Consider the following 45190-nt stretch of genomic DNA (forward strand, 5'->3'; position numbering starts at 1 on the left):
TAACCGCAGGGCTTGCGGGGCTAGTCTGTGGAGCGAACATAAGACCTAAGAATCTTCGGGTTTAAGGGCGGTTGCAATGAAGCAGAAACCTAAATCGTGAGGTTTAGGAATCCCGCGCTTTTAGCGCTGGGAGGATGTCAATCCCTTAATCTATCGAGACGCCTCACGCCTCTATCCCATAGAGTGGGAGGATATCACTCGTCTAGTGATAATTCTGATATAGCGCTACGCGCTACGCGCTAGGCAATAGTCAATAGGCAACACCTCGGACTTCGGCGTGAGCGCGGACTCCTGAGCCTGTCGAAGTTCAGTCGAACGCTTACCTCGGCTTACTTCGGACTTCGGCGTGAGCGCTCAGTCGAACGCTTCGCTCAGTAACACGCTCGGTAACACGCTCAGTGTGTCATAGGCTTTCTTTGAAGAAAAATGCTTACTCATTAAGGGATTGAGCGATTTTAAGTTTTCTTTTATGTCCTAACTAGAGTGCGTAGTGCTATAACTGCTCGACAAAAGCCTGATGTGCTGCTGTGGTTATCCCCTGCTGCACGAGTGCCAATACTCTGGCTAAATCTCCAGTGAGTAAGGCGGATTGTTCTAACCACAAGCTTGGAAACTTGATGTTGTAGAGCGGTGGTGGATAGCAATCCTTACCTGTGGAAATCCTTATGCGAGTATTACAATGAAACTATTTTGTACAAGACCATTTTGAAGCTGATTCTGCAAGTCAGGCTTTTTATGCCTCACAGAAATAATCAATGCCATTGACATGAAAAACCTAACCGTTCGAGTTACTCTATACAGTCTTGTTTTTACGGCTTTAACCATTGCGCCCAGCAACGGCGTTACTGAAGCCAGAAACGATTTAGGGTTTCGATGTTCAACGTCTCGAACAAACTCCCGCCTAACTACAGCACAATCGAGTAATCAGGGTAATCCAAATAGTCTAGAAGCGATTCTAGATGACAATACCCAAGTCGAAAAACTAGCGGGAGACTTTCGGTTTACAGAGGGACCCATTTGGCATCCAAACGGCTTCTTACTCTTTAGTGATATTCCGGCTAATACTATCTATCAATGGACACCGAATCAAAAACCAGAAATATTTCGTCGTCCTTCGGGCAACGCCAATGGTAATACTCTAGACTGGGAAGGGCGTTTAGTCAGTGCTGAACATAGTAATCACCGTATATCCCGTACTGAAAAAGACGGCACAATTGTTACGCTGGTCAATCAGTTCCAGGGAAAGCGACTCAACAGTCCCAATGATCTCGTAGTCAAATCCGATGGAAGTATCTACTTTACTGACCCCCCCTATGGCATTAAATCTGAGCAAGAAGAACTGGGATTCTATGGTGTCTATCGGTTGACACCGGATGGGGAACTGACGTTGTTAGTGAAAGATTTTGTGGGTCCGAATGGCATTGCCCTTTCACCAGATGAGGAGAAACTATATGTGAATGATTCGGAAAAAGGTCACATTCGTGTCTTCGATGTGAAATCCGATGGTACTTTGGAAAATGGGCAGCTATTTGCCGAATTAAAAGACCCCAGTACAAAGGGTGTACCCGATGGCATGAAGGTAGACCAAGAGGGGAATATTTACAGTACCGGACCAGGGGGCGTATGGATTTTCTCACCCTCAGGCAATCTATTAGGCAGGATTGAAGTTCCTGAACTTGCTACCAATCTAGCCTGGGGTGATGACGATTACAAATCTCTCTACATTACTACCAGTAATAGCCTTTACCGTATCCGCCTCAAAATTCCAGGCGTGCCACCAGGCCAAGAAGGGAGTAAGCGCTGACGACGAGTGCCGTCAATATTTGTTTGGGCGCACGTCGGTGCGCCCCTACCGGATTCTATGCTGTATGCGTATCAAATCTGATGATGAGTTGTCCGTCAGCACTAAGTTTTTGGCTTATTTCCCAGCCTGAAAAATCTGGTTAGCCGTTAAGTCCAACTCCGGAAATATTAGGGATTCAATACGCTCTCCTTCCCTAAACTGACTTACCTGGTACTCACCATCAACGAGTTTGTAAACACTAAGCGTTGGTCGTTTCGGGGAGCCAATATAGCGCCGACCTCCTAGTCCTAAATAATCAACAATCCAATATTCAGAGATACCCATTGTCTCATAATCTTCCAACTTTCTGGCGTAATCGTTTTCCCAGTTTGTACTGACCACTTCCACGACCAAAGGAATAGATGTTCCGTTTTGAATCGTTGCCGCTTTTTCCCACAACGGTTCAGTCTTGAGGGCATCGCGGTTAACCACGATAACATCTGGAAGATAGCCAGTTTCCCAACTGGGTGCTTTGACTAAAGCGCGTCGAGGAAAACGATAACGCCGTTGTAGTTTCCGACTCAGAGTTGTGAGGTTCTCGACTAGAAATTCAGTAACATCTTCATGCTGACCTGTTGGCTGCATCTCGAAAATTTTCCCATCAATAAGTTCGTATCGTCCGTCCTCTGGATACCATTCCAGGAATTGCTCGAAGGTTAACGTTTTGGGTTGGGTTCCAATTGTGATTAAGTTACTCATCCCATTGCCTTTTATAATTGATGGTTGATGCCTCAAGGATAGGCATTTTTGCCGTAAGCGTTGATACCATTGTAATGTTCATATTCAAGGGTCTGGTTTTCCTCGAATTGAGCTAGAGTTAGCCGTCAAAAGTGACGCCACCAATATTGTTCTAGCTGGTAGGCTTGGCGCAGGTGTTGTAAGGCGGCTGTTGAGAGCAATCCTTTCACCAGAGCAACAAATTGTCCCCACGCTAGCAATTGGGATTCACTCGTCGCTCGGTTGAACTGGTATCTATAGAATATTGTCCAAAATTCAGGGGCAATTGGAGATTTCCAGCGCTTGCGCCATCGAACCATGTCTTGATGAGTGGGAGGTTCGGCTTCCAGGATTGGCGGAAAGTCGGCATAGCTGACAAATCGGCCCTATCAACAGCAAAATGAGTTAGCCGCCGTGAGCGATCGCCTCTCCCACCTCCAGGATAAAATCCGTCAAGATGCCCTCACTGTAATTGAACGCTGTGACACCGAAGACGAGTTAGATTTTCTTTTCCCTGAACTTACCCGAATTCATGACCATGATTTAGTCGTACTGGAGTCTTGGCAAAATCAGGTTGATTGGATGCGCTCGCTTCCTGCATCGGAAGTCAAACTGCTTCAAAGTGCCGACTTCAGCAACTTAGACGCCACGGCTACCCTAGACGCCAGTGCAGATCCAAACATCTTAGCAGAACCCCCCGAACAATTACTCTATGAAAACTTAAAGCAAAAATCTCATCCCGCATCCTTGCTTGACCAACTGCAATTTATGATCAAACCTAAGTTACGTCAAGAGTGGGAAACATACATCACTCAACAAGCTGCGATCGCGGGTTACAAAACCTTAGTCCCGGCAAACCTGGAAAAAGCCTCAAACTTAGCTGTTGCCAACCTCTACTGGTATTTCCAAGTCAGAGATGAATCAGAAGAAGAGACATAACCAAGTGTCAAAAATACATGACATTTTTAATTCGTCATTAACGCTTGATTTGCCACATTTATTTTGAAGTATCCGCTAACTCAAATAGACGTTTTAACCATTCAACAAACTTGTTCGCAATTTCAGCAGCATTATAACTCAGTACCTGTGCGGTAATGGCTTGTCCCATTGGCATTCCCGGTGTTTCCTGCCAAGCTAACCACGTATGAATTAAGGCTTTGGGATGATGAATTGGCGTGTAACGATTCAAGTTAAACTGTTCAATCTCTTGCACAATCGCCTCGGCTTTTGGACGCAAACTATCATCAGAGGGAATTAAATGGGCAACAAAATCTTCCAACATTCCAGGAAGTTGATTATCAGGCATTAACCAAACACCTATTTTGGGTTTGTCTGGTTGTGTATACACCCCGCCATCTGGGGGAGGTACTGTCGGAATCGTCTGATATCCACTCTCCATGAGTCGATTTCGTACAGCTTGCCATCGTGCCAGTAAGTCTTGATCCGCATCAACGACAATTCCTAATGTTTGTAATTTGGGTTCATCAATTCTAGCTGGTAATCCAGCTAAAAGTGCTTCTATTCCCTCTGTTCCTTTTTCTTCCGCTACTTCTACAGAAAATGTTTCTGGCAACTGATATTGATTACACAAAGCCCAAATCACATGGCGATCATTTTTTCCTTCAACCAATAGCTGATGAGGTTTTGGTTTTTTTGGCATCAGCGAACCTCAATACTTTGACGCACAGCAACACCCAATTTTTCAGAATCGTATTCAACCGGACGTATCTCTTCACCCTTACGACTCAATCGAAATAATTTGCCTACTGATGGATCATCTAATTCATCCAAAGCTTCTTGAAACGCACAGATACAGTCCCAACTATGAGTTGTCGCAAAAATTTGTATGTTTAACTGCTGTGCTATTTCTAACATCAAGCGCCACATATCCGTTTGAGACTCATAATATAGACCTGTCTCGATCTCATCGACGAGTAAAAAACCATTTTCAACTGTCACGGCTGCCATCGCTAGGTTGAGTATTCGTCCCATTCCTTCGCCCATGCTACTTAAAGGAAGCGGCTCTGTTTTACCTTCAACTTTAAGCAAAATATCACTGTAAAAATTTTGGTTGCTAGTAAAACTAAGACGTTGTATATTTGGATCTAATGTTCTCAGAGCCTCTATTACTTTATCTTCTTTAGGAGTAAGAATAATTTTATCCCAAAGACGAGCCAAATCTCTAACTTCTGTTAATTCATTTGTAAGCCATATACTTTCAGAACTTGAATTTGGTAAATGCAGCAGAGATTTTTTGTAAAAGTTTTCACTCAAAAAACCATCATTTGAAATAGGAAAACTATTAGATGTTTTACTGCCGTATAAAATTTTAAGGTATTTACGACTTAATTCTGTCTCTAAATCTAATTCACTTTCGTCAATATTCGGATTGATTGAAGAATATTGTGCATTATCTACCTCAGTTAATTGAATAATTATTTTTTTATTTGAATTAGATTGAATAATAATTCTTTTTTCTTCAGTAGTCTGGTTATCATGAAATAAACGATATATTGGGTATTTATAATTTTTTTTCAATAAACCGCTATTTGGCGAAGTATTTAAGTCTCCACGGTTTACTTCTCCACGGTTGACCATAACGCCAAATAGATAAATTGGATTGCCATGATTAGTTATTAAATATATAGCTTCCAAGAAAGTGGTTTTACCACAATTATTCATACCCACGAGTAAATTAACCTGTGCTAACCCATCGATATGAAAGTTCTTGAAGCAGCGATAGTTTTGTATAGTGAGATCTCGTAACATAAACTCTTAGCTAAAGGAGCAGTGATTATTTCTTATCTTAGAGGCTAATCGTCACTGTGGTCATAGCTGGGTGATGACGAGCGATCGCACGTTGATCGGTCATCGTCTATTGTTCTAGCTGGTAGGCTTGTCCCATTGGCATTCCTGACGTTTCTTGCAGACGACGAATAGAACCTCGAACTCTTTAACCCGCTTCTGGATAAATTCTGAGGAGATTAACTGTATTTTCGACGTCTTCTAAATACTCCAAGCCAAGTCCCGGTTGTTGCGCTTCGTAATAGGCTATGGCTTCGGTTAACTCCTGACTTGCCAGTGGATGAAATATAACCGTTTTCATTGCCAGGACGCACGAATCTGTTGAAACACGTCCTCAGCCGGAATACCAGTGACTTGACCATCGTCTATTTCGCGATCGCGTGCTTCAGCTTCTTGAGTCCAAACACGTTCAACATCTTGGTCAATTTCACTGAGTTGACTCAAATGTTCCAGAAGTCGCGCCAGCAATGCAACTAGAGAGTCTTTAGGCAGAGCGAGGACTTCAGCTTCAAGCTGTTTGAGGGTCATAGGAGTTTTAGCTCAAGATGGGCAACTATCCTTATCATAATCATATCTTGCGATCGCACGTTGATCTGTCATCGTCTTGTTCTCCTGAGTTGAGCCAGATTCAACCAAAATTTCAGTACCATTCACATTAAAACTCAATTACAAGAGTTGAAAGGCTTGAAGCATAAGTGAGTTCAATTGCTGAATTTGATTGACGCCTAACTTACCGATACGTCGTGTAATCAACCGACGTTCAAGAGTAACGATTCGTGTCACCCTCACTTTAGAAGCAACCTTTAGTCCAGTATTGGAAAATTCGGGATCTGAAGTATCTAGAACAAATTCATCTGGACTGAGACGGGTTAGATTTTGAGATGAAATAAAACAGAGGGTTATGTCATCACCTGTAGAATCTACCCATAACACTACAGCCGGACGCAGTTTTGTTGTACTCAAATCTGTGAAAGGGAAGGGAACTAAAACAATATCTCCTTTTTTGACAGACATTAGATTGCTTCCCCATCTTCAAGAGTATACAAATCGGGTTCATCGTACAGGAAGTTGAACGAGCCACCCTTTTGAGCCATTTGCATTAAGTCACCCGTTGAAGGACTTGATGATTCAAAAAACAGCTTTTGCTCAAGTAAATGACGCTCCTCTTTCGAGAGAGATAGGATAACTTGGATTAGAGATTCAACGAGTTGAGTGTTCATATTCAATGGTCTGGTTTTCCTCTAGTTAAGCCAGATTCAGTGTTTTGTCAAAAGTGACGCCACCAATATTGTTCTAGCTGGTAGGCTTGGCGCAGGTGTTCTAAGGCGGCTGTTGATAACAATCCTTTCACCAGAGCAACAAATTCTCCCCACGCTAGCAATTGCGACTCACTCTTGGCTCGGTTGAACTGATATCTATAGAATATTGTCCAAAACTCTGGAGCAATTCGAGACTTCCAGCGCTTGCGCCAACGCACCATGTCTTGAGGCGTGGGAGGTTCAGCTTCTAGGATTGGCGGAAAGTCGGCATAGCTGATGAATCGGCTCAACCCTTTACCGTGAACATAAACGATATGTTGCCAGCACTCAATGCGATAAATCTCGTCGGGGGAGCGGTTAAACAGCAAGGCGACTGTCTCGACAGTGACGAATCGTGCCAGGGGGTGACGGGTGGAGGATTTGTAATTTAGCTTTGAGGCTTCAAAGGTGGGCGTTTTTGTGGTATGTGTTGATAACATAGTAATTAATTCCCATTTAATTGGGACATTGGCGCGATCGCTCTTAGGTTTGCGAGACTGGGAGAGCGATCGCTTTATATATCAGAATTATCATAAGGTGCAGTTGCACCGATAGTCAAGTATGGGTTTAGTCAGGCTGAAAATTCGCGAACTGGCGGCTGAGAAAGGCTGGACGCTCAAGGAGGTTGCTGACCGTTCTGGTGTGATGTACAACACGGTCAAAAGCTATGCCCGCCGTTCCGAGTTGTCAATGGTAGACTTTACCGCGATTTATAAGTTGGCTCGAACCTTTGATGTGATGATTGAGGATGTGGTTGAGATTTTGGAGGAGTAGACGCAATACACTTTGGTTGAACACCACTAGCGTTAAACTGCCTTGGGTTCAACATTTATTCAGCAACCCCTATTTACAACTTATGGAATTCAACAAGAATTTGACTTTTTTAGCATCTCGTATCATACCTAGCTCGATAAAATAATTATGTGCTTTGTTTGCATATTCTCTTGCTTTATTAAAATTTGACCTAGCCTTTTCCAACTTAGCAAAAGAAGCCAAATAATAGGCTGTTCTACGTTTGTCTTTAGCCGCTTTAACTTCATCAAATCCAATGAAAAGAAGATTTTCAGCTTTATCGAATTCACCTTCAGCAATAGCAATATCAGCTAGAATTTTTTGACTGTAATTTTTCTGGCGTTGATTTTTTATTTTATCTGATTCTTGAATGACCTGATTACAAAGAGCTTGAGCTTGAGAATATCGACCTTGCTCAAATAATACTTCTGATCGTTCTCTATCTATATAAATTTGATGAGCAATACGCTTTTCGTTCGGTAAATTTGTATCATTCAGAATTTTCTGTTCTAGGTTCAACCACTTGTGTGCTTCTTCAGGCTTTTCTAAGCGAAGATAAAGTCCAGCTAAGTGATTTGTTAAGTAGTCTAAATCATCAAAATCACCGTATTGGCGTAATTCCCATGCTTCCAATAAAAGTTTCTCTGCGTTTTCTAAGTCGTCGGGTTTACCCATCAGTAGTAATGTTCGTCCCTTACGAGACTTAACTCCCAAAGTAGTCTTATGCTCCCCTCTTAATGTAGATGCTTTAATAATCCAGCCAAGCCAGAATCGCCTATCTTGCCAATGACCTCTGAGATTAGCATAGTTATTCAAATATGACCAGAGTTCTTTAACATCTTCATAACGTTCTTCATCTTTACACCAGCGAAGAACAGCTAAAAGATTTTCCCACTCTTCGTGTAAGCGATTGTACCCTGCGACAAATCGCTCTGGCTTTTTTTCTGGCTCATGATGTTTTTTCGCAAATTTTTTATACCATTCTAGCCATCGATTCAAAGCTTCTTTTTTAAACTCTTGATTTTTGCGTAATTCTGCTAAGGCATACTCACGGGTCAAAGGTAACATTATATAACGTCCTTTGTAAAGGCGTATCAGAGAAATCTGTTGCAGTTTTTCTAACCCCTTATTAATTGAAATCATTGGTTCTGTACTGAGTCCAGCAACTTCAACAACTGCATCTCGATCAGGTGATTTGTGAAAGATGGCTATAGACATCAGTAACCTATATGCATGTTCATGTTGCCTCTTGAGATCATCGACTGACTGTTTAAAGCAAAAATGAGCTACATCATTATGGTTACTTTTTAAGTCTGCTAATACTGTTGTGAGAGAGTTGCTCATAGCTAAACGACCCATAGTATAAATAATGACAATAGGAATCCCTCCACTAGCTTTAATCAGGTTATTTTTATCCTCATTCGTTAGAGAAATTCCTTTATCATCAGCTTGCTGCTGAATTAGTTGTTTACTTTCCCGTTTAGATAATGACTCTAAGTGAATAGGGACAAAACAAACACCTATTTGCTCACGGGTAGTAATGACTGATTTCACAGTTTTGGGTAATTCGTAAAGAAAAGACAATACTCTATTTTTATTTTCGATTGTTTCCAGGTTATCAATAATTAATAAAACTTTTTGCTGTCGGAGTCTTTTCCTTATTCGTTCTATCTCATTTTCATGCATGATTGACGGCTCATCTAATGTAATTGAAATTGTTCTCATAATTTCTTGGAGTGTACGCTGAGAAGTGAGTTTATCTAAAATTCGGTCTGGTAAAAGTTGATTTTCTTTGGCGGAGGTAAAAATAATTGCATCAAATAAAGGGATTTCACAAGTGATTTTTGAAAGGGTAGAACTATCAGACCTAGCATTTCCGTATTCTCTGTACTCAAGACAGCGATATGCTGCTTCTACAACTAAAGCCGTCTTTCCAACACCACCAATCCCATCTACCGTAATAATTGAAGCGGCATGATCCTCAGATAGGTATCTCATTAAGTCGCATAGTTCTTTTTCACGACCGATGAATTTATTATCCTGTGGGGGTAGGTTCTGATTTGGAAGTGTGCTTAAACGTTCACGACTCGGTTTCACGACAAGCGAGTCAGTAGACTCTCTGGTTTGAACAGGTGGATACCAATCATTGGGATCAACGATATCTGTGGGTTCTAGCTGGAGGACTTTGGCAATTTTCTGGATTGCGTCTTTTTGAGTTTTACGTCCCCAGTGAGGATGTAATAAATTTTTAACCTGCTGTTCGCCAACCTCAGCCTCTGTTGCTAGACGTTCTTGGGTATAACTCATTTCGCGCATTTTGTTGTCAAGATGTCTCGAACCATCTTGGCTAGCCAGAAAACCTCTTCTGCGTTGCTGAGTCATGAGTGGTAATTAGATGGATTTACTTCTACTGTACTCAAAAATATTCACAATGCCGATAACTGTGGTTAAGTGCGAATAAGAAATCAAGACTTATTTACATTTATTTCGTCTGGACATTAACTCACTAACCTCGATAGGCTTGAAACAAATGGAACGTTTTGAGGAGATACACTGATGTCTTTACAATATACTGCTCAAATCCTTGCAGAAGAACCAACTTCGCAACATTTGCTCAACACTCTCAACTCGGTCAATGTCCCACTATCAGGTAAAAATTTGTCGGCGAAAGTAGACCAAACTTTAAAAACGTCATCCAAAATTCGCATCTGCAAAATAATGAACCATAAACTTCGCCTGTTAATTCCGTCTACCATTCATATTGATATTCCTTGGGAAACTTCGGCTTATGTAGAACAAGCAAACCAATTATTGAGTAAATGTTTTGGGGGCAGTATTTGTAAAAAATTTGTCGGTTTCTATCAAAGTAGTGATTATCGCCTAATCAGTGAGTCAATTTTTGAAGTCGAAGTTTGGATGACCGAGGCAGAACTGCTGCAACATCTTCCCAAGTTAGAAGACTTCATCCTCCAATTGCTAACAGAATTGCAACAAGAAACAGTTTTTTTGGTAATTGACGATACAGCTTCACTAATAGAGAAGAAGAAAACCGATAATTTCAACTTTGAAGCCATAGCTGCATAGAATGATGTATTTAGCTTCTCCCTGTTGTAAGTGCAACCCAATCTGGGTTAGCTAGCTCCTAAGTCCGCGTAGGCGGACTTTGTTTGTGTAGCCGTGACTTCCAGTCGCTGGGGTAAAAAAGGGCTTAAACGAAAAATCCCCCACCCGAAGGCAGGGGATTTATTTAATTACCTACAAGGCTTCAGTTCGCTAACCGAACTTACCCGCAGTCGAGGCAATCACAAACGCCGCGTAGGTCAATATATACCCCACAGTAAAGTGAGCTAAACCAACCACACGAGCTTGAACGATGGACAGAGCAACCGGCTTGTCCTTCCAACGAACCAAGTTCGCCAGAGGCGTGCGCTCGTGCGCCCAAACCAACGTTTCAATCAGTTCTTGCCAGTAACCACGCCAGCTAATCAGGAACATGAAACCAGTCGCCCAGATTAGGTGTCCTAAGAGGAACATCCAAGCCCAAACGGACAGGTTATTGGTTCCAAACGGGTTGTACCCGTTGATTAGCTGAGAGGAGTTCAGCCAGAGGTAGTCGCGTAGCCAACCCATCAGATAGGTTGAGTTCTGATTAAATGTAGCTACGTTGCCTTGCCATATTCCTAGATGCTTCCAGTGCCAGTAGAAGGTTACCCAACCAATGGTATTCAGCATCCAGAACATCGCTAGATAGAAAGCGTCCCAAGCGGAGATATCGCAGGTGCCGCCACGACCGGGACCGTCGCAGGGGAAGCTGTAACCGAAGTCTTTTTTATCGGGCATCAGCTTAGAACCACGGGCATCCAACGCACCTTTGACCAGAATCAAGGTGGTGGTATGCAGACCGAGTGCGATCGCGTGGTGAACTAAGAAGTCACCAGGACCAATGGTCAGGAACAAGGAGTTACCGCCATCGTTAATCGCATCTAACCAACCGGGCAACCAAACGTTACCGTAGTTGGGCCAAGCCGTGGTGGCAATGCTATCTGGATTAGATAGCAGCGTATCGAATCCGTAGAGCAGCTTACCGTGAGCCGCTTGAATCCATTGAGCGAAAACAGGCTCAATTAGAATTTGCTTTTCAGGCGTGCCAAATGCCACAACCACATCGTTGTGAACATAAAGACCTAAGGTGTGGAATCCGAGGAACAAGGAAACCCAGCTCAAGTGAGAGATGATTGCTTCCTTGTGATCCAATACCCGTGCCAACACATTGTTCTTATTCGCTTCGGGGTCGTAGTCCCGCACCAGGAAGATTGCTCCGTGGGCGAATGCACCGACCATTAAGAAGCCCGCAATGTATTGGTGGTGAGTATACAACGCTGCCTGCGTGGTATAATCCCGCGCCATAAATGCATAAGGCGGCAAGGAATACATGTGTTGCGCTACCAGGGAGGTAACTACACCCAAGCAAGCCAAGTGCCAACCTAACTGGAAGTGCAGCGAGTTGTTATAGGTGTCGTAGATTCCTTTGTGACCTTCACCCAACAAACCACCAAACGGGGTTCCCGGTGGGGGATTGTGCGCTGCCATGATGTCTTTCATGCTGTGTCCAATACCGAAGTTCGTCCGGTACATGTGACCCGCAATGATAAACAGAACAGCGATCGCCAGGTGGTGGTGAGCAATATCGGTCAGCCACAGGGATTCAGTCTGAGGATGGAACCCACCTAAGAAGGTAAGAATCGCAGAGCCAGCACCTTCAGACGTACCAAAGATATGGTTTGCTGTATCTGGATTCTGGGCATAAACCCCCCAGTTTCCTGTGAAAAACGGAGCTAAACCCGCTGGGTGTGGCTTGACGGACAGGAAGTTATCCCAACCCACATGCTGTCCCCGAGCTTCGGGAATCGCAACGTGAACCAGGTGACCTGTCCATGCTAAGGAACTCACCCCAAACAGACCCGCTAAGTGGTGGTTTAGGCGAGACTCAGCATTTTTAAACCAAGCCAAGCTAGGACGGAACTTGGGTTGTAAATGCAGCCAACCTGCAAACAGGAAGACGGCAGATAGCACCAAGAGGAATAATGCCCCTTGATACAGATCCCCATTTGTCCGCATCCCGACGGTGTACCACCAGTGATACACCCCAGAGTAAGCAATATCAACAGGGTTAGACGCACCGGCTTGCGTAAACGCATCAACAGCCGGTTGACCGAATTGAGGGTCCCAAATCGCGTGAGCGATCGGACGGACGTTAAGCGGATCTTTGATCCACTGTTCAAAGTTGCCTTGCCAGGCGACGTGGAACAGACTGCCAGAGGTCCACAGGAAAATGATTGCAAGATGACCGAAGTGAGAGGCGAAAATCTTCTGATAAAGATTTTCCTCCGTCATGCCATCATGGCTCTCAAAGTCATGGGCGGTGGCAATTCCGTACCAGATTCGACGTGTTGTCGGATCTTGAGCGAGATCCTGGCTAAATTTCGGAAATTTTGTTGCCATCTGTCTTTCGTTAGGAAATCCTACAGAGACTTATGCTTTTGCTGCTCGTTTTCTGTCTTCTGTGACCCCCTGGAACCGAAGTTCCAGTTTGGGATGGGGTCGAGACAGGCAAGACCTGGTGTCCTGCTTTATAGTGGTATCGATTCAAACAGCCGTCATCCGACTGCTAGTATTCGTGCCAGGAAGAATGCCCAAGTGGTGACAATTCCTCCTAGGAGGTAGTGAGCTACCCCCACAGCCCGACCCTGGACAATGCTCAGAGCGCGAGGCTGAATCGCTGGAGCCACTTTTAGTTTATTATGCGCCCAGACAATGGATTCGATCAGCTCTTGCCAGTAGCCGCGACCACTGAACAGGAACATCAAACTGAATGCCCAGACAAAGTGAGCGCCTAAGAACAGGATGCCATAAGCTGACAACGCTGTGCCGTAGGAGTTGATCACCTGAGAGGCTTGCGCCCACAGGAAGTCACGCAACCAACCGTTAATTGTAATTGCGCCAGCGGCAAAGTTACCGCCCGTGATATGAGACACGGTACCATCGGACGCCACCGTTCCCCAAACATCGGACTGCATCTTCCAGCTAAAGTGGAAAATTACAATCGAGATGCAGTTATACATCCAGAACAGACCGAGGAAGACGTGATCCCAAGCTGATACTTGGCAAGTACCACCCCGACCTGGACCATCGCAGGGGAAGCGGAAACCCAGGGATGATTTGTCAGGAATCAAACGAGAGTTCCGGGCATATAGCACACCTTTGAGCAGAATCAGTGCGGTGACATGAATCTGGAAGGCGTGAATATGGTGGATTAAGAAATCCGCCGTTCCCAAGGTGATGGGCATCATTGCCACTTTGCCACCCACAGCAACCATGCCACCGCCAAAGGCGTAGCTGACAGGTTCTAGGGCATTGGGAGCGGTTCCGCCAGGAGCCAGGGTATGCAAATGCTGCACCCACTGAGCAAAGATCGGTTGGAGTTGAATCCCCGTATCCGAGAACATATCTTGAGGACGACCAAACGCTCGCATCGTGTCGTTGTGAACGTACAGACCGAAGCTATGGAAGCCGAGGAAGATACAAACCCAGTTCAGGTGAGAAATAATCGCATCCCGGTGGCGAAGAACCCGATCCAATAGGTTATCCACATGAATATTCGGATCATAGTCCCGCACCATGAAGATTGCCGCGTGAGCAGCACCCCCAACGATACAGAATGCACCAATCCACATGTGGTGGGTAAAGATGGACAATTGCGTTCCATAATCGGTGGCTAAGTACGGATACGGAGGCATCGCGTACATGTGATGCGCCACGATAATGGTCAGCGAACCGAGCAGCGCTAAGTTCCAGGACAGTTGAGCATGCCAGGAGGTTGTGAAGATCTCATACATCCCTTTGTGGCCTTGACCAGTGAAGGGACCTTTATGAGCTTCCAGAACTTCCTTAAAGCTATGACCAATTCCCCAGTTCGTCCGGTAGAAGTGACCTGCGATGATAAACAGAACCGCGATCGCTAAGTGGTGATGCGCGGTGTCTGAGAGCCACAATCCACCTGTGGTTGGGTTTAACCCACCTTTAAAGGTGAGGAAGTCAGCATACGCCCCCCAGTTCAGGGTGAAGAACGGCTTCAACCCTTGCTCGAAACTGGGATATAACTCTGCCATCAAGCTCTTGTTCAGGATGAACTCGTGGGGGAGAGGAATATCCTCAGGAGCTACCCCAGCATCCAGTAGCTTGTTGATCGGCAGAGAGACGTGAATCTGGTGACCCGCCCAACCTAATGATCCACAACCTAACAATCCAGCTAAGTGGTGGTTCATCATGGACTCTACATTCTGGAACCATTCCAACTTGGGCGCCCGCTTGTGGTAGTGGAACCAGCCAGCAAACAGCATCAGGGCTGCCATGACTAGACCACCAATGGCGGTGCAGTAAAGTTGGAATTCATTAGTGATTCCAGATGCACGCCAGATTTGGAAGAATCCTGACGTGATTTGAATGCCGTGGAACCCGCCACCGACATCCGCATTTAGAATGTCTTGACCCACGATGGGCCAGACTACTTGAGCGCTTGGCTTGATATTGATTGGATCAGTAAGCCAAGCTTCGTAGTTGGAAAACCGAGCGCCATGGAAATACATGCCGCTCAACCAGACAAAAATAACCGCTAGGTGACCGAAGTGAGCGCTAAAGATTTTGCGCGATACATCTTCTAGGTCACTGGTATGACTATCGAAATCATGAGCGTTCGCGTGAAGGTTCCAAATCCAAGTGGTGGTTTTTGGTCCCTTGGCTAGGGTACGGTCGAAATGTCCCGGTTTAGACCACTTCTCAAATGAAGTAGGAACGGGATCTTTATCAACTGTTACCTTTGCCTTCGTGTCCCGCTCAGGAGGGCTGATTGTCATCAGGAGTCTCCTCTCTATACAAGGAACGAGAAATATCCAAAAGGAAGTTTGCTTTTTTATCAATTTAGCGGAAAGTACCGCTTTTGGCGTAACTTTCCTGGAAAAACGATATCCCCGTTGAAATCTAGGGGATAACTCTTTTGTTGATGATAGGTCTTGCTGGAGGCAGTCTTGGGCTGCACTTAACAAAAATTCAAATTTCAGCAAATCAAGGTCTACTTTGGGTTTTGATTTGAGCAAACTCCCAAAAAAGTCAAGAGTGTGATCGATAAAATTTACAAAACTAAACAATAGATGGGTTTAATCTCAGATTGGTCATTCGTCCTTCGTCATTCGTCCTTCGTTATCTCCCCCATCCATCATGTAGAGGAGGAGTAGAGGAGTAGCCATTGTTCGCTATAGTTCCTAATGAGCAGAATTAGTTGAGGAGATGGTGTGTTGGCTAGGAATCTCTGGTGGAAAACAGTAAGAGCAATTTGTTCAGTCGTACTGGTAGTAGTACTGATGGTGGGACTGGTGGCATGTGGCGAAAGCACCGAAACCTTACCCCCCATTGAAGAGGAAGCCCCACCGCCAACCAAACCAGTGGCACAACTCTCAGAAGTCGCCCCACCCCCAGTGATTCAGCAACTGAACCGCCGCTTAGAAAGCTATCAGCCTCAAGTCACCATCTTGAGTCCCACTCCGGATCAGATTCTCCAAGACACCACCGTCTCCGTAAAATTCCAGGTGCAGGACTTACCCCTGTTCAAAAACCCAGAATTAAACATGAGTCCTCATCTCAACGTAATTCTTGACAATCAGTCTCATATTCCGGTTTACAACGTCGATAAACCCCTAATCCTGGAAGACTTATCCCCTGGAACCCACACCCTACGAGTTTTCGCCGCTCGTCCTTGGCATGAAAGCTTTAAAAATGAAGGAGCCTACGCTCAAACCACATTTCACGTATTTACCAAAACTGACGATAATAATCCGGTAGCCAACCTACCGCTTTTAACCTACAACCATCCCCTAGGCAGCTATGGTGCTGAACCTATCCTGCTCGACTACTACCTGACAAATGCTCCCCTGCACCTTGTCGCCCAAGAAAACCCAGAAGACGAGATTGTCGATTGGCAAATTCGCGTCACCATCAATGGTGAAAGTTTTACCCTTGATCGCTGGCAGTCCGTTTATCTCAACGGTTTTAAACCCGGTAAAAACTGGGTGCAGCTAGAGTTTCTGGATGAGCAAGGAAATCCGGTTAAAAACGCCTACAATAACACAGCGCGGCTAATTCGTTATCAGCCAGGGGGCAATGACACACTCTCTCAGTTAATGCGGAACGAGCTTTCTGCTGAAGTTGCCCGTAGCATTATCGATCCCAACTATAAAGTTCAAGCCGCACCAACACCCACGCCAGAAGTAATCCCGACACCCGCCCCTGAACCGACTCCATCGCCTACAGTAGAGCCAACACCAATACCGTCAGTGTCTCCCACTCCCGTTGAAGAAAAACCAACGGTTGAACCAGAGATACCCGAAGAAATTCCCACCCCTGAACCCGAAGTAACTGTCGAAGAAAAATCAATACCTGAACCCAAAACAGGGGAAGACTCTCCCACAGTCGTAGAACCTGCTACGCCAGATGCAACCGTTCCCTCAGCCAAAGACTTGGAAACTCCTGAAGCCCCACCCACAGACAAATCCCCCACCCGTGGATTTTTCAATCGCTTCTATCAAACCATCCGGGAACGATTCCAAAAACCCAAAGTGTCTTCTACCCCATCCCCTGAACAACCAGAAGAACTAGAAACACCGTTACCTGAACCTGAAGTTTTGCCAGAGGAAACAGAGTCGCCGCCAGAACCCCAAGCGGATACAGAACCTGTAACTTCACCCCAGATAAATCCTGAGGAAGCCTCGGATATCGTGACTGAGGAAACCAAATCTCAGCCAAAACCCGAAGCATCTACACCCCTCGATAAAACCCAAACATCCCCAGAGGAACCGCAAGCAGAGACAGAACCTGTAACTCCATCCCAAAAAACTCCTGAGGAAGCCTCGGATATCGTGACTGAGGAAACCAAATCTCAGCCAAAACCTGAAGCATCTACATCCTTGGATAAAACTCCAACATCCCCAGAGAAACCCCAAGCGGAAACAGAACCCGTAACTTCAGCCCCAAAAACTTCTCCACAGCCATCAGAAGTGATTCCAGAGGACAGGGAATCGAACCCAGAGACAACCCAAACTGCTCCCGAAGAGGCGACAGAAAAATCAGTAACTCCCGATAAACCATTACCGCCGGAATCCCCTGAATCGGAAGAAGACACGCCAACTCCCTCGCCAACACCAACAATTAAGCCTGTCGTTCCTGACGCTGACTTGCCACCAACCTTACCCGAACTGATTGAAAAATAATGCGAATCACTGGCTTCCCCATGGAATAAAAAGCGAAGCAACATCTGGTCTCCCCCTTTTGAAGGGGGACGGGAGGGGGATCTAAAAAGGGGAACGGAAGGTAGATCACATCTGTTGCGAATACTTGGAAAAACGGTATTACAGTGAACGGTGGGTTAGGATCTCAGCAGTAAGCAATGAACAATCACTGAGAATCGCATGACACCACGGGTTCGATCACCAGAACTTCCCCAAGACGGCATCTGGTTAAATACCAATCACCCGCTTTCCCTGACGAGTTTAAAAGGGCGAGTGGTGATTCTCGACTTTTGGACGTACTGCTGTATTAACTGTCTCCATGTTCTGCCAGACTTAAACTATTTAGAACAAAAATATAAAGATAGTCTGATTGTGATTGGTATTCACTCAGCTAAATTTGATAACGAAAAAGATGCAGAAAATATTCGTCAGGCAATTCTTCGCTACGATGTCGAGCATCCCGTTGTTGTAGACGTTAATGGTAATCTCTGGCAGCAGTATGCGGTTCGGGCGTGGCCCACGTTAGTCGTGATTGACCCGGAAGGATATGTGATCAGGGATGTGGCAGGAGAAGGGAATCGAGAGGTTCTCGATCAACTCATAGGGGAACTGATTCAGAAACACCAGCACAAAGGCACAATGACAATGGAGCCACTTCATTTCACATTGGAAAAACAGCAACATCCCCTGACCAATCCTTTGGCATTTCCCGGTAAAGTCCTGGCTGATGAATTTAGCGATCGCCTATTTATTGCTGACTCCGGTCATCATCGCATTGTGGTGAGTACGTTGGCAGGTGAAGTATTAAATATTATTGGTACAGGTGAACCAGGATTAACCGATGGAACGTTTGCCGAAGCCCAATTTTTTGCACCTCAAGGTATCACGCTAGATCCTGACAATCAACGTCTCTACGTCGCGGATACGGAAAATCATTGCTTGCGATGTATTCATCTAGAAACTGAGCAAGTTGAAACCATCGCGGGTACTGGAGAGCAAAGTCGCCAGATTCAACCCCATAGCGGTTTAGGGTTACAGACAGCGTTAAATTCGCCGTGGGATATTGAAATAATTGATAATCGCCTGCTGATTGCCATGGCGGGTTCCCATCAAATCTGGGAAATGCATCTTGAAACGGGTGAGATTGGCACTTATGCGGGGACAGGTGCAGAAGCTTGCTTAGATGGGTCACTTGATGAAGCCGCCTTTGCTCAACCCAGTGGGATTACCAGCGATGGTCGAGAACTCTACGTGGCTGATAGTGAAGTCAGTTCGATTCGGGGAGTGGGTCTAATTAATAATTTACCCGTGCGGACAATTTGTGGCAGTGGTGAACTGTTTGAATTTGGCGATCGCGATGGACAAAAGTCAGAGGTACGACTCCAACATTGTTTAGGGGTGGAATATACCCAAAATTACCTCTGGGTAGCGGATACTTATAATCACAAAATTAAGCGCGTCGATCCGACAACAGGGAGTTGTCAGACCTTGTTAGGGAACGGAAAAGCGGGACACCGTGACGGTCAGAGTCATGAGGCGGAGTTTGCCGAACCTTCTGGAGTCAGTGCGATCGCGGCTCGTCTCTATATTACTGACACGAATAATCATGTCATCCGTTGCGTTGATTTGGGTACATTAGAGGTGACCACTTTAAAATTGAGTGGGTATTAGGGCTGTTGCCTTTTCACTTAACTTTTTGTTCACCATTTATCTAGGATTACTGTATAGATAATGACACTCTCTACGGAAAAAAACTCCCCAACCATTCCACCAACTGAAGCAGAAGCGAATATTGCTCAAGCGAGTTATCAACTATTAGCATCTTATGTTCAAAACAACGGAAAACCTATCACTATTCAAGTGATGCAAGAAGATGCTACAAGCGAGACTGTGACGATTCCCGCCGCCGCCTTTCATCTGTTAGTTGAGACATTGACACAGATGAGTCAAGGACATGCCGTCAAGGTAACTGCTATTAGACAAGAACTGGAACTCTATGAGGCGGCTGATATTCTAGGTGTTTCTCGCACTCAGGTTTTGAGTTTGCTGAAATCAGGAGAAATTCCTTACTGGAGAGAGGGAACAGTTTATCGAATGCGTTATCAAGATGTGATGGACTATAAAAATCGCAATGATGCCGAACGAATGAAAATCCTGAATGAGCTTGCTGCACAAGCACAAGAACTCAATATGGGATAAGGATTGCATCGCATTCAATACTGCTGAGGGCGATAATTGGAAATGGTCTAGTAATTGAGACAGAGAAACAGGTTTGGGTTGATTGACTAGCCAGGACATGACATATTTTTCTATGTTTGATAAACAAATGCTTATGTAAAACGGGGTTATATCTACAAATATAAACAAAAAATACAGGGCGTGATCGCAGATTTTCAGAAAGCTATTAGTCTCTTTTATAAAGAGTTACACCACAGCTTGGAAGGCACGATAGTATCGTGTCCCTACCCAATCAATTATCCCTGGGTTATGGTAGGAAAAACTGCCGTACCCTCACAGGTGAAGACTTTACGCGGCTAAAAGATTGCAATTTACGTCGAGAGGGATTAAATTGCAAACTTAAGATATGACCTTCACAGTTTCTTTACTTGATTATCATCTGTGAATCACACTGAAACTCGACAACTCGGCTTCTTTTCCTTGGCGGCTTTGCTGGTGTCGGCACATTATGGTTTGGGATTTGTTCTCGGAACCGCCGAAAAAGCCTTAACCTTGGGTTGGGCGGGTAGCCTCTATCCGATTTCCATTGCCCTAGGAACCCTTATTCTCCTGGGATTTGCCCGATTCTATTGGCGGTCAATTGAACCAATCTGGACGCTACTGGGGAACCGCTACGGACATCCCGTCAAAGTGCTGGTGGGAACCATGTCCTGGTTATCGCTAGTTGGGATTTTTGCGGTGCAAATTATTGCTGGCGCATTTATCCTCAAAGTTCTGGATTTACCCGTGCAGCCCAGTATGCTAGGCTTAGCACTGGTCTTTCTGCTCTCTTCTATACTGCCGATTGAGAAAGCCAGTTGGCTATTCCGGGGATTATTGGGATTCAATATCCTGGCATTATTGTACGCGATCGCGAAACTGCACGCTGTTCCCCTCTATTTACACGCCCCAGTGGATTTCATCCCCGCACTACAGCAGATGAGTCCTCCTTCTTTACTCGGCATCTCCTTATCGACAGTATTGCTGGTATTAATTGATATGAAATATCACCAATTTGTTGTGCAAGCCAGGGATGTACGCAACCTCTATATTGGCTGTGTCTTAGCGGCTATCTTATTCCTGTTTCTGGCGTTATTACCGTCTGCTGTAGTAATTGCTAGCCAAACGGCTGGTATTTTACCCACCGATATTGATGGCAAAGCAATCATTCCTTGGATTTTACTATGGCTGGGTGGAGGCGCTAATCACTTGGGGGGACAGTTGTTGATTTTATCATTAATCGTACCCGCTTTAGGCGTCGGGAGTAGTATTTTGCGGGTGCAGACGAAGGTGGTTTTAGACTTTGAGTTGATTCCCGATTCTCAACTGAATCGTTTAATTGTTGCAATCATTAATACGGCGTTGGGACTCGCTGTCGCGTTAAAGGGCGGTTCAATTATCAGTCTCATTGTCTTATTTTATGCCGTGTATGTAGCAACCGTTTGGGTTCCTTTTGCCGCTTATCTCGTCGCTGAAACCGGACGCTATACGTTTGCCGCAAGTAGTGTTCGACTGGCATTAATTATCAGTGGTTTGTCGGCAGTGGCAATGCTGATATTAAGCTTGATTAAACCGGACGCTGCCTTTTTTAACAGTGCCGAGTTAAGTATTATCATGTTGGGCATGGGGTTTGGCTGCTTTGGGTTAGGCTTAGGCGAGATAATTGAAAAGTATTTGCCTATTTCTCCCATCAAAGAGGAATTGTAAGTCATTTGTTATTTGTTGTTTGTCCTCCGTCCTTTGTCATCCGTTTTGATGCATCCCCGCCAGAAAGATGTAGTAGCGTGGCACATCTAATTGAATGGATTAGGCTTGCGTGCATAAATTGTAGGGGCGTGTAGGGGCGCAAGGCTTGCGCCCAATTTAGTAAATGTTACCGTAGTTGAACCTGCAACAACTCAAGATACCCACCCTTACTCAAAAAAATCAGTGGCGAAGTATTAATTACCGTCAAGCTAGGCACGCTCTAACTCCTGCTCCAAATCATCAAAATCTACCTGAAAAACATCAATTTTATGCCGAGCCAAAACTTCTATAAAATCCCGACGATTTAACCCAGCTATCTGCGCCGCTTTCTCCGGAGACACTTCCCCCTGCTGATACCAAAAAATCGCCGCTGCCAAACGCATCTCCTCCCCAAACTCCTGGGGATACTTACGCCGTGCCGACAATATTTCCTCAGAAAAATTTAGAATAATTTGAACCATTTTATTGGACTCTTGGTATTTTTCATTCTCCCCTTATTGTAGAGTAGTGATGCACCCGACAGGATTAGCGATCGCCTGCGGTAGGTTTCGCGATCGCGTAACTCATGGAGAGCAACCTACAAGATATCAAAAGATAGTTCGCGTTTGCTGACAACACAATCTTCAAGGTATAAATTTACTAACTCTTGCCAAGACATTCCTTTTTATTGTGCCATTGCCTCAAAATATTCTATGACTTCTATCCTTAAGGGTAAAGTTACTTGTTGTTTTAATCTTTGGGCAAATGGATTGGGTCTGCTTTTCAGTTTTTCAAAATCATATTCTTTTTTCATTGCTTTAAGCTGTCATGCATTTAAATTGGGTATTAGTAGCGAGCAAGATGCTCGCACTACAAGGATTTCGTCATTATTGACATTACGGTTTAAAGACCAAACAGCTTATCCTCGATAAAATTTACTTTCGTTTAAAGAAATACCAAGCGTTAGTATATTCTGGGTTAATTCCTAAAGAAGTTAGGATCATTATTAATTTTTTCAATGACTATATTTCTAAAACTATCAAGTTGTTCGCTATTGCTAAACACCCGTTTAGGAATAGTAAAGAAAAATTTTTTGGATACGTAAAGATTAAACACATCATTGGCTTCTATGAAATAATCAACGCCTTTCCATTGATATTGAGTTGTTGCATCTACTGAAGTATATTGAATAGTGTTTTCATCTAAATCAATAGTTAAACACTGATGCATACGGGGGTCATTTTTATAATGACCTGAGATTTGCCAACGATATAATTTCTTTGAAATAGGCGGGTTGGTCAAAATAGCTGCTAAAAACATAAAAAATGGAAGAACAATATTAGCAAAAGTAATAGAACCAAAAATAATAGACAAAAATAAAATGATTGATCCAGCAATAATAAAAAAAATAGTGGTAGACCATGAAGAATTTAACACCCCGGGATTCCTAGCTTTGCAATCAGCCTCCATAGCTGCTAGGTATTCATTGAGGGTAAGCCGATACTCCAGTCGCATGATTTCCTCCTATGATGCAGATCATAAATACTGTCATAGAAATATATTAAACGAAGTTAACCGTGAAATCTACTACAAAAAACTCATCCTTATTTCAGTGTCATTCTACTTAGGGTGATAATCATTGGGACAAGTTAAGCCTAGGTTAGTTATTGAGATAAACCTAGCTCAGTTAAGAACCTTTGGCGGTCTTTGATTGCAAATTTGTTGTTAGGGTCAATTTCTAAGGCTTTCTCATAGGAATCCAGTGCCTCTTCGTACCTTTTTAACCTCTCTAGAGTAAGACCTCGACCACGCCAAGTGGTAACATATTCTGGGTTAATTTCTAGGGATTTGTCAAAAGAAGCCAGTGCCTCTTCGTACCTTTTTAATTCCCTTAGTAGATTACCTCGGTTATTCCAAGCGTTAACATATTCTGGGTTAATTTCTAAAGCTTTGTTAAAAGAAGCTAGTGCTTCTTCATGCCTTCCTAAGCCCCATAGTGCAAAACCTCGATTATTCCAAGTGTAAGGATGTCCTGGTGCTGGATCAATGTCTAAGGCTTTCTCATAAGCAGCTAGTGCTTCTTCGTACCTTTTTAAGTACCTTAGTGTATCACCTCGATTATGCCAAGGGTTAGAATAATCTGGGTCAATGTTTAAAGCTTTCTCATAAGCAGCTAGTGCTTCTTCGTACCTTTTTAAGTCCCCTAGTACCAGACCTCGACCATTCCAAGTGTAAGGATTTTCTGGATCAATATCTATGGCTTTGTCATAAGAAGCCAGTGCTTCTTTGTATCTTCTTAATTTTCGTAATGTACGACCTCGACGATTCCAAACGTAAGGATTTTCTGGATCAATATCTAGGGCTTTGTCATAAGAAGCCAGTTCTTCTTTATATCTTGTTAATTTCCGTAAGGTAAGACCTCGACGATTCCAAGCGTAAAAATCTTCTGGATCAATATCTATGGCATTATCATAAGAATTAAGTGCTTCTTCATACCTTTTTAAAATTTCTAGTGTAAGACCTAGATTATACCAAGCTTTAAAATGTTCTGGGTCAATTTCTAGGGATTTTTCGTAAGCATCAAGTGCTTCTTCATACCTTTTTAACTTTCTTAGTGTAAGACCTAGATTATACCAAGCACTAGCATTTTCTGAATCAATTTCAAGTGCTTTTTTATACGAATCAAGTGCCTCGTCGTACCTTTTGTCAGCATACAAAGCATTACCTTCATTCAACCAATAATACTTTCCACTACTACTCGGAAATAATCGACTACTCGGCAATAAAGATGTGAAAATTGAAATCGTCAGTATAGCAAGGAATAATATATTAGTATATTTTCTTGTGTTTTTGTTTTTACTTAAAAAAGCCTTTCTGTCATTGCTTACATTTTGAATTAATATTTGCCTGAAACTATCTAGTGTTTCACTATCACTAAACACTCGCTTGGGAATGATATGGAAACTGATTTTAGATGGATAAAGAATAAATGTATTATTTTCTTCTAGAAAATATTCAAATTTGTCCCATTTAATTTCTGTACTTGAATTTTCTGAAGTAAATGTGACTTGTGTTTCATTTATGTAAACGGTCAGACTCTGATGTAAATGGGTGCTTTTTTCCCATGTCTGTAAAAATAATAAATGAAGTAGTTTATTAGAAATGGGTGGACAAATTATAACTCCTATACAAATAATAAATACATCAATTGTATACTTAAATACAAAGGCTGATGCCAAGCTAAGACAGATAATGAAAATACCAATGCCCCATCGAAACGATGAGCGAAAAATTATGATATTTTGTGCTTTAATACCAGCATCTATGGCAGTTACGTAGTCATTAAAGGTTAGCTGATACTCCAGTCGCATCATTTCCTCCTAAAATGCAGATGATCATCAATACTGTCATAGCAATATATTAAACGAAGTTAACCGTGAAATCTACTACAGAGAACTCATCCTTATTTCAGTGCCATTCAGTCCAGGTTGTTAGAGTCATACAAAGCTTGGATAGGGGGAACGTTCTGTTTGTACGTACTGACTGCCCATGAATTATTTTCTATAGCGGCAACCACGTTCCAACTGCTTTGGTGCAGCCCTAATGTTAAACCACCTGCACCAGCAAACAGATCAAGTGCTTTGGGCGAGTGAGAATTTATCATGGTGAGATTGGTATACCAAGTAACAATTAGATCTGAGGTTAGTTATTGAGATGAACCTAGCTCAGTTAATAACCTTTGGCGGTGCTTGATTACAAATTGGTTGTTAGGGTCAATCTCTAAGGCTTTATCAAAAGAAGCTAGTGCTTCTTCGTACCTTTTTAAGTTTCCTAGCGCAAGACCTCGACCAATCCAAGCGTTAGCATATTCTGGCTTAACATCTAAGGTATTATCATAAGAAGCCAGTGCTTCTTTGTATCTTTTTAATTTATGTAGGGTACGACCTCGACGATACCAAACGAACCAAATGTAAGTATATTCTGGCTTAATATCTAAGGCATTATCATAAGAATCAAGTGCTTCTCTATATCGTTCTAACTTGTCTAAGATAAGACCTTTACTGTACCAAGCATTAAAATATTTTGGGTCAATTTCCAGGGCTTTTTCATGATAAAACAATGATTCTTCATGCCTTTTTAATTCCTCTAGTATAAGTCCTATGTTATACCAAGCATTAGCATTTTTAGGATCAATGTCTAGTGATTTTTTATAAGAGTCTATGGCTTCTTCGTATTGATTTTCAGCATACAAATTATTACCTTTATTTAGCCAATAATACTGATCTCTATACTGATCTCTATTACTTGGAAATAAAACCGTTAAAGTTGAAAAGGCAACTATGCTTAATAAGGCGATATAAAAGTATTTGCGTTTTATAGTTATCTTGGCAGACGAGAAAAAACTATGCTCATTATTAATTTTATCAATAACTATATTCCTAAAACGATCAAGTTGTTCGCTATTGCTAAAAGCCCGTTTTGGAATAATATGATAAGTTATTTTAGATGTGTAAAGATTAAACACATCATCTGCTTCTATGAAATAATCTAAACCTTCCCACTTAATTTTTGTTTTTGAATCTTCTGAAGTAAATTGAATAGTGTTTTCATTCAGGTCAACAGTTAAACACTCGTGCAGACGGGCGGTGTCTTTATAATAACCTGAGATTTGCCAACGATAGAATCTCTTTGAAATAGGCGGACTTATGAAAATAGCCCCCAAAAACATCAGAATTGAAAAAGTAATAGAGCCAAAATCAAGATAATCAAAAATAATAGAAAAAAATCCAGAGATTAATGCAATAATAATGCCAAAAATAGTGATGCACCATAAAATAGTGGTACACGATGAAAACAACCAGGAATTTCTTGCTTTGCCATCAGCCTCCATAGCTGCTAGGTATTCATTGAGGGTAAGCCGATACTCCAGTCGCATGATTTCCTCCTAAGATGCAGATCATAGAAATATATTAAACGAAGTTAACCGTGAACTGTACTACAGATAAAGTAGAGACGTTGCATATAACCGAATCTCTGGAATACTCCCGTATTTCTTGAGGTGGAGCAGATGTTGGGTTTGGCTTAGGTTGAATCGAAAAACGCCCCAGTTTCGATGGACTCTTACCCTTTTTCTGTACTGTTGAGAGAGTCCAATCGGACTGTTTTTTGTAACGGTTTATACATAATGCCATCTCAGTTGCCTGCCAAAGCTGATCCGTTCCCAATTTCTGCGTCAGTTTTCGGGGAATAAGTCTTTCTGAGAAAGATTTTGCACCATATTACAAGAAAAAGGCGATCGCGCCTCTAAATCGACATCAAACTTTACTTGATGCTCCGAGGGGAAAAGAGGATTGTCAAGTCCATTCTTTATCGGCTGGCTTATGCAAGTTTTGTTGACCCATGTCAAGGCGCGATCGCTTTCCCTTTCCTCTGGCTCCAAAATGAACACCTGACAAGGTTTTTGATTCACCCTTCTACGGGGCGCGATGTTTAGAATAAATGAAACTTGAATGATTTACACCACAAGCTTGGAGGGCACGATGGTATCGTGCCCCTACCCAATCCATTATCTCGCTTGTTATGGTAGGGACACGGCATTGCCGTGTCCTCTTGTCCTCTTCTGTACAGCATTATCCAGAAAACGAAGATGTAGAGACGTTGCATGCAACGTCTCTACACTATTGCCAAAACGAACTAACTACTTGACCCCAGACGCTTTCTTCGGCTTATAGGTAGAAGCAACGTGCAATTCTTTCAACTGCTTATCTCCCACTTGGGCAGGTGCTTCTGTTAACAAACAACTGGCTTGTTGTGTCTTGGGAAACGCAATCACATCCCGAATGGATTCTTCCCCAGCTAACAACATAACCAACCGATCCAAGCCATAAGCAATTCCCCCATGAGGAGGGGCTCCATAATCAAAAGCTTCTAGCAAGAAACCAAACTTATTTTGAGCCTCTTCTGGCGACAATCCAATTGCCTCAAATACCCGTTTCTGAATATCAGGTTGGTACATCCGCAAACTACCGCCGCCGACTTCATAGCCGTTATACACTAAATCATACGCTTGCGCCCTTGCCGTTTTCAGATCATTGATATCATCGGGGTGTGGCGCGGTAAAGGGGTGATGAATTGCCTCTAAACGCTTCTCATCCGCATTCCATTCAAACATCGGATAATCTGTCACCCAGAGTAAATTAATTTTCGTTGGGTTAATCAGTCCCAACTCTTGACCCAATACCTGGCGCAGGCGATCCAAGGTTTTATTTACTACATCGGTAGCCCCCGCACCAAACAGCAGTAAATGACCGGGTTTTGCCCCTGTCATCTCCAGCAGTTTCTGTTTCTGTTCCTCAGTGAGATTGTCTTTAATCGCCCCAATCGTATCGATTTCCCAGTTGTCTCGCACCCGAATATAAGCTAAACCCTTAGCACCTGCTGCAGCGGCTTCGTTAAATAAGTCACCACTCTTACCGGGTTTAATTCGCACGTTGGAAATTTTGTCGTTACCGCCAGGAATGGGTAACACTTTTACCTTACCCCCAGCCGAAACTGCACCGGAAAAAACTTTAAATCCAGAGTCTTTCAGCAATTCCGAGACATCCACCAGTTCTAAGCCAAAGCGGGTATCGGGTTTATCCGTACCGTAGCGTTCCATGACTTCGGCGTAGGTAAAACGGGGAAAAGGGCGGGGAATGTCTATCCCTTTTACTGTTTTAAAGATATGACAGACTAAGCCTTCATTAAGCTGGAGAATCTCATCCTGGGACATGAAACTCATTTCCATGTCCAACTGGGTAAACTCTGGCTGACGATCTGCCCTTAAATCTTCATCCCGGAAGCAACGGGCAATCTGATAGTAACGGTCTAATCCAGCAACCATCAACAATTGCTTGAATAATTGCGGGGATTGTGGTAGGGCATACCATTGTCCAGGATTCACGCGAGACGGTACCAAATAGTCTCTCGCCCCTTCCGGTGTGGAACGGGTTAACATTGGGGTTTCCACCTCAATGAAGTGTTGCTCATCTTCTAAATACCGACGAATCGCCTTAATCACCTCATGGCGCAATTCTATATTTTGGCGCATGCGATCGCGACGAATATCCAGATACCGATATTTGAGCCGCAAGTCTTCCCGCACGGCTTCGGCGTCAGCAGTAGACACCTGAAAGGGTAACTGCTTCCGCACCGTATTTAACGGGTTAATCTGATCCGCATACACTTCCACTTCACCCGTGGATAAGTTGGGATTGAGCGAATCATCGGGACGCCGACTCACACGCCCGGTAATTTGTACCACATACTCATTCCGCACGGCTTCTGCATTCTTATAAGAATCCGGCGTGCGCTGAGGATCACTAACAATCTGCACAATACCCGTGCGATCGCGCAAATCTAAAAATATCACCCCCCCGTGGTCACGTCGCCGATCTACCCAACCACAGAGGGTAACGGTTTCACCAACATGGTTACTTCGCAATTCGCCGCAATAATGAGTCCGCATAACCGATGAAAAAATAAGTGCTTTGACAGGGAGGAACGTCTAAGTTGACAGAATGTGAACGCTTTGCCCATTATCCTGCATTCGGTGGTCATTGTCTTTGTCTTCCCACCGACTTCATCGTCTCTGGATAGAGGAAGATGTTGATCTAACCACAGATTCTAAGCAAACTCTACCGATCGGAGGGCGATCCCTGTTTGTAAAGTTTGGTAAACCTAGGAGTAGAGATATTTTGTTGTATTAGAGGAAAGAAACTATATGGCTTCTACTCAACCGACTGGTGTAACTCCAGCCCGCTCTGAGGAGACGAAAAACATAACCCAAGCATTTGAGGGATTGGGTACAGACGACAAACTAGCGTTACTTTACTACATCTACGAAAAAATGGGTGATTCGATCACACCAGCAGCACCCACGGCGGCTGATGCGGAAATCTCCCCCCAACTGCTGCGAGACTTCTACAACCTTTCAGATGATCAGCAGCTAGCCGCGATGCGAGAAATCGTCAATCGTGAAGATACACAAGTATCACGGGCGTATGGTGCATTGAGTGAAAATAACCAATTGTTAGTCTGGTATGCTTGGGCGCAAGGCATGGGTGATACGGTTGTCGATATGCCCTTAGACTACAAAGCCCAGTCAGAGGTGAATTCGATTCTATCCCAAATCGAAAATCTAGATTTCGAGGGGCAAATCTCTCTACTGCGCCAAGTTGCTGGTGATATGGGTTACAGTCCCGTTGACCCCGTTCCCAGCCAGGAAGAAACCGGAAAAACCCCTAGTTTATAGATTCTCAAGGCATTGGGGAAGTAGGGGCTTGGTAACCAAGCCCCTATCTGTTGGTAACCACGCCCCTATCCGACTAATCCGAAAACCTCCGTGATAAGTTCGATTGTGAGATAGAGTTGGATACTTGGATAATGGATGGATTTAGTGGTATTCATACCCTTTAACCGTCTCACCAAATCCAACCCGGACTTATCGAGGATGATGACAATGACCATTAACACGGCGAAGATTGAGAACATTTTGCAGAATTTTGTGACGGGCACCAGTGAGGTTCAGGGAGCAGCTTTGGTGTCTCCAGACGGGCTACCCTTAGCTTCAAGCTTGCCTAATGAGATGGATGAAGAACGAGTTTCCGCCATGTCAGCGGCGATGCTATCGTTGGGAGAGCGGATTGGCTCAGAGTTGTCCCGAGGCTTTCTTGATCGCATCTACGTGGAAGGCGATCGCGGCTACGGCATTTTGACCAATTGCGGCGAATATGCGGTGTTACTGGTTTTAGCCAGCAAAGCGGCGAAACAAGGTGTACTGTTGCTGGAAATTAAGCGTGTGATTCCAGAATTGAAGGCGGCGCTTGATCCAATCCGGAAAATATCAGGAGCTTATGACACTCAATCACAGATCGCCGAATAATTCATGAACCCGACAGGAATCGCAATTCATCTCCTACCTCTATCATGGCTGTGACGAGGTGGGATACTCTCTTACACTCGCCGAAGAGTGAGTTTGCCTATAATGCAGTGTGGGCTTGGGTTTAAGCTCAAATACAGGATAGAGATTTAATCCCCATAGCTCTATCAAGTCGGTACGGTACGCTAAAGCGCTGCTCACAGATAAGTCTTGAACTTGAAAGAATCCTGAAAACCGACACCCAATCTTGAATCAGGCAGTGTAAACTTGTCCTGACTGTTGCTTTGGCGCTCTGACTGATGTTGCCAAGGTTAGGATAACACGATTACTATAGATCATAAAGATATTTATGATTTATCTAAGATAAGTAACAAAAAATTGATTATTCTTCAATTGGAATTCTAAACCTAAGACAATAAGTCTAGAGTTTGCCTATTTTTTGACAATTTTTTAGCAAGTAGTGAACAAGTAATGGCAATTACAAGCTGTTTATCGGAGTTTTCTCTCCCTGAACTATTTCAATTTCTGGATCAAGGCAGCAAAACCGGATTGCTGACCTTGCGGTTTCTGACGGAGAATCATGAGAAACGAGTACGCCATGTACTATTACATCAAGGGCGTATTGTCGCTGTGACCAATCGCTTGGATCACCAGTGCTTGCTCGCCATGATTGTACAACGAGGCTGGATTAGCCCGGAAGTGTTGCGAGAGCAGGTGAACCGTTGCCCAGCCAATATTCCGATTGGTTTATATTTAAAGACTCAATCGTTTCTCCAGCCGGAACAACTCAGACTGTTGTTCCACGCTCAAGTTCTACGGCAAGTCTGTGGTTTGTTTCGGCTGAGAGAGGCTCGATTTAAATTTGATACTAAAGCGACTTTGCCCACCACGGAAATGACTGGCTTAAGCCTCAGCGCCACCGAAGCCACGTTAATGGGTTTACGAGTGTTAAGAGACTGGGTATTATTAGCAAACAAACTACCAGAACCAACCTCCGCCCTGTCGAGAGTAGTGATTGGCAAGCGTCATCTGCGCTTGGATTCGCTGGAAGGGCAAGTTTGGCAGCGATCAAATGGCTCGATTTCTCTGAATACAATGGCAACTCAGCTCAAACAACCCATAGAAATAATTCAACAAACGGCATTCCGACTGATTAGCGTGGGTTTAGTCCAAGAAGTCCCAATGATGACGGCGGCGTCTCGTTCTAAAGCAATGGCAGAAGACGTGTTAGAGCCTGTCGCTGCTGGAACTAATCACGGTAGTAAAGAGGATAATGGCTCTGAGGTTAGTCCTTCCTTTATGCAAAACTTGCTGGGTTTCTTGAGGAGCAGCAAGTAACGGTGGAAATTATGCGTCTAGTTGTTACGGGTACAGTGGGTGCTGGCAAGTCCACCTTCATTCGCTCAGTTAGCGAGATTGCCGTAGTTGATACGGATCGACTCTCAACCGATCAAACTACTGAGATTAAGAAAAAAACAACCGTAGCGATGGACTTTGGACGCTTACAATTTGCTCCAGAAATGGCATTGCATCTCTATGGTACACCCGGACAAGCTCGCTTCGATTTTATGTGGGATATCTTGATTCGCAAAGCCCATGCTTATATCCTTTTGGTAGATGCTCACCGACCTAGCGATTTTCGCTCAGCCCGTAAGCTGCTCGCGTTTATGAAACAGAGGGTAGACATCCCTATGCTAATTGGCTTGACCCACAGGGATTGTGAAGGCGCTTGGTCTGAAGAAAATGTCGCGATCGCGCTAGGGTTTGTGGATGAAAAAACTCGTCCGCCTTTCGTTACCTTAAATGCGAATGAAAAAGATTCAGTTATTGATACTCTAATTGTTTTAATTGAACATTATTTAAATTGTGTTGTTAAAACATAAACGTTTGGGCATTTTTAAGCTTTGCTATAAACAAAATCTATAAAAAAATAAATTTACATCACTATATTTAATTATTGCCAACGCCAGAAGCCACAGAAGGCAAATCCCATTTTTGTAAATCATTATGGATCGTGTGAGCATTTTGTTCATATCCAGATGTTTTACTTCATGCAAGCTTCGGCATCCTCGCTACTTGGGCTGACGTGACAGGATCATGCTGAAAAAATTAAGACTATCGGCTAATATGAATAATTGTTAAGCTATAATATTATTAAGAAAATATAAAATTAAGCTAACTTCCTTTAAAGCTTCAACACGTCCTGCCTGATTGAAGTCTGGGCTGATGTTCTTAAAACTGTCCTTTTAAAACTATGGCTATTACAGGTTACTTATCTGACTTATCCCTTCCCGAACTGTTTCATTTGATTGAACAAGGGAAAAAAACCGGGTTACTCACATTACGCACCGCATTAACCAGACCATCAATTCCCTATTATGTATGGGTTCACCAAGGTCGTATTGTCGCGACGGCTAATCGCTTGGATGGTCAAGGTTTAATCGCCCTGATTGAGCAGTACCAGTGGGTGAGCGATCGCGTGGTAGCCAAGTTAGTCCAATGGTGCTGTCCGACAGGAAAACCTCTGGGGTTGTGTCTCAAAAATCACGGTGTTTTACAAACCGAACATCTCAAGCAGTTATTCCAAGTTCAGGTTTTACAGCAAATTGGGACTCTGTTCCAACTCAAAGATGCTCAATTTAAATTGGAGCAGAATGCACCCCTACCTGGGCGAGAAATGACGGGGTTGAGCATACCCGCCACCGAAGCCACATTAATGGGATTACGGGTGCTGCCAAACTGGGATACCTTAGCTGATAAATTACCCGATCCTAATAGCGGTTTAATCAGTACAAAGACAGGTCAACTTCGTTCCCGATTAGATCCAGTCGAATGGCAGATTTGGGAGTACACGAAAGGGACAGTTTCGCTGAAAATGATTGCCAGGGAACTACGATTACCCATAGAAAAAGTGCAGCAAATTGCGTTTGCTCTGATTACTGTCGGTTTAGCTGAAGAAGTGCCGTTATTCATGGGAAATCTACCCACTCAATCCGTTGAACCCCTACCCGCGCAATTGACGGAAGAATCGGACACTAAAACGCTCAGTCAATCTTTCGTACAAAACGTTATGAGTTTTTTGCGGAACAGTAAAGCCAAACCAATATCAATTGGAACTTAATGGCGGGTTTGTAGGGGCGGGTTTCACCACTATCCTTTCGGTTTTAACTAGATTTGACTAAACCCGCCCTCCGGATTTAGGCTGACGACGCTGTTGCTACTTTTACCATTTCCTCTGGAGTCAAATGAGAATGAATGACTTCACCATCCCGAAACCAAACAATACGCTTTGTCAAACGAGCGACATCTGGTTCGTGAGTCACCATCACCACCGTAATTCCCTCCTGATTGAGTTGGCTAAATAACCCAATTACTTCAGCCGTTGTATGAGAATCCAGCGCCCCAGTTGGTTCATCTGCCAACAGTAATACAGGTTGATTGACGATCGCGCGAGCAATGGCTACCCGTTGCTGTTGTCCACCAGACAGTTGATTGGGCTTATTTAACTGGCGGTTTTCCAATCCTACTCGCTTTATAGCACTCATGGCGCGATCGCGTCGTTCTTGGGGGGAAATTCCAGCATACACCATGGGCAACATCACGTTTTCCAAGGCGGTGAGTTGGGGTAGCAAGTGAAACTGCTGAAACACAAAGCCAATCTTGACATTGCGAATCCCAGCTAATTGAGTATCATCAAGACGAGAAACATCCACACCATCGAGGTAATAGCGTCCAGACGTGGGTTGATCAAGACAGCCGATAACATTCATGACAGTTGATTTTCCCGAACCCGACGCCCCCATAATTGAGCAGTATTCACCTTTTTCTATGGTTAGATTTACTTGGCTGAGGGCTTTGACTTCTGTGTTACCCGTACCATAAACCTTAGATATATTTTCTAGACGAATAATGATGGGTGTTTCAACTGCCGTTGAATGAATCGACGATGGAAAATTGATAGAGTCGTGCATAAATTCCTACGGTTAATAAAGAAGACAATTGTAGGGGCAGGTTTAGGAACTCAATTATGTATTCATTAATAATTCAACAACAAAACCCCTCCTACCCATTGATAACGAACAAAAACCAATTGTAGGGGCGGGTTTAGGAACTAAATTATGTATTCACCGATAACTCAGCAACAAAACCCGCTCTACCCACTGATAACGAACAAAAACCAATTGTAGGGGCGGGTTTAGGAACTAAATTATGTATTCACCGATAACTCAGCAACAAAACCCGCCCTACCCACTGATAACGAACAAAAACCTAAATATTATTTTGGGTTTATAATCATAATATTTCATCAAAGCTATAGATAGACAGGGGTAAATTCAATGCTGAAAAAACTGAGAGGTGGATTTTTAATGGGAATTGGCTATATGCTCTCCCCATTATCGTGGTGGAATGATTTATTTTTTAATTTGCCCATTGCCTACCTTTTTGCCTATCTGTTCAGTTGGATTTTCCCTGACCTGTTTTTACCGCTCACCGCTGTTGGTTACTGGCTCTCCAATATTATAGGGATTTTAATGATGCAAATAGGGGCGACAGATATGTTTTTTGAGCAAAAGCAGCGGAATCCTAAAAAAGATTTACTCATTGGTTTTGGGGCATCAACGGTTTACACCTTAGTTGTTTTAGCACTAATGTATTTCCATGTTCTCGAATCTCCCGTATTTTTGGTGAATCAGTAGAACGGTTTTGTTCATTTATCGGTGAGGTAGGGCGGGTTTTGTTGTTCATTTATCGGTGAGGTAGGGCGGGTTTTGTTGTTCATTTATCGGTGAGGTAGGGCGGGTTTTGTTGTTCATTTATCGGTGAGGTAGGGCGGGTTTTGTTGTTCATTTATCGGTGATTAGCTGAATTGATTCCCTAAACCCGCCCCTACAATTGTGCCTAAACCCTCTCCTACAATTATGCCTAAACCCGCCCCTACAATTGTCAATTGTGCTTAAACCCTCTCCTACAATTGTGACTAAACCCGCCCCTATAAATTGTTGCTAAACCCACCCCTACCATTGACTGATAACGGATGACGTTCTAAGCGCTTCTCAATGCCACAATCGGGTCAAGTTTCGCGGCTTGTCTGGCGGGAACGACGCCAAAAAATAAGCCAATTCCACCAGAAACGCCAACCGCCACGAGAATAGCGATGGGAGAAATTCCAGCTTTTAATGGCGTTACGGCACCAACCAGCATAACACCGCTCACACCAATTGCTGTGCCGATGACACCCCCGGCGGCGGAGAGAATAATGGCTTCAATCATAAACTGAATTAGGATATCCTGTTCTCTAGCACCCACGGCTTTCCGCAGTCCAATTTCCTGGGTTCGTTCCCTAACTGACACCAGCATAATGTTCATCACGCCGATACCGCCAACAACTAAGGAAATGGCTGCGATCGCGGCAAGCATGATCGTTAAGGCACCTGTCACCGTATTGACAATTTGTAAGATATCCTCCTGAGTCTGAACGCCAAAATCATCTTCACCCACAATCTTATGGCGTCGTCGCAGTAAGTTTTCAATTTGAAACTGGGCTGCACTAATACTATCTCGATTCCTAGCAGAAATAGCAATCCAGCTAATTTGAACCCCGTAAGGCGAAGTGCGTCCCCGCAATCGATTCGCCATCGTACTCAGAGGGATAAACACCGCATCATCCTGGTTATTCCCTAAAAAAGTACCTTTGGGTTCCATCACCCCGATAACTTCAAAGCTAACATCTTTAATTCGCACCGATTGACCAATCGGATCTTGATAGCCAAATATTTTTTCGACGACTTCCGAACCGAGAATGACAACTTGGTTATTGCGTTTGACATCAATATCGTTAAAAAACCGTCCTTTGGCAATATTAAAGCTACGAACAGATGGAAATTCTGGAGTCGTTCCTATCACCAATGAATTACTATTGCGATTGCGGTACGTAATTAAATATCTCAGATTAATTTGCGGAGCAACTTCGGCAACGGCTGGAACTTGAGTCGCGATCGCCTTAGCATCTTCCCAAACCAATGTTTTGGGAAAATCAACCGTTGTTTGTTGCGCTTCACGAGAGCCGGGAATCACAAATAGGACATTGGGTCCGAGAGCTTCAAACTGTTCAGAGGCTAGCTTTTGCGCTCCTTGTCCAATCCCCACCATCGCGATCACTGAGGCATTGCCAATGATAATACCCAGCATGGTTAAGCTACTGCGTAGCTTGTTCGCCATCAATGTGGTGGACGCCATTTTGATGCTTTCTACAATATCCATTGGTCATTAGTCATTGGTCATTGGTCATTGGTCATTGGTCATTATAGGATTATCGTGGTTGTAGGGGCGAGTCGCTGCACATAGTAGGCGGCGTAAGAATCAACCTATATCGACTCGCCCCTGTCTAAATGCAGTGTTAGATAATTACCGATACCCTGCGGGAGGCGACCCGGTAAAATTAAGGGGTAGGTAATGTTGATTGGGTATGGCGGGTCGCCCCTACAATGTTTGCCTAGAGACTGTTTTTTTTCGGAAGACCAATAGATAAAAGAGGCGACAAAGACGGATTGGCAATTAGCGATCTTGGTTCCCCTTAAACTTCTCCACATTTCTCCTACTCTTCTTCGTCAGGATTATAGTTTTCAGGCAAATCAATAAAAACCTTTTCCCCTTCTCTCAATCCCCTAATAATCTGAGTTTTATCCTCAATAGTTGCTCCAATTGTGACAGGTTTAAACTTCGGCTGATCTTCAAAATCAGGAACCATAACTCCAGTTTCGCCCTCTTGAGTCACAACCGCCACTGTCGGAACAACCAGAGCATCGCTAATCGGTTTTCCTAAAAATGTCAGATCAACATTCATACCTGATCGCAACTTTTCTTGTGCTTCAGGTGCTAGAGCAACTCGCACTTGAAAAGACGTAACATCATTCTCTACAACAGCTTCTGGGGCAACCAGCCTCACCTGACCTCGGAAAGCCTGATCCGGAAACGCATCTGAGATCACTTGTACTAGCTGTTTTTCTTGAATTTGTCCAATATCCACTTCGGGAACCTCAGCCAGAACTTCCAGTTGCTTTTTCGCTAACGCAACAATTGATGTTGAGGTGGCTGACGCTGTACTCGACGCGGAGGTTGTCGGCGTGACAAATGCACCTTCATCGGTATATTTCTGAGTAATAATTCCTGAAAAAGGCGCCCGAATAATCGTGTCTCTCCCTTGAATTTTAGCAGCTAGTAATTGAGCGTTAGCTGATTCCACTGCGGCTTCAAGCTGGTCAATTTCTTCTTTGCGAGTTCCGTTGACCAGTTGCTGCAAGGCAAATTCAGCTTCTTTAACCGCAGCATTGAGTTGAAAAATTTCTGGGCTAGTTTGAGTATTTTTGGTCTCGCGGACTTGCTCTAAACGTTGTTGAGCTTCATCAAGCTGAGCTTTAGCAGTGCGAGCTTCAGCGAATACCTCTTGGAACTGATCTTGAGACACGACTCCCTCCTCCACCAAGTACTTATACCGTCGAAATCGTACTCTGGCTAAATCGAAGCGGGAACTAGCAGTTTGGACTTGAGCAATCGCTTGGTTAATTTCGCTGGGATTACCGACGAGGGCTTCAGCTAAACGGGCTTTTGCCTGCTTGAGTCGCTGTTCAGCTTGTTTAATTTCCTCAGAACGAGGACCAGCTTTAGCTTCATCGAGACGGGCTCGTGCCTGCTTTAGGTCAGCTTCAGCTCTGTACAATTGAGCTTGAACATCGTTTTGCTCCATCACCGCAATCAAGTCTCCCTTTTCAACCTGATCACCTTGTTCGACTTCCAGCTTGACCAAACGACCCGCCGTTTTCGGACTAAGGTTGACTGTTTGAATAGGTTGTACCGTACCATTTGCTGTGATCCGTACTGCTAAATCCTGCACATCCACTGGCACAGTTAGTTCATCAAGATCAACGGTGTCTGGTTTTGCCGCAATCACAAAATATCCCGCACCACCCGCGACAAGAAGGCTGGCTGTGATGAATCCCATTATCCAAGGGAGAGGATTGTTGACTTTACCCATAGTCTGCGTCAGGTTTGCCCATCAATCTGCTACAGCAGAGTTTTTGCTTTTCAGGAGTGAACACTTATTTTCCTCGCAAGGCGCAAAAACTAAAAATGCTCCGTTCAAGGCTTAAGTCGGCGCTACGCCAAAGACGCTGATCCAAGCCGCTCAAGTTCCTGGTTTCTTCTCTATAGTAACGGCATCAGCCAAGCAGAAGCGTCCAGATTGGCTTGACCCTTCGGCTTCGCTCAGGGTCAACCTTGACAAGATCAGGCTTTGTTGTATGTTGGCTGGCGTCATTCTAGGAACCCTTACACGAGAATACCAGTAAGAGTGCTAACGTAGCTGAAGATTCCTTGTTGTGGTTTGAGACTCCATCGTGTTCAAACGTATTCTGTTATTGCCGATTTTTGTTCTGCTCGCTTTCGTGAGCAAACCTGCTCCTGTTTCTGGACAAGCCCTGCTTCCCTATACTCTACAGCTCGATGCTGAGGAATTGGAGCAGCAAGGCTTGAATCTGGCGCAGGATGCCGTTCAGCTTACCCGCTTCCAGCAATACGATCTCGCCTTGTCTAGAGCTAAACTAGCAACTCAGCTTGCTCCCAATAGTTTTGAAACTTGGTTTATTTTGGGAACCTTGTATGTCCAAAACCAGCAATTCGACGAGGGAATTGAGGCACTCTCTAAGGCTCAATCCTTGAAACCTGAAGAGGCTGGTGTTCTCTTCTCCTTAGGCAATACCTATTTTCAGAAAGAGGAATATCGAAAAGCTGTATCTAGTTTAGAAGCTGGCTTGAAGATAGAACCTGAGGTTCCCGAAGCGCTCTTTGATCTAGGCAACGCCTACTATATGCTGGATCAGTATCCAATGGCGATCGCTGCCTACGAAAAAGCTGCCGATCAGGAACCGAGCGATACCTGGCCCGTGTGGCCCGCGATTAATAATATCGGGTTGGTCATGTATGAACAGGGGGATGTGGCTGGCGCGATTGATAAATGGCAAGCCGCGATCGCGATTGATCCAGAAGCGGCTGAACCGAAGCTGGCTGTAGCGGTAGCCCTTTATAGTCAAGGGGAGCAAGACAGAGGACTTGCCCTAGGGGAAACTGCCCTCCGCTCAGATGAGCGTTATGCTGATTTAGATTTCCTCAAGGAAAATCTTTGGGGGGAACGTCTGATCTCTGATACTCAAAAATTCTTGGCAAACCCCAGAATTCAGGCAACCATTGCCCCCGGTGGCAATGCTCCTGTACAAGTGGACGTTGCCCCTTGAATCAAAATTTGAGTGTTCCCAGACGCGCCGTGGCGCGTCTCTACGTTGCTAAGGTATGGTATCAGGGGATGTATAAACAAAACTGACCGCAAGCTTTCTGACGTTTTTCATCCTCTATGTTTTGCCGAAACGGTTGTGGTACAGTACAGGTGTACTTTAGCAAGACTCTAGGGGTTCGGCAATGTCAGCACCCAGTTTCAGAGGATGAATCGTCCTATACCAACCAGGGTTATCTCCAGGTGTTGCTCTTACTCAGGTTTGCCTAATCATCTTTGGGCAGAAGTGCCAGGATTTGATCGACAAACTGTTGATGATCCACAACAGGTTTAGAGATATAACCATCAGCACCACTTTGCTTAAGGAAGTTTTCGCGATCGCCTTCCATAGCATGAGCCGTGACTAATATAATGGGCAGACTGCTGGTTTGAGCATCCGCTTTCAGCATCTGGGTAATCTTGATGCCATCGACTGGCTTACCTTTGTAAACACTGTGAGCCAGGGAAACATCCATCAAGATAATATCTGCATCTCCCGCGTGGGCAATTTTCATGACCTCCTCTACATCTTCGGTTCCCTTGACATTCAAGCCACCCCGCTTCGTGAGAATTTTGGAAAAAACGCGAAGATTAATGGGATCGTCTTCTACAATCAGAACGGTTTTCATGGGCGTTGCATCAAGAAAGTCGTCTTTTCAACAAAAGTGCGATTTGATCATCAGTCTGACAGGGACTGGGCAATGTTGCCACAAAAAAAATCAAATTTTCATCTCGTTGTGGTTAGAAATTAGGAAACAGAACTCATGGCAAAACAGTTGAATCTGCTGGCGACTGGTCAAGTTATTCCCACGCCCCTCCATGCAGAGATGCAACAGTCATATCTTGAATATGCCATGAGTGTCATCGTTGGGCGTGCCCTGCCAGACGTTTGCGACGGTCTAAAGCCCGTGCATCGGCGTATCTTGTATGCCATGTACGAATTGGGTTTAACACCCGATAGACCCTACCGCAAGTGCGCTCGCGTAGTGGGTGATGTTTTGGGGAAATATCATCCCCATGGGGATCAAGCTGTATACGATGCTATGGTGCGCTTGGTCCAAGACTTTTCCACTCGCTATCCACTATTGGCGGGTCATGGCAATTTTGGGTCGGTGGATAACGACCCACCGGCTGCCATGCGTTACACAGAGACGCGGCTGTCTCCCATTAGTCATGAAGCCCTCCTATCAGAAATTGGCGAGGCAACCGTTGATTTTATCGATAATTTCGACGGCTCTCAACAGGAGCCTGTGGTTTTACCCGCTCAACTACCCATTTTACTGCTCAATGGTTGCTCTGGCATCGCGGTTGGCATGGCAACGAATATTCCGCCTCATAATCTGGGCGAAATTGTGGACGGGTTAATCGCCTTGATTGATCGCCCGGATCTGGCGGATGAAAAATTATGGAAATTAATTCCCGGACCCGATTTTCCCACGGGGGGTGAAATTATCGACACGTCGGGAATTCGGGATGCCTATCGCAGTGGACGCGGCATTATTCCGGTGCGGGGAATCGCCAAGGTAGAAGAGCTTCAAGTCGGTCGCACTCGCCGTCATCGCCGCACGGCACTCATTGTCACAGAATTACCCTATCAAGTGAATAAAGCGGCTTGGATTGAAAAAATTGCCGATCTGGTTAACCAAGGACGCTTAGAGGGAATTTCTGATTTGCGCGATGAGAGCGATCGCCGGGGGATGCGGGTGGTTGTGGAACTTAAACGGGATGCTCATCCCAGAGATGTTCTCAAACACCTCTACAAACAAACTCCTCTACAAAGTAACTTTGGCGCGATAATGCTGGCATTAGTCAACGGACAGCCCCGCCAGCTACCCCTACGGCAATGTCTGGAAGAATTCTTACGGTTCCGGGAACAAACCCTGACCCGGCAATATACCTATGAACTTGACCAGAAACGACAACGGCGTCATCTGGTGGAAGGATTATTGGTTTGCTTAAATCAACTCACTCGCGTGGTTGAAATCCTCACCCATGCGCCTGATGGCACAACCGCCAAGACTCGGTTTCAAGACCAGTTAAACCTGAGTGAGAGTCAAGCTGATGCCATCCTCGCCATGCCGATGCGCCGCCTCACGGGGTTAGAACGGCAAAAACTCCAAACCGAATTTGAGGAACTCACCGCCCGCATTGAAACCCTCCAGGAATTACTCAGTAGCCGACATGAACTCCTCAAAACCCTGAAAAAAGAACTGCGATCGCTCAAACGAAAATATGCTGATCCGCGTCGCACCAAGATCCGGTCAGCGCAATCTCTTAAAGAACCAAAACAACCCAAATCCGAAAAACAAACCCGCAAGAAAACCAAAACCTCAGACAACCCGAAAACCTCAACCTCAAAACCACCATCGCCGAGTCTGATTGAAACGGAAGTCGAACAAACGGTTCTGGAGTTTACCTATCAAGGACACGTACAACGCCTACGTTCTGCCCCTGATCCCAAATCCAAACCCTCGATCAAAGATGGGAACGATTTTGTGGTTCAGACCCAGCAAACCAGCACAGCGTCAGAATTTGCCACCCTAACCAGTGGGGGCAAAGCCTACCCCTTGAAAGTGCAAGATATCCCGCCAGCCGCCGGACGCAAGCAAGGCATTCCCTTGACTCGTCTCCTTCCTGATGCGGCTCAATCTGAAACTGTTATCGCCCATTTTCGACCCCAAGAACTCACCGAGTCTCTCAGCCTGATTTTGCTCACCCAACAGGGGCGCGTGAAGCGTCTACCTGCTACCGAGTTACTTAACTTAACGGCACGCGGTTTAACCGTGGTCAAGCTTAAAGAGGAGGATTCTCTAGCGTATGTTACCCTGGCTCAACCCAATGATGATCTGATTATTGCCACCAGTAATGGGCGCTTATTACGCTTTGAAATTAACGACCAAAATTTGCCGATTATGGGGCGTACAGCCCAAGGAAATCAGGCGTTGCGACTGCGGCGTCGGGAGCAATTAGTGGGATGTGTCGCGATCGCGCCCAACGAGAATCTGTTACTGGTATCCGAGCAAGGCTATGGCAAACGCATCGGACTCGGTGTTGTCAGACGCATCAAACGCGGTGATCTTGGCACTCAAGCCCTTCAATTTAAAACCTCAACGGATCGGTTGATAGGAGTCATCAATGCCTCTCAAACCGAGACGGCTGTGTTGCTTACCAGCGATGAGCGAGTCATGACGGTATCGTTAAAATCTGTAAAGTTGTTAGGGAAAGATGGGTGTGGCGATCGTTTGGTCAAACTCAAGTCCGATGAAACAATTATCGCGGTTACAACAATCCTGCCGTGATTACGTAGGGTCACGGCAGTGCATTGGTGTCAACTACAGGCGAGAAAACCAATGCTGGCAAGGTTTTAAGCTGTGTCTATCTACTCCTCGACATTTCCCCCTCATCCCCTAACCCCAACTCCGGACCTGGGGAGAAGGGGGATCGGATTCTCTTATTCCCCTCTTGCTCCCCTCTCCCAAGCTTGGGAGAGGGGCTGGGGGTGAGGGCTGGCGTGGGAGAGGGGCTGGGGGTTAGGGGTTGAGCTTAAGTTGACACGGGTGGGCAGTGCCGTGCCCCTACAAGTGGGTCTGATGTAACCGAAAACTTTTCGATCAGCTAGATATGGTTTTATAGTGGGGGATAAGTGTGAAGTGAATAATATTTAATCCCTAAAGCTTGGGAATTCTGGAAGCACCAGTATAGAAAATCTAACTTAAGTGATAGTTCAACCATCATGACCGATCCCAAACGACCTCCGAGTGCGCCGCCACCCCCTCCACCCCGCGTTCCTCCAGCGCCACCGCCACCGCCCAGGGGAGGAGCATCTCGGAAAGCGCCGCCAGGGGCAACCCAAGCGATGCCCTCTAAAACAATGCCGATGCCGCCTAAAGGGGGTCAATCAGCATCAGATCCTACTGCCGTTAAAACAGCACCGAGTTCTCGTCAAGCTTCACCTGGCGTCAAACCCCGGACACCAGCGCCGAGTGCAGGACTTTCTCCCGGACAGCCAACATTAGCCCAACTGATCCGGGAAGCCTATGATAAGGGATTTTCTGACGTTCACGTCGGTGTGGGTGAAGTCCCTCGGATGCGGAACCGAGGGGAAATGGAACATACAGAACATCCTGTAACTGATAAACCAACGTTTATGAATTGGTTGCGGGAAATTCTCACCGATGAAGAAATTCGTCGCTTCCAAAACGAACTCGAATTTGATGGTGCGGCACAGTATGACTTTGCCCGGGTGCGGATTAATATTTTTGACACCTTAACTGGACCTGCATTAGTCATGCGCTTGATTCCACTCAAGATTTTGACGATGGAACAGTTGCGACTCCCTTCAATCCTTAGGGATGTCTGTAATTATCACAAGGGTTTAATTCTAGTCACGGGTCCAACTGGTTCAGGTAAGTCAACGACGCTAGCGGCGATGATTGACTACATGAACAAGGAGATGCCAAAGCATATCATTACGATTGAAGACCCAATCGAATTTGTTCACAAAAGCCAAAAAGCCCTAATTAAACAACGGGAAGTCGGCGCTCATACCCTCCAGTTTGACAATGCTTTAAAAGCTTCTTTACGGGAAGATCCGGATGTGATTCTGGTGGGGGAAATGCGGGATCGGGGCACCGTTAATACTGCGCTGAAAGCTGCTCAAACAGGTCACTTGGTTATGGGAACGCTGCACACGAACAGTGCGGTGAAGACCATTGAACGGATTCTCAATCTTTATAATCCAGAAGAACAACACGCCATCCGTGTGGCTTTTGCTGAATCAATGGTGGCAATCATTGCCCAAGGCTTATGTCGTACCACTGATGGCAAACGTGCCGCCTTCCACGACATTCTGATTAATACAGAAGCGATTCGGGATTATATCCGCAAGGGTGAATATGAGGAAGTTCACGAACTGATGGCGGCTAATGAATTTGACGGCATGATGACGATGAATAAGTCCTTGTTTAACCTTTATCAGGAAGGACGTATCACTGAAGAAACTGCCCTAGAACAGTCGCCGACCCAAAATGAAATGGCGATGATGTTACGGGGTCGTATTTAATTGTCATTTGTCATTTGTCATTTGTCATTGGTCATTTGTCATTGGTCATTTGTCATTGGTCATTTGTCATTGGTCATTTGTCATTGGTCATTTGTCATTGGTCATTTGTCATTGGTCATTTGTCATTGGTCATTTGTCATTGGTCATTTGTC

General features: G+C 44.6%; 40 protein-coding genes and 1 pseudogene. 17 read left to right on the forward strand and 24 right to left on the reverse strand.

Annotated features, from left to right (window positions below):
* The first annotated feature begins 766 nt into the window (after nt 1-766).
* Complete coding sequence (locus RIC07_RS27975; protein ID WP_446397377.1) at nt 767-1804, forward strand: SMP-30/gluconolactonase/LRE family protein; 1038 nt, start codon at nt 767-769, stop codon at nt 1802-1804.
* Nucleotides 1805-1918: 114 nt separating this feature from the next.
* On the opposite strand, the gene RIC07_RS27980 is transcribed toward RIC07_RS27975, so the two are convergent.
* Together RIC07_RS27980 and RIC07_RS27985 are read right to left on the reverse strand one after the other, a co-directional pair.
* Nucleotides 1919-2542 (reverse strand): Uma2 family endonuclease, encoded by a 624-nt coding sequence (locus RIC07_RS27980; protein WP_446397378.1) that lies wholly within the window; start codon nt 2540-2542, stop codon nt 1919-1921.
* Nucleotides 2543-2667: 125 nt separating this feature from the next.
* A complete protein-coding gene (locus tag RIC07_RS27985) occupies nt 2668-2880 on the reverse strand; it encodes a hypothetical protein (protein ID WP_446397379.1) in 213 nt (70 codons plus the stop codon).
* A 94-nt stretch (nt 2881-2974) separates the two neighbouring features.
* Here RIC07_RS27985 and RIC07_RS27990 point away from each other — a divergent pair, with 94 nt between their 5' ends.
* Nucleotides 2975-3499 carry a hypothetical protein gene (locus RIC07_RS27990; protein WP_446397380.1) on the forward strand — a complete coding sequence of 175 codons (525 nt, stop codon included), beginning with the start codon at nt 2975-2977 and terminating at the stop codon, nt 3497-3499.
* Between the two features lie 58 nt (nt 3500-3557).
* Here RIC07_RS27990 and RIC07_RS27995 read toward each other — a convergent pair whose 3' ends face one another.
* The 7 genes from RIC07_RS27995 to RIC07_RS28025 all read right to left on the reverse strand — a co-directional run bounded on the left by RIC07_RS27995 (nt 3558) and on the right by RIC07_RS28025 (nt 7103).
* Entirely contained in the window at nt 3558-4220 is a 663-nt protein-coding gene (locus tag RIC07_RS27995; protein ID WP_446397381.1) for a DUF3226 domain-containing protein, read from the reverse strand.
* Nucleotides 4220-5329 carry an AAA family ATPase gene (locus RIC07_RS28000; RefSeq protein WP_446397382.1) on the reverse strand — a complete coding sequence of 370 codons (1110 nt, stop codon included), beginning with the start codon at nt 5327-5329 and terminating at the stop codon, nt 4220-4222. Before RIC07_RS28000 ends, RIC07_RS27995 begins: the two co-directional genes overlap by 1 nt.
* Before the next feature lie 184 nt (nt 5330-5513).
* Complete coding sequence (locus RIC07_RS28005) at nt 5514-5666, reverse strand: type II toxin-antitoxin system RelE/ParE family toxin (protein ID WP_446397383.1); 153 nt, start codon at nt 5664-5666, stop codon at nt 5514-5516.
* The gene (locus RIC07_RS28010; protein WP_044211050.1) at nt 5663-5893 is read right to left on the reverse strand and encodes an addiction module protein; all 231 of its coding nucleotides are present in this window, start codon (nt 5891-5893) and stop codon (nt 5663-5665) included. Before RIC07_RS28010 ends, RIC07_RS28005 begins: the two co-directional genes overlap by 4 nt.
* Before the next feature lie 138 nt (nt 5894-6031).
* Nucleotides 6032-6379: a type II toxin-antitoxin system PemK/MazF family toxin gene (locus tag RIC07_RS28015; protein WP_446381256.1), complete on the reverse strand. Its 348-nt coding sequence runs from the start codon at nt 6377-6379 to the stop codon at nt 6032-6034.
* Nucleotides 6379-6585 carry a hypothetical protein gene (locus RIC07_RS28020; protein WP_446381255.1) on the reverse strand — a complete coding sequence of 69 codons (207 nt, stop codon included), beginning with the start codon at nt 6583-6585 and terminating at the stop codon, nt 6379-6381. Before RIC07_RS28020 ends, RIC07_RS28015 begins: the two co-directional genes overlap by 1 nt.
* A gap of 47 nt (nt 6586-6632) precedes the next feature.
* On the reverse strand, nt 6633-7103 hold the full coding sequence (locus tag RIC07_RS28025) for a hypothetical protein (RefSeq protein ID WP_446397384.1): 471 nt from the start codon (nt 7101-7103) through the stop codon (nt 6633-6635).
* Nucleotides 7104-7224: 121 nt separating this feature from the next.
* On the opposite strand from RIC07_RS28025, the gene RIC07_RS28030 reads away from it, so the two are divergent.
* On the forward strand, nt 7225-7437 hold the full coding sequence (locus RIC07_RS28030) for a helix-turn-helix domain-containing protein (protein WP_446342930.1): 213 nt from the start codon (nt 7225-7227) through the stop codon (nt 7435-7437).
* Nucleotides 7438-7506: 69 nt separating this feature from the next.
* Here the strand turns inward: RIC07_RS28030 and RIC07_RS28035 are convergent, their stop codons facing one another.
* Entirely contained in the window at nt 7507-9837 is a 2331-nt protein-coding gene (locus tag RIC07_RS28035; protein WP_446397385.1) for an NB-ARC domain-containing protein, read from the reverse strand.
* A gap of 174 nt (nt 9838-10011) precedes the next feature.
* Between RIC07_RS28035 and RIC07_RS28040 the strand changes: the two genes are divergently transcribed.
* Nucleotides 10012-10539 carry a hypothetical protein gene (locus RIC07_RS28040; RefSeq protein ID WP_446397386.1) on the forward strand — a complete coding sequence of 176 codons (528 nt, stop codon included), beginning with the start codon at nt 10012-10014 and terminating at the stop codon, nt 10537-10539.
* Between the two features lie 189 nt (nt 10540-10728).
* On the opposite strand, the gene psaB is transcribed toward RIC07_RS28040, so the two are convergent.
* Nucleotides 10729-12957 carry a photosystem I core protein PsaB gene (psaB, locus tag RIC07_RS28045; RefSeq protein ID WP_446397387.1) on the reverse strand — a complete coding sequence of 743 codons (2229 nt, stop codon included), beginning with the start codon at nt 12955-12957 and terminating at the stop codon, nt 10729-10731.
* A gap of 155 nt (nt 12958-13112) precedes the next feature.
* Complete coding sequence (psaA, locus tag RIC07_RS28050) at nt 13113-15368, reverse strand: photosystem I core protein PsaA (RefSeq protein WP_446397409.1); 2256 nt, start codon at nt 15366-15368, stop codon at nt 13113-13115.
* A 438-nt stretch (nt 15369-15806) separates the two neighbouring features.
* Between psaA and RIC07_RS28055 the strand changes: the two genes are divergently transcribed.
* From RIC07_RS28055 to RIC07_RS28070, 4 genes are all read left to right on the forward strand, one after another.
* Nucleotides 15807-17774: a hypothetical protein gene (locus tag RIC07_RS28055; protein WP_446397388.1), complete on the forward strand. Its 1968-nt coding sequence runs from the start codon at nt 15807-15809 to the stop codon at nt 17772-17774.
* A 198-nt stretch (nt 17775-17972) separates the two neighbouring features.
* Nucleotides 17973-19463 carry a thioredoxin-like domain-containing protein gene (locus tag RIC07_RS28060; protein WP_446397389.1) on the forward strand — a complete coding sequence of 497 codons (1491 nt, stop codon included), beginning with the start codon at nt 17973-17975 and terminating at the stop codon, nt 19461-19463.
* A gap of 60 nt (nt 19464-19523) precedes the next feature.
* Nucleotides 19524-19991, forward strand: coding sequence for a helix-turn-helix domain-containing protein (locus RIC07_RS28065; RefSeq protein WP_446397390.1), 468 nt, complete (start codon nt 19524-19526; stop codon nt 19989-19991).
* Nucleotides 19992-20411: 420 nt separating this feature from the next.
* Nucleotides 20412-21716, forward strand: a complete 1305-nt coding sequence (locus RIC07_RS28070) for a hypothetical protein (protein WP_446397391.1) — start codon at nt 20412-20414, stop codon at nt 21714-21716.
* Between the two features lie 248 nt (nt 21717-21964).
* Here the strand turns inward: RIC07_RS28070 and RIC07_RS28075 are convergent, their stop codons facing one another.
* The 8 genes and pseudogenes from RIC07_RS28075 to aspS all read right to left on the reverse strand — a co-directional run bounded on the left by RIC07_RS28075 (nt 21965) and on the right by aspS (nt 29241).
* The gene (locus RIC07_RS28075) at nt 21965-22216 is read right to left on the reverse strand and encodes a UPF0175 family protein (protein WP_446397392.1); all 252 of its coding nucleotides are present in this window, start codon (nt 22214-22216) and stop codon (nt 21965-21967) included.
* A gap of 116 nt (nt 22217-22332) precedes the next feature.
* Nucleotides 22333-22548, reverse strand: a pseudogene (locus tag RIC07_RS28080) (antitoxin).
* 164 nt (nt 22549-22712) lie between these two features.
* A complete protein-coding gene (locus RIC07_RS28085) occupies nt 22713-23249 on the reverse strand; it encodes a YcxB family protein (RefSeq protein ID WP_446397393.1) in 537 nt (178 codons plus the stop codon).
* A gap of 149 nt (nt 23250-23398) precedes the next feature.
* Nucleotides 23399-25108 carry a tetratricopeptide repeat protein gene (locus RIC07_RS28090; protein WP_446397394.1) on the reverse strand — a complete coding sequence of 570 codons (1710 nt, stop codon included), beginning with the start codon at nt 25106-25108 and terminating at the stop codon, nt 23399-23401.
* Nucleotides 25109-25212: 104 nt separating this feature from the next.
* A complete protein-coding gene (locus RIC07_RS28095; RefSeq protein ID WP_446397395.1) occupies nt 25213-25398 on the reverse strand; it encodes a DNA cytosine methyltransferase in 186 nt (61 codons plus the stop codon).
* A gap of 42 nt (nt 25399-25440) precedes the next feature.
* Nucleotides 25441-26670: a tetratricopeptide repeat protein gene (locus tag RIC07_RS28100; protein ID WP_446397396.1), complete on the reverse strand. Its 1230-nt coding sequence runs from the start codon at nt 26668-26670 to the stop codon at nt 25441-25443.
* 297 nt (nt 26671-26967) lie between these two features.
* Nucleotides 26968-27204, reverse strand: a complete 237-nt coding sequence (locus tag RIC07_RS28105) for a hypothetical protein (RefSeq protein WP_446397397.1) — start codon at nt 27202-27204, stop codon at nt 26968-26970.
* A gap of 228 nt (nt 27205-27432) precedes the next feature.
* A complete protein-coding gene (gene aspS, locus RIC07_RS28110) occupies nt 27433-29241 on the reverse strand; it encodes an aspartate--tRNA ligase (RefSeq protein ID WP_446397398.1) in 1809 nt (602 codons plus the stop codon).
* 255 nt (nt 29242-29496) lie between these two features.
* Between aspS and RIC07_RS28115 the strand changes: the two genes are divergently transcribed.
* From RIC07_RS28115 to RIC07_RS28135, 5 genes are all read left to right on the forward strand, one after another.
* Nucleotides 29497-30027, forward strand: coding sequence for an orange carotenoid protein N-terminal domain-containing protein (locus RIC07_RS28115; RefSeq protein ID WP_446397399.1), 531 nt, complete (start codon nt 29497-29499; stop codon nt 30025-30027).
* Between the two features lie 207 nt (nt 30028-30234).
* Nucleotides 30235-30657 (forward strand): roadblock/LC7 domain-containing protein, encoded by a 423-nt coding sequence (locus RIC07_RS28120; RefSeq protein ID WP_044211052.1) that lies wholly within the window; start codon nt 30235-30237, stop codon nt 30655-30657.
* 468 nt (nt 30658-31125) lie between these two features.
* The gene (locus tag RIC07_RS28125; RefSeq protein WP_446397400.1) at nt 31126-31992 is read left to right on the forward strand and encodes a DUF4388 domain-containing protein; all 867 of its coding nucleotides are present in this window, start codon (nt 31126-31128) and stop codon (nt 31990-31992) included.
* Between the two features lie 11 nt (nt 31993-32003).
* Nucleotides 32004-32537: a GTP-binding protein gene (locus tag RIC07_RS28130; RefSeq protein ID WP_446377337.1), complete on the forward strand. Its 534-nt coding sequence runs from the start codon at nt 32004-32006 to the stop codon at nt 32535-32537.
* A gap of 371 nt (nt 32538-32908) precedes the next feature.
* Nucleotides 32909-33775, forward strand: a complete 867-nt coding sequence (locus tag RIC07_RS28135) for a DUF4388 domain-containing protein (protein ID WP_446397401.1) — start codon at nt 32909-32911, stop codon at nt 33773-33775.
* 76 nt (nt 33776-33851) lie between these two features.
* Here RIC07_RS28135 and RIC07_RS28140 read toward each other — a convergent pair whose 3' ends face one another.
* Nucleotides 33852-34625 carry an ABC transporter ATP-binding protein gene (locus tag RIC07_RS28140; protein WP_446397402.1) on the reverse strand — a complete coding sequence of 258 codons (774 nt, stop codon included), beginning with the start codon at nt 34623-34625 and terminating at the stop codon, nt 33852-33854.
* Nucleotides 34626-34991: 366 nt separating this feature from the next.
* Here RIC07_RS28140 and RIC07_RS28145 point away from each other — a divergent pair, with 366 nt between their 5' ends.
* On the forward strand, nt 34992-35351 hold the full coding sequence (locus RIC07_RS28145) for a hypothetical protein (protein ID WP_446377301.1): 360 nt from the start codon (nt 34992-34994) through the stop codon (nt 35349-35351).
* Nucleotides 35352-35697: 346 nt separating this feature from the next.
* Here the strand turns inward: RIC07_RS28145 and RIC07_RS28150 are convergent, their stop codons facing one another.
* Together RIC07_RS28150 and RIC07_RS28155 are read right to left on the reverse strand one after the other, a co-directional pair.
* A complete protein-coding gene (locus RIC07_RS28150; RefSeq protein ID WP_446397403.1) occupies nt 35698-36915 on the reverse strand; it encodes an ABC transporter permease in 1218 nt (405 codons plus the stop codon).
* Between the two features lie 334 nt (nt 36916-37249).
* Nucleotides 37250-38686 (reverse strand): efflux RND transporter periplasmic adaptor subunit, encoded by a 1437-nt coding sequence (locus RIC07_RS28155; protein WP_446397404.1) that lies wholly within the window; start codon nt 38684-38686, stop codon nt 37250-37252.
* Between the two features lie 361 nt (nt 38687-39047).
* On the opposite strand from RIC07_RS28155, the gene RIC07_RS28160 reads away from it, so the two are divergent.
* Nucleotides 39048-39941, forward strand: a complete 894-nt coding sequence (locus RIC07_RS28160; RefSeq protein WP_446397405.1) for a tetratricopeptide repeat protein — start codon at nt 39048-39050, stop codon at nt 39939-39941.
* Nucleotides 39942-40203: 262 nt separating this feature from the next.
* Here RIC07_RS28160 and RIC07_RS28165 read toward each other — a convergent pair whose 3' ends face one another.
* Nucleotides 40204-40605 (reverse strand): response regulator, encoded by a 402-nt coding sequence (locus RIC07_RS28165; protein ID WP_446397406.1) that lies wholly within the window; start codon nt 40603-40605, stop codon nt 40204-40206.
* Between the two features lie 135 nt (nt 40606-40740).
* Here RIC07_RS28165 and RIC07_RS28170 point away from each other — a divergent pair, with 135 nt between their 5' ends.
* Together RIC07_RS28170 and RIC07_RS28175 are read left to right on the forward strand one after the other, a co-directional pair.
* Nucleotides 40741-43275, forward strand: coding sequence for a DNA gyrase/topoisomerase IV subunit A (locus RIC07_RS28170; RefSeq protein WP_446397407.1), 2535 nt, complete (start codon nt 40741-40743; stop codon nt 43273-43275).
* 434 nt (nt 43276-43709) lie between these two features.
* Entirely contained in the window at nt 43710-45038 is a 1329-nt protein-coding gene (locus tag RIC07_RS28175; protein ID WP_446397408.1) for a type IV pilus twitching motility protein PilT, read from the forward strand.
* The last annotated feature ends 152 nt before the right edge of the window (nt 45039-45190 follow it).

This window comes from Coleofasciculus sp. E1-EBD-02, assembly GCF_040218245.1.
Classification (GTDB): Bacteria; Cyanobacteriota; Cyanobacteriia; order Cyanobacteriales; family Coleofasciculaceae; genus Coleofasciculus.

Coding starts and splice junctions, on each gene's coding strand:
- RIC07_RS27975 (WP_446397377.1), top strand. CDS start 767: ATGAAAAACCTAACCGTTCGAGTTACTCTATACAGTCTTGTTTTTACG.
- RIC07_RS27980 (WP_446397378.1), bottom strand. CDS start 2,542: ATGAGTAACTTAATCACAATTGGAACCCAACCCAAAACGTTAACCTTC.
- RIC07_RS27985 (WP_446397379.1), bottom strand. CDS start 2,880: ATGGTTCGATGGCGCAAGCGCTGGAAATCTCCAATTGCCCCTGAATTT.
- RIC07_RS27995 (WP_446397381.1), bottom strand. CDS start 4,220: ATGCCAAAAAAACCAAAACCTCATCAGCTATTGGTTGAAGGAAAAAAT.
- RIC07_RS28000 (WP_446397382.1), bottom strand. CDS start 5,329: ATGTTACGAGATCTCACTATACAAAACTATCGCTGCTTCAAGAACTTT.
- RIC07_RS28005 (WP_446397383.1), bottom strand. CDS start 5,666: ATGAAAACGGTTATATTTCATCCACTGGCAAGTCAGGAGTTAACCGAA.
- RIC07_RS28010 (WP_044211050.1), bottom strand. CDS start 5,893: ATGACCCTCAAACAGCTTGAAGCTGAAGTCCTCGCTCTGCCTAAAGAC.
- RIC07_RS28015 (WP_446381256.1), bottom strand. CDS start 6,379: ATGTCTGTCAAAAAAGGAGATATTGTTTTAGTTCCCTTCCCTTTCACA.
- RIC07_RS28020 (WP_446381255.1), bottom strand. CDS start 6,585: ATGAACACTCAACTCGTTGAATCTCTAATCCAAGTTATCCTATCTCTC.
- RIC07_RS28025 (WP_446397384.1), bottom strand. CDS start 7,103: ATGTTATCAACACATACCACAAAAACGCCCACCTTTGAAGCCTCAAAG.
- RIC07_RS28030 (WP_446342930.1), top strand. CDS start 7,225: ATGGGTTTAGTCAGGCTGAAAATTCGCGAACTGGCGGCTGAGAAAGGC.
- RIC07_RS28035 (WP_446397385.1), bottom strand. CDS start 9,837: ATGACTCAGCAACGCAGAAGAGGTTTTCTGGCTAGCCAAGATGGTTCG.
- RIC07_RS28040 (WP_446397386.1), top strand. CDS start 10,012: ATGTCTTTACAATATACTGCTCAAATCCTTGCAGAAGAACCAACTTCG.
- psaB (WP_446397387.1), bottom strand. CDS start 12,957: ATGGCAACAAAATTTCCGAAATTTAGCCAGGATCTCGCTCAAGATCCG.
- psaA (WP_446397409.1), bottom strand. CDS start 15,368: ATGACAATCAGCCCTCCTGAGCGGGACACGAAGGCAAAGGTAACAGTT.
- RIC07_RS28060 (WP_446397389.1), top strand. CDS start 17,973: ATGACACCACGGGTTCGATCACCAGAACTTCCCCAAGACGGCATCTGG.
- RIC07_RS28065 (WP_446397390.1), top strand. CDS start 19,524: ATGACACTCTCTACGGAAAAAAACTCCCCAACCATTCCACCAACTGAA.
- RIC07_RS28075 (WP_446397392.1), bottom strand. CDS start 22,216: ATGGTTCAAATTATTCTAAATTTTTCTGAGGAAATATTGTCGGCACGG.
- RIC07_RS28085 (WP_446397393.1), bottom strand. CDS start 23,249: ATGCGACTGGAGTATCGGCTTACCCTCAATGAATACCTAGCAGCTATG.
- RIC07_RS28090 (WP_446397394.1), bottom strand. CDS start 25,108: ATGATGCGACTGGAGTATCAGCTAACCTTTAATGACTACGTAACTGCC.
- RIC07_RS28095 (WP_446397395.1), bottom strand. CDS start 25,398: ATGATAAATTCTCACTCGCCCAAAGCACTTGATCTGTTTGCTGGTGCA.
- RIC07_RS28100 (WP_446397396.1), bottom strand. CDS start 26,670: ATGCGACTGGAGTATCGGCTTACCCTCAATGAATACCTAGCAGCTATG.
- aspS (WP_446397398.1), bottom strand. CDS start 29,241: ATGCGGACTCATTATTGCGGCGAATTGCGAAGTAACCATGTTGGTGAA.
- RIC07_RS28115 (WP_446397399.1), top strand. CDS start 29,497: ATGGCTTCTACTCAACCGACTGGTGTAACTCCAGCCCGCTCTGAGGAG.
- RIC07_RS28120 (WP_044211052.1), top strand. CDS start 30,235: ATGACCATTAACACGGCGAAGATTGAGAACATTTTGCAGAATTTTGTG.
- RIC07_RS28125 (WP_446397400.1), top strand. CDS start 31,126: ATGGCAATTACAAGCTGTTTATCGGAGTTTTCTCTCCCTGAACTATTT.
- RIC07_RS28130 (WP_446377337.1), top strand. CDS start 32,004: ATGCGTCTAGTTGTTACGGGTACAGTGGGTGCTGGCAAGTCCACCTTC.
- RIC07_RS28135 (WP_446397401.1), top strand. CDS start 32,909: ATGGCTATTACAGGTTACTTATCTGACTTATCCCTTCCCGAACTGTTT.
- RIC07_RS28140 (WP_446397402.1), bottom strand. CDS start 34,625: ATGCACGACTCTATCAATTTTCCATCGTCGATTCATTCAACGGCAGTT.
- RIC07_RS28145 (WP_446377301.1), top strand. CDS start 34,992: ATGCTGAAAAAACTGAGAGGTGGATTTTTAATGGGAATTGGCTATATG.
- RIC07_RS28150 (WP_446397403.1), bottom strand. CDS start 36,915: ATGGATATTGTAGAAAGCATCAAAATGGCGTCCACCACATTGATGGCG.
- RIC07_RS28155 (WP_446397404.1), bottom strand. CDS start 38,686: ATGGGTAAAGTCAACAATCCTCTCCCTTGGATAATGGGATTCATCACA.
- RIC07_RS28165 (WP_446397406.1), bottom strand. CDS start 40,605: ATGAAAACCGTTCTGATTGTAGAAGACGATCCCATTAATCTTCGCGTT.
- RIC07_RS28170 (WP_446397407.1), top strand. CDS start 40,741: ATGGCAAAACAGTTGAATCTGCTGGCGACTGGTCAAGTTATTCCCACG.
- RIC07_RS28175 (WP_446397408.1), top strand. CDS start 43,710: ATGACCGATCCCAAACGACCTCCGAGTGCGCCGCCACCCCCTCCACCC.